The organism is Mycobacterium sp. 94-17 (assembly GCF_035617725.1).
Classification (GTDB): domain Bacteria; phylum Actinomycetota; class Actinomycetes; order Mycobacteriales; family Mycobacteriaceae; genus Mycobacterium.
This window is the reverse complement of the sequence record NZ_JAPIYN010000004.1, coordinates 46,075-100,441: the sequence shown is the minus strand read 5'-3', so window position 1 is coordinate 100,441 and position 54,367 is coordinate 46,075. Positions and strand designations below refer to the sequence as shown.

Annotated in this window: 60 protein-coding genes and 5 pseudogenes (1 of these 65 cut by a window edge); 45 read left to right on the top strand and 20 right to left on the bottom strand. The window is 65.8% G+C overall.

What is annotated here, in order from left to right:
- The 4 genes from OQ789_RS06735 to OQ789_RS06720 all read left to right on the top strand — a co-directional run.
- Nucleotides 1–290: the 3' portion of an AAA family ATPase gene (locus tag OQ789_RS06735; RefSeq protein ID WP_324684410.1), read on the top strand. The gene continues 820 nt to the left of window position 1, outside the view; 290 of the gene's 1,110 nt are visible here — the last part of the coding sequence; the start codon falls outside the window, past its left edge; its stop codon occupies nt 288–290.
- 74 nt (nt 291–364) lie between these two features.
- Complete coding sequence (locus OQ789_RS06730; RefSeq protein WP_324684408.1) at nt 365–961, top strand: hypothetical protein; 597 nt, start codon at nt 365–367, stop codon at nt 959–961.
- Entirely contained in the window at nt 958–1,374 is a 417-nt protein-coding gene (locus OQ789_RS06725) for a hypothetical protein (RefSeq protein WP_324684406.1), read from the top strand. Before OQ789_RS06730 ends, OQ789_RS06725 begins: the two co-directional genes overlap by 4 nt.
- Nucleotides 1,375–1,749: 375 nt before the next feature.
- Nucleotides 1,750–3,231 (top strand): phage major capsid protein, encoded by a 1,482-nt coding sequence (locus OQ789_RS06720; protein WP_324684404.1) that lies wholly within the window; start codon nt 1,750–1,752, stop codon nt 3,229–3,231.
- A 288-nt stretch (nt 3,232–3,519) separates the two neighbouring features.
- Here OQ789_RS06720 and OQ789_RS06715 read toward each other — a convergent pair whose 3' ends face one another.
- Entirely contained in the window at nt 3,520–5,049 is a 1,530-nt protein-coding gene (locus OQ789_RS06715) for an adenylate/guanylate cyclase domain-containing protein (RefSeq protein ID WP_324684403.1), read from the bottom strand.
- A gap of 95 nt (nt 5,050–5,144) precedes the next feature.
- Here OQ789_RS06715 and OQ789_RS06710 point away from each other — a divergent pair, with 95 nt between their 5' ends.
- The gene (locus OQ789_RS06710) at nt 5,145–6,443 is read left to right on the top strand and encodes an adenylate/guanylate cyclase domain-containing protein (protein ID WP_324684401.1); all 1,299 of its coding nucleotides are present in this window, start codon (nt 5,145–5,147) and stop codon (nt 6,441–6,443) included.
- Between the two features lie 839 nt (nt 6,444–7,282).
- The gene (locus OQ789_RS06705) at nt 7,283–7,753 is read left to right on the top strand and encodes a hypothetical protein (protein WP_324684400.1); all 471 of its coding nucleotides are present in this window, start codon (nt 7,283–7,285) and stop codon (nt 7,751–7,753) included.
- A gap of 121 nt (nt 7,754–7,874) precedes the next feature.
- On the opposite strand, the gene OQ789_RS06700 is transcribed toward OQ789_RS06705, so the two are convergent.
- Nucleotides 7,875–8,177: a DUF732 domain-containing protein gene (locus OQ789_RS06700; protein WP_324684399.1), complete on the bottom strand. Its 303-nt coding sequence runs from the start codon at nt 8,175–8,177 to the stop codon at nt 7,875–7,877.
- A 444-nt stretch (nt 8,178–8,621) separates the two neighbouring features.
- On the opposite strand from OQ789_RS06700, the pseudogene OQ789_RS06695 reads away from it, so the two are divergent.
- Nucleotides 8,622–8,864, top strand: a pseudogene (locus OQ789_RS06695) (tyrosine-type recombinase/integrase); the annotation flags it as partial.
- On the opposite strand, the gene OQ789_RS06690 reads toward OQ789_RS06695, so the two are convergent.
- Nucleotides 8,858–9,022 (bottom strand): hypothetical protein, encoded by a 165-nt coding sequence (locus OQ789_RS06690; protein WP_324684397.1) that lies wholly within the window; start codon nt 9,020–9,022, stop codon nt 8,858–8,860. The pseudogene OQ789_RS06695 and the gene OQ789_RS06690 sit on opposite strands and share 7 nt — an antisense overlap.
- Nucleotides 9,023–9,497: 475 nt before the next feature.
- Here OQ789_RS06690 and OQ789_RS06685 point away from each other — a divergent pair, with 475 nt between their 5' ends.
- A complete protein-coding gene (locus OQ789_RS06685) occupies nt 9,498–9,947 on the top strand; it encodes a hypothetical protein (protein WP_324684396.1) in 450 nt (149 codons plus the stop codon).
- Nucleotides 9,948–10,078: 131 nt separating this feature from the next.
- Here OQ789_RS06685 and OQ789_RS06680 read toward each other — a convergent pair whose 3' ends face one another.
- Genes OQ789_RS06680 through OQ789_RS06675 form a run of 3 tightly spaced genes read right to left on the bottom strand, consistent with a single transcriptional unit; the run spans nt 10,079 to nt 12,020 of the window.
- On the bottom strand, nt 10,079–11,539 hold the full coding sequence (locus OQ789_RS06680) for a hypothetical protein (protein WP_324684394.1): 1,461 nt from the start codon (nt 11,537–11,539) through the stop codon (nt 10,079–10,081).
- On the bottom strand, nt 11,536–11,772 hold the full coding sequence (locus tag OQ789_RS25965; protein ID WP_420716058.1) for a type II toxin-antitoxin system RelE family toxin: 237 nt from the start codon (nt 11,770–11,772) through the stop codon (nt 11,536–11,538). The genes OQ789_RS06680 and OQ789_RS25965 overlap by 4 nt, the downstream gene beginning before the upstream one ends.
- Nucleotides 11,769–12,020 carry a type II toxin-antitoxin system Phd/YefM family antitoxin gene (locus OQ789_RS06675; protein WP_324684392.1) on the bottom strand — a complete coding sequence of 84 codons (252 nt, stop codon included), beginning with the start codon at nt 12,018–12,020 and terminating at the stop codon, nt 11,769–11,771. The genes OQ789_RS25965 and OQ789_RS06675 overlap by 4 nt, the downstream gene beginning before the upstream one ends.
- A 178-nt stretch (nt 12,021–12,198) precedes the next feature.
- Here OQ789_RS06675 and OQ789_RS25960 point away from each other — a divergent pair.
- Together OQ789_RS25960 and OQ789_RS06670 are read left to right on the top strand one after the other, a co-directional pair.
- Nucleotides 12,199–12,306: pseudogene (locus OQ789_RS25960) on the top strand (hypothetical protein); the annotation flags it as partial.
- Nucleotides 12,303–12,983, top strand: a pseudogene (locus OQ789_RS06670) (DNA-processing protein DprA); the annotation flags it as partial. The pseudogenes OQ789_RS25960 and OQ789_RS06670, both read left to right, overlap by 4 nt.
- Nucleotides 12,984–13,030: 47 nt before the next feature.
- Here the strand turns inward: OQ789_RS06670 and OQ789_RS06665 are convergent.
- A complete protein-coding gene (locus OQ789_RS06665) occupies nt 13,031–14,092 on the bottom strand; it encodes a site-specific integrase (RefSeq protein WP_324684390.1) in 1,062 nt (353 codons plus the stop codon).
- A 109-nt stretch (nt 14,093–14,201) separates the two neighbouring features.
- Complete coding sequence (locus OQ789_RS06660) at nt 14,202–14,540, bottom strand: hypothetical protein (RefSeq protein WP_324684388.1); 339 nt, start codon at nt 14,538–14,540, stop codon at nt 14,202–14,204.
- A 447-nt stretch (nt 14,541–14,987) separates the two neighbouring features.
- Here OQ789_RS06660 and OQ789_RS06655 point away from each other — a divergent pair, with 447 nt between their 5' ends.
- From OQ789_RS06655 to OQ789_RS06615, 10 genes are all read left to right on the top strand, one after another.
- On the top strand, nt 14,988–15,221 hold the full coding sequence (locus OQ789_RS06655) for a helix-turn-helix domain-containing protein (RefSeq protein ID WP_324684386.1): 234 nt from the start codon (nt 14,988–14,990) through the stop codon (nt 15,219–15,221).
- A 322-nt stretch (nt 15,222–15,543) separates the two neighbouring features.
- Nucleotides 15,544–17,565, top strand: coding sequence for a bifunctional DNA primase/polymerase (locus OQ789_RS06650; protein WP_324684385.1), 2,022 nt, complete (start codon nt 15,544–15,546; stop codon nt 17,563–17,565).
- Nucleotides 17,566–17,992: 427 nt separating this feature from the next.
- Complete coding sequence (locus OQ789_RS06645; protein ID WP_324684384.1) at nt 17,993–18,697, top strand: hypothetical protein; 705 nt, start codon at nt 17,993–17,995, stop codon at nt 18,695–18,697.
- A 44-nt stretch (nt 18,698–18,741) separates the two neighbouring features.
- A complete protein-coding gene (locus tag OQ789_RS25955; RefSeq protein ID WP_420716062.1) occupies nt 18,742–19,137 on the top strand; it encodes a helix-turn-helix domain-containing protein in 396 nt (131 codons plus the stop codon).
- A gap of 17 nt (nt 19,138–19,154) precedes the next feature.
- Nucleotides 19,155–19,739: a hypothetical protein gene (locus tag OQ789_RS06640; protein ID WP_324684382.1), complete on the top strand. Its 585-nt coding sequence runs from the start codon at nt 19,155–19,157 to the stop codon at nt 19,737–19,739.
- Nucleotides 19,736–19,909, top strand: coding sequence for a hypothetical protein (locus OQ789_RS06635; protein ID WP_324684381.1), 174 nt, complete (start codon nt 19,736–19,738; stop codon nt 19,907–19,909). Before OQ789_RS06640 ends, OQ789_RS06635 begins: the two co-directional genes overlap by 4 nt.
- 152 nt (nt 19,910–20,061) lie before the next feature.
- Nucleotides 20,062–20,460, top strand: a complete 399-nt coding sequence (locus OQ789_RS06630) for a DUF7715 family protein (protein ID WP_324684704.1) — start codon at nt 20,062–20,064, stop codon at nt 20,458–20,460.
- A complete protein-coding gene (locus tag OQ789_RS06625; RefSeq protein WP_324684380.1) occupies nt 20,427–20,816 on the top strand; it encodes an HNH endonuclease signature motif containing protein in 390 nt (129 codons plus the stop codon). Before OQ789_RS06630 ends, OQ789_RS06625 begins: the two co-directional genes overlap by 34 nt.
- 321 nt (nt 20,817–21,137) lie before the next feature.
- The gene (locus tag OQ789_RS06620) at nt 21,138–21,506 is read left to right on the top strand and encodes a hypothetical protein (protein WP_324684378.1); all 369 of its coding nucleotides are present in this window, start codon (nt 21,138–21,140) and stop codon (nt 21,504–21,506) included.
- Nucleotides 21,506–21,835 (top strand): hypothetical protein, encoded by a 330-nt coding sequence (locus tag OQ789_RS06615; RefSeq protein WP_324684376.1) that lies wholly within the window; start codon nt 21,506–21,508, stop codon nt 21,833–21,835. Before OQ789_RS06620 ends, OQ789_RS06615 begins: the two co-directional genes overlap by 1 nt.
- Before the next feature lie 94 nt (nt 21,836–21,929).
- Here OQ789_RS06615 and OQ789_RS06610 read toward each other — a convergent pair whose 3' ends face one another.
- Nucleotides 21,930–22,718: a hypothetical protein gene (locus OQ789_RS06610; RefSeq protein ID WP_324684375.1), complete on the bottom strand. Its 789-nt coding sequence runs from the start codon at nt 22,716–22,718 to the stop codon at nt 21,930–21,932.
- 214 nt (nt 22,719–22,932) lie between these two features.
- Here OQ789_RS06610 and OQ789_RS06605 point away from each other — a divergent pair, with 214 nt between their 5' ends.
- Both OQ789_RS06605 and OQ789_RS06600 read left to right on the top strand, forming a co-directional pair.
- Nucleotides 22,933–23,388, top strand: coding sequence for a Panacea domain-containing protein (locus OQ789_RS06605; protein WP_324684373.1), 456 nt, complete (start codon nt 22,933–22,935; stop codon nt 23,386–23,388).
- An 81-nt stretch (nt 23,389–23,469) separates the two neighbouring features.
- Complete coding sequence (locus OQ789_RS06600) at nt 23,470–23,829, top strand: hypothetical protein (protein WP_324684371.1); 360 nt, start codon at nt 23,470–23,472, stop codon at nt 23,827–23,829.
- Between the two features lie 524 nt (nt 23,830–24,353).
- Here the strand turns inward: OQ789_RS06600 and OQ789_RS06595 are convergent.
- The 3 genes from OQ789_RS06595 to OQ789_RS06585 all read right to left on the bottom strand — a co-directional run bounded on the left by OQ789_RS06595 (nt 24,354) and on the right by OQ789_RS06585 (nt 26,882).
- Complete coding sequence (locus OQ789_RS06595; protein ID WP_324684370.1) at nt 24,354–24,743, bottom strand: hypothetical protein; 390 nt, start codon at nt 24,741–24,743, stop codon at nt 24,354–24,356.
- A gap of 336 nt (nt 24,744–25,079) precedes the next feature.
- On the bottom strand, nt 25,080–26,135 hold the full coding sequence (locus tag OQ789_RS06590; protein WP_324684369.1) for a hypothetical protein: 1,056 nt from the start codon (nt 26,133–26,135) through the stop codon (nt 25,080–25,082).
- 177 nt (nt 26,136–26,312) lie between these two features.
- Nucleotides 26,313–26,882, bottom strand: coding sequence for a hypothetical protein (locus tag OQ789_RS06585; RefSeq protein ID WP_324684368.1), 570 nt, complete (start codon nt 26,880–26,882; stop codon nt 26,313–26,315).
- 130 nt (nt 26,883–27,012) lie between these two features.
- On the opposite strand from OQ789_RS06585, the gene OQ789_RS06580 reads away from it, so the two are divergent.
- Entirely contained in the window at nt 27,013–27,771 is a 759-nt protein-coding gene (locus OQ789_RS06580; protein WP_324684367.1) for a hypothetical protein, read from the top strand.
- On the opposite strand, the gene OQ789_RS06575 is transcribed toward OQ789_RS06580, so the two are convergent.
- From OQ789_RS06575 to OQ789_RS06565, 3 genes are all read right to left on the bottom strand, one after another.
- The gene (locus OQ789_RS06575) at nt 27,740–27,931 is read right to left on the bottom strand and encodes a hypothetical protein (protein ID WP_324684366.1); all 192 of its coding nucleotides are present in this window, start codon (nt 27,929–27,931) and stop codon (nt 27,740–27,742) included. The two genes, OQ789_RS06580 and OQ789_RS06575, sit on opposite strands and share 32 nt — an antisense overlap.
- A gap of 91 nt (nt 27,932–28,022) precedes the next feature.
- Complete coding sequence (locus tag OQ789_RS06570) at nt 28,023–28,493, bottom strand: DUF4352 domain-containing protein (protein ID WP_324684365.1); 471 nt, start codon at nt 28,491–28,493, stop codon at nt 28,023–28,025.
- A gap of 105 nt (nt 28,494–28,598) precedes the next feature.
- Nucleotides 28,599–28,931, bottom strand: a complete 333-nt coding sequence (locus tag OQ789_RS06565) for a DUF732 domain-containing protein (protein ID WP_324684364.1) — start codon at nt 28,929–28,931, stop codon at nt 28,599–28,601.
- Nucleotides 28,932–29,414: 483 nt separating this feature from the next.
- Between OQ789_RS06565 and OQ789_RS06560 the strand changes: the two are divergent.
- The 4 genes and pseudogenes from OQ789_RS06560 to OQ789_RS06545 all read left to right on the top strand — a co-directional run.
- Nucleotides 29,415–29,960 (top strand): annotated as a pseudogene (locus OQ789_RS06560) (DNA-processing protein DprA); the annotation flags it as partial.
- A 35-nt stretch (nt 29,961–29,995) separates the two neighbouring features.
- The gene (locus tag OQ789_RS06555) at nt 29,996–30,853 is read left to right on the top strand and encodes a siderophore-interacting protein (RefSeq protein ID WP_324684363.1); all 858 of its coding nucleotides are present in this window, start codon (nt 29,996–29,998) and stop codon (nt 30,851–30,853) included.
- A gap of 24 nt (nt 30,854–30,877) precedes the next feature.
- Nucleotides 30,878–32,038 carry an alpha-hydroxy-acid oxidizing protein gene (locus OQ789_RS06550; RefSeq protein ID WP_324684362.1) on the top strand — a complete coding sequence of 387 codons (1,161 nt, stop codon included), beginning with the start codon at nt 30,878–30,880 and terminating at the stop codon, nt 32,036–32,038.
- A 32-nt stretch (nt 32,039–32,070) separates the two neighbouring features.
- Nucleotides 32,071–32,967, top strand: a complete 897-nt coding sequence (locus OQ789_RS06545; protein ID WP_324684361.1) for a tyrosine recombinase XerC — start codon at nt 32,071–32,073, stop codon at nt 32,965–32,967.
- Here OQ789_RS06545 and OQ789_RS06540 read toward each other — a convergent pair.
- Nucleotides 32,946–33,479: a M23 family metallopeptidase gene (locus OQ789_RS06540; protein WP_420716057.1), complete on the bottom strand. Its 534-nt coding sequence runs from the start codon at nt 33,477–33,479 to the stop codon at nt 32,946–32,948. The genes OQ789_RS06545 and OQ789_RS06540 overlap by 22 nt on opposite strands.
- Before the next feature lie 303 nt (nt 33,480–33,782).
- Here OQ789_RS06540 and rpsB point away from each other — a divergent pair, with 303 nt between their 5' ends.
- The 3 genes from rpsB (at nt 33,783) to OQ789_RS06525 (ending at nt 36,959) form a co-directional block, all read left to right on the top strand.
- Entirely contained in the window at nt 33,783–34,625 is an 843-nt protein-coding gene (gene rpsB, locus OQ789_RS06535; protein ID WP_324684360.1) for a 30S ribosomal protein S2, read from the top strand.
- Between the two features lie 12 nt (nt 34,626–34,637).
- Nucleotides 34,638–35,465, top strand: coding sequence for a translation elongation factor Ts (gene tsf, locus OQ789_RS06530; RefSeq protein WP_324684359.1), 828 nt, complete (start codon nt 34,638–34,640; stop codon nt 35,463–35,465).
- A gap of 87 nt (nt 35,466–35,552) precedes the next feature.
- Nucleotides 35,553–36,959, top strand: a complete 1,407-nt coding sequence (locus tag OQ789_RS06525) for an amidase (RefSeq protein WP_324684358.1) — start codon at nt 35,553–35,555, stop codon at nt 36,957–36,959.
- 12 nt (nt 36,960–36,971) lie between these two features.
- Here the strand turns inward: OQ789_RS06525 and OQ789_RS06520 are convergent, their stop codons facing one another.
- On the bottom strand, nt 36,972–37,391 hold the full coding sequence (locus tag OQ789_RS06520; RefSeq protein ID WP_324684357.1) for a MarR family transcriptional regulator: 420 nt from the start codon (nt 37,389–37,391) through the stop codon (nt 36,972–36,974).
- A 121-nt stretch (nt 37,392–37,512) separates the two neighbouring features.
- On the opposite strand from OQ789_RS06520, the gene OQ789_RS06515 reads away from it, so the two are divergent.
- The 4 genes from OQ789_RS06515 to OQ789_RS06500 all read left to right on the top strand — a co-directional run bounded on the left by OQ789_RS06515 (nt 37,513) and on the right by OQ789_RS06500 (nt 40,653).
- Nucleotides 37,513–37,926: a ChaB family protein gene (locus OQ789_RS06515; protein ID WP_324684356.1), complete on the top strand. Its 414-nt coding sequence runs from the start codon at nt 37,513–37,515 to the stop codon at nt 37,924–37,926.
- 118 nt (nt 37,927–38,044) lie between these two features.
- Entirely contained in the window at nt 38,045–38,374 is a 330-nt protein-coding gene (locus OQ789_RS06510) for a DUF2795 domain-containing protein (protein ID WP_324684355.1), read from the top strand.
- Between the two features lie 692 nt (nt 38,375–39,066).
- Nucleotides 39,067–39,621 (top strand): MPT63 family protein, encoded by a 555-nt coding sequence (locus OQ789_RS06505; protein ID WP_324684354.1) that lies wholly within the window; start codon nt 39,067–39,069, stop codon nt 39,619–39,621.
- A 93-nt stretch (nt 39,622–39,714) separates the two neighbouring features.
- The gene (locus tag OQ789_RS06500; protein ID WP_324684353.1) at nt 39,715–40,653 is read left to right on the top strand and encodes a lysophospholipid acyltransferase family protein; all 939 of its coding nucleotides are present in this window, start codon (nt 39,715–39,717) and stop codon (nt 40,651–40,653) included.
- Nucleotides 40,654–40,684: 31 nt separating this feature from the next.
- On the opposite strand, the gene OQ789_RS06495 is transcribed toward OQ789_RS06500, so the two are convergent.
- Both OQ789_RS06495 and OQ789_RS06490 read right to left on the bottom strand, forming a co-directional pair.
- Entirely contained in the window at nt 40,685–41,446 is a 762-nt protein-coding gene (locus tag OQ789_RS06495; protein WP_324684352.1) for a winged helix-turn-helix domain-containing protein, read from the bottom strand.
- Nucleotides 41,447–41,650: 204 nt separating this feature from the next.
- The gene (locus tag OQ789_RS06490) at nt 41,651–41,890 is read right to left on the bottom strand and encodes a CsbD family protein (protein ID WP_324684351.1); all 240 of its coding nucleotides are present in this window, start codon (nt 41,888–41,890) and stop codon (nt 41,651–41,653) included.
- A gap of 341 nt (nt 41,891–42,231) precedes the next feature.
- Between OQ789_RS06490 and pyrH the strand changes: the two genes are divergently transcribed.
- The 6 genes and pseudogenes from pyrH to OQ789_RS06460 form a co-directional block, all read left to right on the top strand.
- Complete coding sequence (pyrH, locus tag OQ789_RS06485; RefSeq protein ID WP_324684350.1) at nt 42,232–43,053, top strand: UMP kinase; 822 nt, start codon at nt 42,232–42,234, stop codon at nt 43,051–43,053.
- A gap of 67 nt (nt 43,054–43,120) precedes the next feature.
- Complete coding sequence (gene frr, locus OQ789_RS06480; protein ID WP_324684349.1) at nt 43,121–43,678, top strand: ribosome recycling factor; 558 nt, start codon at nt 43,121–43,123, stop codon at nt 43,676–43,678.
- Between the two features lie 31 nt (nt 43,679–43,709).
- Complete coding sequence (locus OQ789_RS06475; RefSeq protein WP_420716056.1) at nt 43,710–44,639, top strand: phosphatidate cytidylyltransferase; 930 nt, start codon at nt 43,710–43,712, stop codon at nt 44,637–44,639.
- 33 nt (nt 44,640–44,672) lie between these two features.
- Nucleotides 44,673–45,767, top strand: coding sequence for a 23S rRNA (adenine(2503)-C(2))-methyltransferase RlmN (rlmN, locus tag OQ789_RS06470; protein WP_324684348.1), 1,095 nt, complete (start codon nt 44,673–44,675; stop codon nt 45,765–45,767).
- A 174-nt stretch (nt 45,768–45,941) separates the two neighbouring features.
- Nucleotides 45,942–46,451: a protein disulfide oxidoreductase gene (locus OQ789_RS06465; protein ID WP_324684346.1), complete on the top strand. Its 510-nt coding sequence runs from the start codon at nt 45,942–45,944 to the stop codon at nt 46,449–46,451.
- A gap of 4 nt (nt 46,452–46,455) precedes the next feature.
- Nucleotides 46,456–47,304, top strand: a pseudogene (locus OQ789_RS06460) (cytochrome c biogenesis CcdA family protein); the annotation flags it as partial.
- Nucleotides 47,305–47,325: 21 nt separating this feature from the next.
- Here OQ789_RS06460 and OQ789_RS06455 read toward each other — a convergent pair.
- Nucleotides 47,326–47,580, bottom strand: a complete 255-nt coding sequence (locus OQ789_RS06455; protein WP_324684666.1) for a DUF2631 domain-containing protein — start codon at nt 47,578–47,580, stop codon at nt 47,326–47,328.
- Between the two features lie 82 nt (nt 47,581–47,662).
- On the opposite strand from OQ789_RS06455, the gene dxr reads away from it, so the two are divergent.
- The 5 genes from dxr to OQ789_RS06430 all read left to right on the top strand — a co-directional run bounded on the left by dxr (nt 47,663) and on the right by OQ789_RS06430 (nt 54,234).
- Nucleotides 47,663–48,910 (top strand): 1-deoxy-D-xylulose-5-phosphate reductoisomerase, encoded by a 1,248-nt coding sequence (dxr, locus tag OQ789_RS06450; RefSeq protein ID WP_420716055.1) that lies wholly within the window; start codon nt 47,663–47,665, stop codon nt 48,908–48,910.
- A gap of 19 nt (nt 48,911–48,929) precedes the next feature.
- Entirely contained in the window at nt 48,930–50,153 is a 1,224-nt protein-coding gene (locus OQ789_RS06445) for a M50 family metallopeptidase (RefSeq protein WP_324684343.1), read from the top strand.
- 20 nt (nt 50,154–50,173) lie between these two features.
- Nucleotides 50,174–51,340: a flavodoxin-dependent (E)-4-hydroxy-3-methylbut-2-enyl-diphosphate synthase gene (gene ispG, locus OQ789_RS06440; RefSeq protein WP_324684342.1), complete on the top strand. Its 1,167-nt coding sequence runs from the start codon at nt 50,174–50,176 to the stop codon at nt 51,338–51,340.
- Between the two features lie 55 nt (nt 51,341–51,395).
- The gene (locus tag OQ789_RS06435) at nt 51,396–52,250 is read left to right on the top strand and encodes a GNAT family N-acetyltransferase (protein ID WP_324684340.1); all 855 of its coding nucleotides are present in this window, start codon (nt 51,396–51,398) and stop codon (nt 52,248–52,250) included.
- Between the two features lie 169 nt (nt 52,251–52,419).
- On the top strand, nt 52,420–54,234 hold the full coding sequence (locus OQ789_RS06430; protein ID WP_324684338.1) for a penicillin-binding transpeptidase domain-containing protein: 1,815 nt from the start codon (nt 52,420–52,422) through the stop codon (nt 54,232–54,234).
- Nucleotides 54,235–54,367 lie beyond the last annotated feature (133 nt).

Sequence of the window (54,367 nt, the reverse complement as noted above, 5' to 3'; positions counted from 1 at the left end):
ACCAGCTGGAAATCGACCCCATGCCAGGGACTTCCAGCGCGGTAGTTAGCCGAGCTAGGAGCGTTCCACCCTTGGGTGGAACAACTGCCCGCGCGGAACAGCTGTTTTCCATCTTTGTCCAGAGCTTCAGTGGAACTGGAGCAACCAAGTCCGAACTGCGAGTTGCCGCAGTGGATTCCGGGATAACGGTCGGTACGTTCTACCGCGCACTGTCTGACCTGGTGAAAGCTCGGCGGCTGGTCAACACCGGCAGCGACTCCCGCCCGTTCTACAAGCAGGCCAGCAAATGAGTCGTTCCACTTTTTCCACCTTGTTCCACCCACGGTGGAAAGTTTCCATTCCACCACCCCCCCTTAAGGGGGGGGTGGAACTGGAATGGAAACCGGAACGGGTGGAACACCAACCGATTCCCGCTTTCACGGAAACCGTCAAGCACCAACCCACACAAAAGGAACCCACTATGAGTGAGACAGTTGACCCAGCGCAGCCCGACTTTGACGATCCTGCCGTGCATGCGTGCCGGCGCATCATCGACGCGGCCGAGGACCATCCTCCCGGCTATGAGCTGGCATCCGCTGTGGCGCTGGAAATCTCGGACTTGGATGCGGAGCAACGCGGCGACGTGATTGGCCTGCTGGCGGCAACTGTGTCGAAGCTTTGCAACATGCATGTGCTTCGGCGCGGCGGCCAAGGAGATGTCCAGGTGATGGACCGCGCCACCCATGGGATCGTCAAGGCCGCTCAAAACTACCGCGATTTGGCGACTTTCGACGAGTCATTCCGCATGTGGACCGAGTGCCTGACCCGTCACCAGTTGGCCAAGGTCACGGCGACGCTGGCCGCCCAGCTCGCGTGCTTCTATCAGTCGGACTCGATGAGTGACCGCGGCCGTGAGCTGGTCTCGCTGCTGGAAGCGTGGCTGAGGGCGGGCGACGGCGACTCGCCGGAGCAGGGCAAATGAGCTTGACCGGTTTGGGGTGCCCCACTTCTGAGGACGCGGCCAACTATCGGTTCCGGAGAATTCTGGATGCGGCCGAAGACCGCCCCTCCGACGAAAAGCTGAAATCTGTGGTGCTGCGGGAGATTGCGTCGCTCGATTCGGCGCAGCAAGAGGACGTCATCGCGATGTTGGCGGCGGCCATCGGCCGGTTGTTCGCCCGACAACGTCCGTCACGCGCTGGCCGTAAAGACTTCGAGGTCGTCAACCGCGCGGTCGGGGTCATCCTCGCTGAGGCCCGACAGTGCACCGACCCGGCCGCCCTGGACCGCCTCTTCAAGCAGCTGGGCAACGAGCTGACGAAGCGTCAGTTGCTGCGCGTTGCGCATCAGCTCGCCGTCGAGCTCGTCAAAAACGATCGGACGGCGTGCAAGTGATTGTCGCCGTAAGACAGCCCCCCGGAGACCGGGAAATGAGATTTACCCTGGTCACGCACCGCCGTAAGGGGAATTGGGCCGTGATGTCCGCTGTCGCTGATACTGTGATGTTGCAACCGCGCTCGTGCAGGCCCGACCCGAAAGGGTTGCGCCGCCACCGGAACCGGCCAGGGGGCTGGGGCTGCTGGCAAGCCAATGCCCGCTCGCATTCTGTAGTGCCCGCTCTGCGCGGCTACGCCCGGAGCGGTTCGTTTCACCCTGTTCGGTCACAGTTGGTCGCCGCGCGGCCTGCCCTTTGGTCCGGCGGGCCGCGCGACTCACCACTGACACCCCAAAACTCCAGCCACTGCCCTGGCTTACCTTAAGGAACCCACGATGACGATTGAAAACCTCACCCGCGAGCAGGCGCTGCAACGCGCAGACGAACTCCATGATCAGATGGACGCGCTCAATAGCAAGCATCGCGCTGCCAAAACCGATGCCGCGGAGTTTGATCGGCTGGGGGACGAGTTCGACTTGGTGGCGCGCCACATCCAACATCTGGACCGCGCCGCCGTAATAGCCCGCGCTTCCAGTGGGAGTTTGGCAGATCCACCGCCGGGACAGCTCCGGATCGAGCGCGGTAGCGCGGGTGATTACGACGTCGATCCCCTGCGAGACCCACGCAGCGCCGGGGATCGCCGGTTCCGCAATCCGTGGGATCTCAGCGAGGTTCGCACGTTCCGTGAACCCGGCGTGGTGGCCGGGGAGCTGAGGGCGCGGGCGTTGTCGGCCATCGAGGCGATGCCTGGTGCTTCGGACCGCATCCGGTCGGCGGCCACCAACATCATCGAGAAATTCGACTCGCAGGACAGCCGGCTGGCCCGTCACGTTTTGGTGACCAGTTCGCCGGCCTACATGCGGGCCTGGTCGAAAATGGCCACCAGCAAGCAGGACAGCCTGACGCCGGAGGAGCGGCGGGCGATCGCTGATGTTGACCAGTACCGCGCCATGTCCTTAACGGATAGCGGAGGGGGGTTCCTGGTTCCATTTCAGCTTGACCCCACCGTGATCATTACGTCGGCAGGAAGCCGCAACGACATTCGCCAGGCCGCGCGCCAGGTGGTGGCCACGGGTGACGTGTGGAACGGGGTGTCCAGTGCCGCCGTCCAGTGGAGCTGGGATGCGGAAGCGTCGGAGGTGTCGGATGACAGTCCTCCGTTCGCCCAGCCGTCCATCCCGGTCTATAAAGCGGCTGGGTTCGTACCCATCTCCATCGAGGCCTCGGCTGATGAACAGAACGTGGCCCAGCAGGTCGGTCGGCTGCTGGCGCAGGGGCGTGAGGACCTGGAAGCCGTCGCGCTGATCACCGGCTCCGGTACCGGAATGCCCACGGGCATTGTGACGGCCCTGTCCGGGTCCAGCTCGGTGGTCAACTCCAAGTCCACCGACACGTTCGCCCTGGCCGACGTGTACGCGCTGCACGGCTCGCTGCCGGCGCGCTACCGCAACAACGCCAAGTGGTTGTCCAACAACCTGATTTACAACCTGATCCGCCAGTTCGACACCTACGGCGGTGCAGGTTTGTGGACCACGTTGGGCAACGGGACCCCACCGAACCTGATGGGCTACCCCAACCTGGAAGCGGAAGCCATCGACGGTTCCATCACGGCATCGGCGGAGAACTATTCGCTGATCTTCGGTGACTTCGAAAACTACGTCATCGCAGACCGTTTGGGCATGACGGTGGAGTTCATCCCCCACCTGTTCCACACCGCCAACAACCGGCCGTCCGGTCAGCGCGGGTGGTACGCCTACTACCGGGTTGGTGCCGATAGCGTCAACGACGCCGCGTTCCGCATGTTGGACGTGACGTAATCGGTTTTCTATCAGGCGAAATGGCTTCCGCGCGGGCAGGTGGAACCCCCTTTGGCCCAGCCCGCGCGGACCCCTCAAAGCTCCGTGGCCGGACAGGTTTTCGCGGATAAAGCCTGAGGGCGACGATCCTGTCGGTAACGGTGTCATCTGCGCGCACGTCGCCCATGCCGACGCGGCCGAACAACCCAAATCAATCGGGTAGCAACCGAACGGTCAAGTGCCAACGCACCACGTGGACAACACAATAGCTGAATTAGGGAGTCAACAAGTCAACCGCCGCGCGGCTCGTCATCCTCTTCCGGAGTTAGCGTCGGCCCCTGGGCCAAGGCCGAAGATCTGCACCGCGGCTGACTTTCCTTTCAGAACATGAAATCCCCGCTCGATGAGTTCGGGCGGTCGAGACGTCAGCGCCTCGACGCACTCTTGGGTGAGAAGTATTGCGTCGCCGGTGGTTTTGGTGAGTTGCTCGACGCGGGCTGCCACGTTGACGGTGTCACCGATCAAGGTGAACTCCAGCTTGCCTGCGCCGCCGATGGTGCCGGCGATCACCACCCCGGTGTTGATCCCGATGCCGATGCGAAGGTCCCTGCTAAATCGCTCAGCGACCAGACGCTGAATCAGCACGGCGGCTGTCACCGCAGCGTCGGCGTGATCCGCCTGATCGTTTGGTGCCCCGAAGACAGCCAGCGCACCGTCGCCGAGAAACTTGTTGACATGCCCACCGGCGTCCACGACAGCGGGCACCACGATCTCGAACAAGGCGTTGAGGCGAGCGACGGTGTCCTCGGCGGTGTTCACCTCGGCGAAAGGCGTAAAGTCGCGCACATCGACGAACATCACCGTGACCTCGCGGCGCTCACCGGTGAACACATCATCACCCTGCTCAAGCAGCCGCGCCGCCAACGCCGGATCGACGTAGGTGCCGAACGCCGCCTGAAGTCGCTGCCGCTCAGCCAAACCCGCCTGCATGCGGTTGAACGACGCCGCGAGCGCGCCCAGGTCATCGTCCTGAACAACCGGTAGGCGTTGGCTGTAGTCGCCGGCCGCAACGCGGTCGGCCCCCGCGGCGAGGTCCCGAATGGGTCTCAGCGACGGCGAGACTACGCCGCTGACGGTGATTGGCAACGCCATGCCAAGGGTCAACGCGCCCGCAATTAAGACCGCGAGCACGGGTTGCTCGCTGCCTCGATCCAGCACGACCCCCACCAGCGCGGCCACGATAGAGAACGCAAAAACGCAGCCAACCAATGAGAGGCTTAACCACGTTGCAAAAGTGGGACGAGTACGCGGCAGTGAGTCGCCGATCTCCGTATCCCCGCCGAGAGCGGCCCGCGCCGGTCGTAGTGCTCCTTGCATCGTGGTGTGCAGACCAATGAGCTCCATGCCAATTCCTGCGGCCGCGCCCACAACGCCGTATTGGACGAGCCGCGAGCCGCTCGCACCAGCGACCGCACCGACGACCACGAAGAGCAGCGCGTCGCACACCGGCATGAACCACATCCCGCGAACACGACCTCCCCTCGACCATGTATACGTGGCGTTCATTGCCTGCACCCGATCTATCTGGTGACCGGCAGCCCATCGCTCCACGACACGACTGCTTCCCACCCCTGGGGAGATCACTACAGACGTGAACACGGCCATTGCGACGCCGCTGACAACGGCGGCCTCGACGTAGTGACTCGACTTCTCGAAACCGACCACAGCGAACGACCAAACGAGATGGACCAACCATGCTGACGCAAAGGTGATGCCCCATAGGATCCACGAGTACCTCGCCCCGTACCGATCCCACGCCCACTGCCAGATGCGATCCATGACGCGACACTAAACGTCGGCATCCGAAACAACGTGCGGATGCAGTAGAAAGCATTGGCGGAAACGCGACCCGCTCCTCGGCTTACACTTCCGCAATGTTCTCGGAGACGCGCTACGCGATGAACGGGGACTTGCGCGTCGCCTATCGCGCGTCGCGTGAAGGTCCTCGCGACATCGTGTACGTCCCGAACTGGTTCACCTGTTGCGAACTCTTGCCAGAGCTACCCTCGCTCCGGGAGTGGGTTGAGGCGATGACTTCTCTTGGGCGGCTCATCTTCTTTGATCAGCCGGGAACGGGAGCGTCTGATTCCGTCGCCCCGGGCGCGCTGCCGACGTTGGAGCAATGGGCCGACAGCATCACGGCGGTGCTCGACGAGCTAGGAAGTCCCGAGGCAGTTCTGCTCGCGTCGGTGGGCGCGTTGCCCCCAGCGGCGCTGTTCGCCGCCACCCACCCATCTCGCACTACCGCGCTCGTTGTGTTGGAGGGCTATGCGGATCCCGTGAGTGAAAACACGCACGAGGCCGCTGCAGCCATGACCGCCATGTGGGGAACAGGCGAATTCCAGCACGTGATCAATCCCGACATGCCATGGAACGAGGAGATTCGGGCCGCCTGGGCGCGAGAGGAACGCCTGGCAGCCAATCCGGCGGCTTTCGCGCTCGTACTACCGCTCGTGACCGAAGTCGATGTGCGGGCCGTGCTTCCAGCAGTCCGCGTACCAACCATCGTCATCCAGCATAGAGACGACCCATTTATCCTGCCCGCGAACGGCAAGTACGTCGCCGAGCACATACCTAACGCCAAATATGTTGAGCTGCCAGGCCGCAACCTGTACCACTTCGTCGAACCATGGCGGGAATCCTTCCAGGAGATCGCCGAGTTCCTCACCGGCGAGCAGGCAGAAGTGGCCGACGATCGGGTTCTCGCCACCGTGCTGTTCACCGACATCGTGGACTCGACGCGGCGGGCAGCAGAGATGGGCGACCGTGACTGGCACGCCTTGCTTGATGCGCACGACGCCATCGTGCGGTCCCAACTGAACCGCTTTCGGGGCCGCGAGGTGAACACCTCCGGTGACGGCTTCCTGGCGACGTTCGACGGCCCGCAGCGAGCGATCCGCTGCGCCATGGCAATTCGCGACGCAGTGCAGGTGCTGGGCATCGAAGTGCGTGCCGGGTTGCACACGGGCGAGTGCGAGGTTCGCGGCGATGACATCGGTGGGATCGGCGTGCACATCGGCGCACGAGTGAGCGCCGTGGCTGGACCGAACGACGTGCTCGTTTCAAGCACGCTGCGCGACCTGGTGATCGGATCAGGACTTGAGTTCGAGGAGCGCGGCGCTCATTCACTCAAGGGTGTGCCTGGCGAATGGCGGTTGTTCGCTGTCGCGTAGGTAGGTTTTGCACCCGGCATTAGCGATTGGCTGAATAACGTTTCACGCAGATGTGCGAGTCTTTTATGAACCGCAAAGCAAAGCTATGCAGGCAGTTCACTGGTGCTCTACAGTTCGGCCCTATTTGAAGGGTGGTGGTGCATGGCAACCCCCAGGCGGGCAAGGTAATTCGCTGGGCCGCGCCGGTCAAGGCGCGACAGCCGGCCATTTCGACCATGTCCACCTGACGTTCAAACCCGGCGCTTCCCCCAACGATGCGGCGATCACGGGCGTGCCTCCTGGTGCCGGTGGCACGGGCCTGTCGGGTGGACCGTTCGCGGCCGGTGGTGCGTTAACTGCCGGCGCGGGCAACGTGGCCGGCGGCAGCGGCGCCGGGACGCTATCCGGTCAGGATGGCAAAGACGGCAAGGACGGCGACAAGGGCCTGGTGGCACCATCAACAACACCATCAATATCAACCAGGCCAGCCACCAGCCCATCAACGATGCCATCCACGGGGCCAACGTTCTGGCCCAAGCCATCCACGGGGCCAACGTTCTGGCCCAAAACCAATACGCGAACTCACCCGCAATGGGCCGCTAACTGGGGAACGCATTGGCCAGTTCGTCACCCCTGGGCCGCTACCCGACCGAAACCGAACTGTGTGGTGGCATCGAAGCCCCCCCACGGCCGCGCGCGACCTCGGGTTCTAGTCGCCCCTCGCGGTTTCCTAGCCCGTGCGGATGGGTAGACGCGGTACATCTTTCGCGACTACCAGAGTCGGTAAGTAAACGAAAAATGCCGCATAAGACACTCGCCACGGCGGTTTGCCTGGCAACGCTGGCCGCACCGCTAGCCGCATGCGCCAATACGCCGGAGCCGAAGACTTCGCCGCAACCGACTACTTCGCAGTCCTACGCCCCATCTATCCCCTCCGCCCCACCTGTGACGACGAGTTCACCGGCCGTGTCTGCGCTCACGCCCCCGCCTGGGGCGCAGCACTCGTCGGTCGCCGATGTTTTTGTGCCCCCGGCGCGACCCTGGACACGGACGACTCCACCCCTACGAGTGAGAGATGGGAAATCAAGGCCGACTACCCCGACGTTGTAGCGCAGGAGGAAGCCCTGTTGCCGGTGGGTAAGCCTCTCAACGGTTTTCCCTGGTGTCAAAAAACGAAGATGCCGCCCAATGATCCTCAGGACGAGACGAATTGGATTTGGGGCAGGCGACTCGATGGGGTGATCGTGTCGGTATTTCCGGTAATCACCAACTATTCCACCATCGTTATACGCCGCGCTGGCGACGTCACCCTGTACTGCGGGAACAGCTGATCGCCCACACCAGACCGTGGACGCCCAGCTGGCCGAAAGCAACACTGCCACTGAGGATCACGCGAAGGCCCGCGTTATACAGGGCGTCATCGTGCCCGGTGGCAGCAGCTTGGGTCAACACTTACTGACCGATGGTGTCAGGACACAGATGAATCTGTGCGGCGGACACAATGTTCCCGGACTGCTTTTCAGTGGTGTCCGGCAGAATGCGAAACACCGCAGCGGACTCAGCCGCTGAGGAGGCACCGTCGCGCAGATCCTTACATACCGCGCGGCCTAACTTCAGGGAAGCATCGTCGCCCCCCTTGAAGTTGATGCCGTATTCATGCATGGCGGCGAGGAAGTCACCGTCGGCGTCGGCGTGTGCCGCTGGCGCGGCCACCAAGGCGGCCAGAACGGCGGCGGCGGCATAAAGTCGCTTCATCGGATCTCCCCCCGGACTGGGTTAACAGTCCCCTACCTCGTCGATGACCTTTTTCAACGGGAGCGCGGGCCGCACATCAACGTCATAACCTGGATTATCTGAGGCCCAAGCGATTTTGGAGCAGTAGCCCGGTCCAGTGGGTTGGCCAGCCTTCCATGTATCGAGGCTTGGCTTGCAAGCCGACAGATCAGCGTCGCCAATCTCGAAGGCACTGTCCGCCAGGCGTGGTCTGTGATCCCAGATAATCAGGTCGCTCGAAGTGGGCAAGTCGCAGCCAGGCGACGTCGGCTCCGGACTCCCGGCTGCGCTGGGTGTCACTGTGAACGGCAACACGCCGAACGTGACGACGAGACTTGCCACTGCTGTTGGGTGCATCGGCTCGCGCTCCCTCCCTCGCCGCGGAAGTCTAAAACTCGTTCGAGGTGGGCAAAGCGGAAACCGTAATTTCCCCACGGTGGCCCGATCACGCCACGCCATCTGGGCAAGCTCATCACACGGGCACTGCCAGGCCCCTGGACCACACACACCCTGCGCCACCGATTCGCAACCATGGCCTACCAGGCGTCCAGTGATCTGCGGGCCGTCCAAGAACTGCTGGGCCACACGTCGCCCGTCACCACCGCGATCTATACCAAAGTCGCTGACGAGGCCATGCGCCGAGCGGCGATCGCGGCGGTAGTTCAATAGCGCTGCGGCGCTTGGCCCCCCGTGACCGGCTGCTCTGCTCGTCGCGCCATACGGTCAGCGGCAGCGTTGTCGATGCGCTCGCCGGTCACCGAGTGCACCTCGTGTGTATCGAGATCGATGTCGTCAGCGGGGTTGACCTCGTAGTCCCTCGGGTCCATGTTCACCACTCCAATCGACGAACGCGGTTGCGGCACCACCCCAACCCACCAACCACGGTCTACGTCACAACGCTATAACCGAACGCCGCTGTACGTCACACCCCCAAACCGCAACCCACCCAGCCGACCGAAGCAACCCAGCCAACCCAACACCACAAGCCAACCGGCCAACCGGCCAACCGACCGCCATGCAACCCGCAAGCCACCACGCCCACCCCAACCACGCACACCGCCCAATACCAACACCCACCTACCGCACTGTCCCAAACGAGACACCTAAACCCCCGGGGGCGGGGTCGCCGCGCAAACCGTACGGCCAAAAACACTCCCACCCAGCAGCGTATATCTCCCCGAAACTTGAACTGGACAGAGCCACCCGGCTGCTGATGGCTTGCTGCAGCGTGGTTTCCGTGGCTTGACGTGCCGGGATGTGCCGGTCCCCCTGTGTGTCGGTGGGTTTGGGGAAACTGGACACGTGAGAGCGGCTGAGCGGGAGCGGCGGGACGCCAACGTGGTCGCGCTGTTCCTGGCCGGTGGCACATACAGGTCCATCGCGCGGGTGGTGGGTTTGCGGAGCCCACAGTCTGTGGCCAACATCGTGCAGCGCGCTTTCGCCGGTCCCCAGCTGCGGCGTGGGCTGTTGACGGATGAGGCGTTCGCGATCTGGCAGGAACGCGCCGAACGCCTGTTCCGAGCGCACTGGTCTGCGGCCCTGGACGGGAATCACCGCTCGGCGGAGTTGTGCCGCAAATTGCTTGCCCACATGGCCACGGTGTATGGGCTGGGCCAGGAGGACGTTCCGGACGTGTCGGTGGAGCGGGCCAATGACCGCCGCGAGGCGCTGGCCCACATTGTTGAACCCGTGGAGGACCAACTGGATGCGCTGGCACAGTTGCGCGCGGCCCGCGCCCGAGCCTATGAGTGAAACCCCCGATGCGGCAGCGGTTTTCACTGAAAGAGGGAAACCGAAGCGTTCGGTTTTTACGGTGCTGGGAAAAGCGGCAACGGGGCAACGCGAGCCTAATTCTACTCACCCCCGCCCAGGTTCAGGCAGAACTAGCAGGCATCCAGCAGTTCTTGAAGGGCGTCTGAGTACTCGCTCAGGCCATCGGTGTAGTTCACAAGGTGCCATTCGTCATTCGCGATCCCAGCAAGATCCCACATCCAGCAGAAGAGACCATCTGTCGGGTGTTCGCGCGACGAAGCGAGCGCTTCCCGCGCCCCTGAGATGTCTCCCAAAATGTAGCGGGCAAGGGACAAATTCAGATAGGCCATAGCCAAAAGCGGCTTCGAAGTCGTCGTCTGGATGGCGGTTGTCAGGTAACCGGCCGCCTCTTCAGGCTGCTCCGGAAGAATGCAGAAGCCGAGATTGTTGGTGACCTCTCGGTCATCGGGCCGAATTTCGTACAGCATCTTGAAGATTGACACTGCCTCCGCGCGATCCCCGCGCTCAAGAGCCTCGACCGCCAGCGGCAGGAACTGCCCAACATGCAGCAGACCAGCCGGACCATCCCCGCCCGCGTCGTCGGTGTCCGCGTCCTGTCCCTCAACGTGGCGCGCACCCACCTCTGCGAGCAGCAGAGCCAGTGCTTTGACTTCCACGGAGCGCTCACGCATGTTCGCCGGAGGGCATGGTGAAGCGCACTGGGAGTGGATGTATCGCCACTCCCGCTGTAGCGAGCGCCGGCTCCAGTCATCAAGATATGTTTCGGTGAATCGTTCGACGAGCCAAACAGCGTCGAAATCCCTTGGGGGAAGGCCCTCTGCGTATAACCGTTCAAGCTCCTCGGCGGACACCGTCAACCGGTGTTCGATCAAGTCTTCGATATCAGCGAACAGAACCCACGTGGTTAGATGGGGTCTAATTGTATCCACGGCCCGTTCAAGGCCATCCTCTACATCAGAACCGGTCTCGTCGAAATTTGGTGTTACATCACGGATTAGGTTTATCCAACCGAGTTCGTCTTCCCCTTTGGCAAGCACGTTGTGTATGTGCCACAAGACGGAGGTCGTGATGTGCCTGAAGAGGCCCTGGCGGGTGACGGCGACAGCGTCGATACCACGGTTTCTTAGCTCGTCATAGATTTCGTTGACACGTTCCATGTCAGGCGGATCATTCGGATCAACTGACATATAAGCCAGCTGAAACTGCAACCCCTTGATCAACGAGGTCATACCCCACGAGTTGACGTCACGATCGCGCTCCGTCAGGTAAAACTGCCGCGCGTCAAAGGCGATTCGCCCGACAGCTGGAACGCGGCGCGGACGCGGCCGCCTGGGACCCTGAATAGCCGCAAGGTCACCACCGAGAGTTAATGTGTTCGGCTGTACCGCATGTGACAAATCGTCGCTCAGAATGTCTTTGCATTCCTCGCCGCAGATAGGCGAACCATCCGGCTGTAGTTGATAGAAGGGGCAAGACGGTGTCAGGTTTGGCACATCGCATGCATCGCTGAAGTCCGCTAGTGCGCGGTATAGAAGTTGCTCCTTCCTAATCTCCGGTTCCCGACCGCTCATCTATACGCGTCCTTCCGCGGGACAATCGTCATCACGACCAGGGGGTCAATGCAGTAGATGATTCGGTGAGTTCGACCAAGCCGAAGAGACCGCTTGCCCTCCAGCCTGCCCTTCAACTTCTTGCCGAGCGCGGGTTCGGTCTGTAACCGCTCGATCAGTGCCTCGGCCTTCGCGAGTAACACGTCCGGGAGTTGCTCCAGATCCTTAGTTGCGCGCCTAGTTCGACGGGTCATCCGTTGAGTTCCGCCTCGGCGTCCTCAATCGCATCCATCGCATCATCGTCGCTCAAGATGTTGAGCGTCTCGACCAGCGACTCGTACTCCTCATAAGACAGGATGACCGCGACGGGCTTGCCATGTCGGGTGATGGTGTACTCCGTGGCTGTAGTCACCACTTCGTCGATGATGGCCTTAATGTTGTCTCGCACCTCGGTGAGGGCAATGGAAGCGGATTCGGCAGTACGAAGCTCGTTCGCGTTCATGTCAAGAACTGTACGCATCTCTGTACGTTTTTCTCAAGTCATTTCGGTAAAAAAGTGTACGGAATCACGTACGTTTACGGAGTTGCAACACAGCACGAACTGACTCCGAAAGCCCTGAACAGGACGGATAGTACGGTTTCCGCAGTTCGGAGAGGTAGGGGAGGTCTGCTATTTAGCTAGTCTTGTGGTCGCGTGGAGCCTGGCCGACCTGGCCGGCCGCACGTCACCGGGGACCGACGAGGTCGCCGCCGCGCTCAGCTTCCGTCAGCCGGGGGCCCGGCGATGAGCGCCGTGGCGCCGGCGCTCGACCACCCCGAACTGCTTGCGTGGGCTTACCTGTCCCGGGTGGCCGAGCCGCCCTGCGCCGAACTCGCCGCGTTCGTTCAGCACGTCGGCCCGGTGGAGGCCGCGGAGCGGGTCCGGCGCGGACTGGTCGACGACAACCTGGCCCGGCACACCCAGGCCCGGCGCGAGATTGACTGCGCTGCCGCCGATCTCGAGATGCTCGCCCGGCGTGGTGGACGGTTGATCACACCGGACCACGACGAGTGGCCGCTGCTGGCGTTCGCCGCGTTCCGCGGTGCCGCGAAACGCCCCGGCGGGAGTGCGCCGATGGCTTCGCCGATGGTGCTGTGGGCCCACGGCCCGGCCAGGCTCGACGAGGTCGCCCGCCGGGCGGCCGCCGTGGTCGGGACGCGCGCGTCGACCACGTACGGCGAACACATCGCCGGCGACCTGTCGGCCGGGCTGGCGCAGCGCGACATCGCGGTCGTCTCCGGCGGCGCCTACGGCATCGACGGCGCGGCCCACCGCGCCGCGCTGGACTGCGACGGCATCACCGTGGCCGTTCTGGCCGGCGGCCTCGACGTCCCCTACCCGAGCGGTCACACGGCGCTGCTGCACCGGATCGGCCGGAACGGGTTGCTCTTCACCGAATACGCGCCCGAGGTCCGGCTTAAGCGCAGCTCAAATGGCATTTTGCGGTCCTCGTATCACCTCCAGCTCATCGTTTATTCATCGGAAATGGCTGGGCCAGAGACAGCCCGGTCCAACAGGTCAGCGACCTCCTGGTGGAGCTGCCCGCGACGCATGTAGTTGTCCTGGGTCATCGATGGCCGCGCATGCCCCAACTGGTCGGCACCAACGCGAGCCGACAGCCCTTCGTCGTCGATCAATGTGGCAACCGTCTTGCGGAAGCTGTGGCTGGTCACGTCAGGCAACCCCAGCGCTTCGCGGGCGGCGCGCCACGACGCCCCGAATTTGTCGGGATCCCACAGACCGCCGAGAGCGTTCGGGAAGATCACATCGACCTGGCCGGAGACGAACCGGCCGCGCCGGGCGTCAAGCACGTTGGCGGCGAATAGCGGCAACTTGATGGTGCGCCGCGAGTCCGCCGTTTTGGTGTCGTCAACTCGCTGCACCCCCCTCCCCGCGGCTCGGATCGTCTTCCCGGTGACGGCAAGTGTCCGGGCATCCGGGTCGTAATCGGACCACCGCAGGCCCAGCAGCTCGCTGCGCCGCAGCCCAGTGGCCGCCAGCACGACGATCGGGTCGGCGAGATCGCGGCGCCGGCAGTCCTCCGACGCCATCACCTTGCTCACCAGATCGCCCAGCTCGGCGGCCGTTGACAGCGCCGGGGCGCCTTTGCGTCGCCGCGTCGACCGGATCTCGATGTCAGTCACAGGGTTGCGGTCGATCAGGTCGGCGAGGACTGCGAGCCGCCAGCCGCCACGCAGCACAGTGCGGGCCTGCCTGGCCATGTCGTCGCCGTGATACTGCTGCACGCTCTTGACCGCGGCGTGCATCCGTGAGGCCGGGGCGGCGTCACCTACCCGGACGCCGGCCACGTATTTGCGCAGCGTCTTCGCGGCCCGGCGGTACACGTCGATCGTTTTCAGCGCCCGTCCGTCCCGCTCGAGTTCGTCGATGTGCGCGTCGACAAGCGCCATGATCAGCGTTTGGGCAGACACGCCGCCCGCGGCGGCCGGCGGTTGGCGCACTGTCAGCGACTCCCGCAGCGCGTCCTCGGCACCCTTGCCGTACTTGTCCGCGTCCGGGCCGCGGCGCTGCACGACCCGTGTAACCCCGTCCGTGTCGCGAAAGCGGCAGCGGGCGATCCACAGCCCAGGTGCCAGCTGTGTCCGTGTGATACGGCCGTGCTGACCGATCCGCAGCGCCGGCCTACCCGCCATCAAGCACCGCCCGCAGCTCGGCCTGCAGCTGGCGGGTGACGCGGCCCCGCTTCTGCGGGCTGGCGTCACCCGCGACCCTTGCGTCGCGCTCATCCGACACGGTGCGACCCCACAGGTATGCGGCGGCATATTCGACGACGAACGGTTCGACGCCGAGCGCTTTCGCCATCCGCCGTTCGGCCTCACCGGATCTACGGTGCACGTCGCGCAGCACACCCGCCGGGGCGTTGGCGATGTCGGGGTTGATGGCCCGCACCGCATCGATCTGGTCGTAGTGCGCTGCGAATGTGAACCGCATCTGGTCTTGGCCGGTCGACGTGTCGTTCACTCTGACCTCTACGGGATCGCCATTCAGGAACCGCGCTAGCGCCTTCCCGGAAAGAGTGAGTTCGTTTGTGAGGGAGATGAATCCATCGGAGCGTGTCAGGTCCGCTAGGGCGACTGATTCCCCGCGTATGTCACCCAGCGCGGCCGCGAGCGCAATCAGAGTGGGGAGAGTGGGGGAGACGCGGCCGGCTTCGAGGTCTGAGATACGGCCGGTGCCCCAGTTCAGCCCCCAGCGTCGTGTCGCTGTGGCCAGCTCGTCGGCGGTCACTGAACCGCGAAGGAGTCGCGCGTTCCGCGCAACTACCTGCGGCAACGCTTCCGCGTCTTGTCCACCGAACACACTAGGGACAGTACTCGTATTCACAAGGTTTGACAATCCCGCGCGGAGTGGGCATCCTTAAAGTACAAGCCTTGTGATTTCAAGGTTGTGATCTACCAGGAGAAAATAATGACCACCCCCGCCCCCGCCCTCAATCTCGACCTGCCCGAAATCGCGACACCAGCACAGGTCTCCGCTGTCGTCGGCAAATCCCAGCCCGCCCTCGCGCAAGACCGCAACCGCGGTCGCGGAATCCCCTACATCCGGCTCGGATTCCGCATCCGCTACCTACGCACCGACGTCGAAAACTACATCCTGGGGAATCGCGTCCCCACTGATGCGCCCATCGGAGGGGCCGCCTAACACCGTAGACCACAACGTAATTCACTCACCAGCTCCGCGGGGCCAACAGGCCAAATAATTGACGGGCCGCGAGCACCACCCGAAGGAGCTGCGCCATGGAGGCGCCCACAAAAGAAGAAGGCCCCGGCCAGAACCGGGGCACCTCAACATCAGTTAGTAAATCCATTCTAGCACAATGCGATTCCACGACATTCGACAAGTGGGGTATAGATTGGCGCCGAAGAGTGCAACGCGCCATGACTGACGAACACTACTTCGACATGTGCCCGAGGGGCGTCCAGGAAGCCGCGTTGCGGGCCATGGGGCGAGGCGGTGACTCCGCATGAGCGCCATCAACGCTACCGCCGACCTGGCGGGAGCAGCAACGGCTTACGCCCTCGATGGAAAGCCCGTGTTCCCGGTGAAACCCCGCGACAAAGCGCCAGCTACCGGACGCGGTTTTCACGACGCATCGGCTCTATACACGCAAGTCGATAAATGGTGGGGTCAGAACCCGCAATGCAACATCGGCATGCCAATACCGGCGGGCCACGTCTGCGTCGACGTCGACCGCAACCACGACGGGCTCACCAAATGGGCCCAATTGGTAGCCGAGCACGGCGGCCTACCCAGCACTTGGGAAGCCGACACCGGCGGCGGCGGCAAGCACTACGTGTTCCGCACGACGGTGAAAGAGTTCGAAGGCAGGATCTGCCCCGGCGTCGATATACGAGCTGGCGGTAGGCATTACATCGTCGTCCCGCCCAGCATCCACAAGAGCGGCAACCAGTACCGTTGGGTCACCCCGCCGAGCGAGCCCGCCGCGCAAGCACCAGCATGGCTGGAACAGTTCATCACCAAGGGCAGGCAGCGCGAAAAAGTACCGGCTGCAGTGCAACCCGCCACCGACCAACGCGAATCCGCAGCCGACCAGTACAGCGCCACAGCCAAATGGGCGGCAATCCTGCCGCCGCACGGATGGGTGGTCGTTCACGGCGACGGCGACGAACACGGCTCTCGCTGGCGCCGCCCAGGCGCCGATTCCGAATCGTCCGCGTCGATCCTGCATGACCAATCGGCCACACCGCTGCTGCACGTGTTCTCCACCAGCGCAGAACCGTTCGACGCTGATAAAACGTACACCCGGTTCGCCGCCCACGCTCTGCTCAACCACGGAGGCGACATGAGTGCAGCAGCCAAAGCACTCACGCCGCCGACCGACTACGGCCGCACCGACTTCGGATACGGGCCGGCTCTGAACGAGACCGCCACGGGCGTTGGCGCCGACACAGACCAGGTGGGTGTGACGTGGCAACCGATCGACCTCGGACCCTACCTACGGGGCGAAATCACCCCACCACAACCCACGCTCGGCGTCGCACGCGACGACGGGCAACGCTGCCTCTACCGCGGCCGCGAACACGCCGTCATCGGCGAAACGGAGTCCGGTAAATCGTGGTTCTGTCTGCTGTGCGCGGCTGCCGAAATGCGAGCCGGTAACCGTGTCGTCTACATCCACTTCGAAGAGGCTGACCCCAGCTCCACAGTGGAACGCCTCAAATTCCTCGGCCTGAGTGACGACACCATAAGCGCTCAGCTGGTGTTCATCGGCCCCGCCGAACAGGTCCGCCGTGAATGGCTCCTCGCACTAATGGAACCTCCGCCGACGCTGGTTGTCCTCGACGGGGTTAACGAAGCGATGGCGTTGCACGGCGCAGAGATCAAAGCCGCCGAGGGTGCCTCAGAGTTTCGACGCCGGCTCGTGACACCGTTCCTCCGAGCCGGGGCCGCTGTGCTGTCCTGTGACCACCTGCCGATGGGAACAGACCACACCCGCCGCGACGCCTACGGCACGGTCCACAAGGGCAACGCGATCGACGGAGCACGGTTCGTCCTCGTGAACAAGGAACCCTTCGGTCGCGGCATGCGCGGCATGTCACATGTCTACCTGACGAAGGATCGCCCCGGCGCGCTGCGGATCCATGGGCGGCAGACCGGGGTGCCCGGCAAGTCGTACTTCGGTGCGCTGGCCATCGATGCCACCGGGAGCAGCCCCGAGCTCTGGGGCTTCTACCCCCCGCGGGACACAGACCGAGAGGGCGGGATCGAGGGCGGCGATCCCGTAGCCGAAGCGGTCGTTGGCGACCTCGCGAAGGCGGGCGGCTCAGTGGACTCGTTCAACAAGCTGTGCGCGATGATGCGGACCAACGGGATGGGCTACCAGCGGACCCGCATCCGCGACGCTGTGGACGATCTCGTTGTCGCGGCCCGGCTGCTTGAGGTGCCGGGTGCACGAGGAGCAGTTGGGTACCGGCTGCCCGATGCGACTGGTTCCGCGGGCTGCTCTGACGAGGCGGCCGCATGAAAACTCATCCGGGTAGCAGCGATGGGGTACGTGACTGGTTCCCGCGACCGGTATCCCTAAGTAGAGAACCAGTCAGAAAACGGTCGCACAGTAAAAAACACTGTGCACCACCGCGTTCTTTTTCACCGGTTCCGGAACCAGTGGGAACCAGTCGGAACCAGTGGGTTTTTTGCCAACCGGAATCACCAGATTCGGCCGATGAAGCGGCGACAGCCGACCCCCTCGTCCCGCAACGTCGGCGCTGGCGCCGTCCGTCGCGGACAACAGCGATATTGACCCTTCGGGGTCGGCGCTATCAGTTCGACCATGTAATCGAGGCCAACGAAGGGAACGGCCGCCGTCTACTACTGTGCCTCGCTGGCGACGAGGCCGCCGCGGTCATTGAGTTCTACCCGTTGACGAAACAGCGTCGCCGCGGCGGTGACCGATGAACGGCCCGGAGCTGGCCGCGCTGATGGGCGCGTGGGTCGCTGTGCCGCGGATGCCCGATGCCGCCTGCCGCGCAGAGACATGGATGGCAGACCTTGACGTCAGCTCAAGCGCCGGGGAGCAGATTGACGCCGGAATCGAAACCTGCCTCGGCTGCCGCGAGTTGCAGCGCTGCAGCGACTGGTTGGATTCGCTGCCAGCGGATCATTACCCGCGCGGCGTTGTGGCCGCCCGTCTAGTCGACCCCGCTGCGTATCAGACAGCCCGGGCGGCGATGGTGGCCGTGCTGAAACCGCACCCACCGAAGGTAGCGCCACGTCCGCGTGGTCCGCGAAGGCCGGCGCGGCGGCTGCTCGCTGCCGTGGAGGCCGCCAGTGATGGATTGACGCCGCGGGAAGCGGCTGTGGCGCTGCACAGCCCGGATGTGACCACGACGCAGATCGAGCTAGCTCGTCAGGGGCTACAGCGGCTGGTTCTCCGTGGCTGCGCCGGACGGGTTGACTCGCAACGAATTCACTGCTCCGAGTCCATGGTGGCCGGTGAACTCTTCGATGACAATGCGCTGACGCCGGCCCGTCCGGCAGGCGCGGCCGGGCGCGCCGCGGAAGCATGGCCTAGACACCGAGCCAAGAACAGGCAACGTCGGCGGCGCAACGCCCGGAAAGCACGCAAAGGCAACAACACTCGAGGGACGAAACAGTGACCGCGAACGTCATTGACTGGGACGCGCGGATACGCGCTCGCCTAATGGCAGATGGCGCCGTGAGAGTGCCGCCGAGGATTGCTCAGATGCTTGACCAGCGGGTCCAGATGTTAGCGGAGCAACGGAAGATGTTGCGGGACAGTGACGCAGAGGCTTACGAGGTGTTGTGTGCCCTATATCTTTCGCGTCTTGGCCACGAGCAGAATGTGTTTCCATCTCCCCGAATATCCGGTAGCGGACAGGGTTTGGACGCGAGCGCCACCCAGCAGACAGACTCAGAACAGTTGACCACACCACAGGCAGCGAAACGCCTCGGCGTCTCAGACCGAACAGTGAGACGTTGGTGCGAATCCAAACGCCTACCCGCCAGATGGCACGGCGGACGGTGGCACATCAACGAGCATGACCTACGCGTCGCCCAAGCGGCGACCGCAGCCTGACCGGAAGGGAACCCACAATGGCCGAGATCGCCGACACAAAAATGGCAATGTCAAAGATCCGTAGCAGCTTCGCCCAAAAATGCGAATCGATCCGCGCCGATTCGCGCTTCACAGAAGCCGGGCGACGCCAAGAACTCGCCAAAACCTTGCTCGCGCACCGCAAGCAGGCAGCCGCGTTGCGTAATGGCACCACGCTCGACAACGACGCGACCCGCGCGAAGATGATGACCAAGGTGTTCGGGCTGCCGGCTGGCTCCGATGCCGGATCGATCCTCGCCTGGCGCGACGGGGTAGACCGTGCATCGCAGCTACGGAGCGGAAAAGACCTGCAGGACATGTGTGACCGTGCGACCCGAATGGGGGACCATTTGCTTGCGCGCGCCGCCGCGGCCCGGGCCTTCGAACTTGGGATCCGCGACGTCGCGAAGGACTACGCGGAGGCCGCCGGCCTGGACAACGAGTTCGACGATTTGGTGGCGACACCCACGTCGAACATGGCCAGCGCGGCCCTGTTCTCGGTCCCGACCCCGACCGAGTTGCGCGCCGTCGTGGGAGGCGTGTCTGACGACATGCTGCAGCGCGTCGCCGACGGCGACTCGTGAACGATGCAGCCCGGGAGGCGCGGCGCGACGCGAAAGCCGTTGCCGCCGAAGCATTGCGTGGCGTCCGCAAGTCCACAGCGCTTCCGCGCCGGCTGGGATTCCTGACCGGCGCCTCTGTGCCCGTCGAGGGCCGCATTGCACCGCGGAAGCCGTGGGAGGACGTGGGGTGAGAGCCCCAAAGACTGTGCGGATCAGGCGCCGGCCCGGTGTTGTCATGGCCCGCCAGGGCCGCGGCTGCCTACCCGTACGGCCCGCCGGTGGCCGCGTTGTTTACTTCGCGAGCAGCGCGGCACCGGCGGCAACCAACACTTGAGGAGTAAAAGTGAAGACGCTAACCATTCACCGACCCGCCGCACCCGAACCTGCCGACTTATGTTGGGGCGTTGAGGGAGAGATAGCGCTCCCCACGCAGCCTTGCGCAGGGACCAACCCAGACTGCGGCTGCGACCGATCCCTCATCGGCCTTAACTCTCATGCCGCCAGCACCACGGTGCGGGTCACCGAGTCGGAGCTGACGTTCGAAGACCTGGTGACCGCTGTCGCCGGCTACTACGAGAACGCCTGGGGTGCAACGCCACACGAAGCCGCAGACCTCGCCGCCGCAGTCGTCGGCGAAGCAACCGACGTCGCCACATACCACCGAGCCGGCACAGTGCTACGCCCGTGGTTCGACGACGCCGCACAGGAATGGCGCTACCGCATCGCCAGCGGTGTCTTATGAGCACCTCACGTCGATCAGGGTGGCAACGCCAAGGCAAACCGACAGCCTCGAGCCAGGTCGCCCGCACCTACCAGTGGCAGCGCACCCGGAGGCGGATCCTTCGGCGGGACGATGGGGAATGTCAGATCCGGGGGCCGCGATGCCTGGTCGACGCCACCGAGGTCGACAAGATCACGCCGATCTCGCTGGGCGGATGCGACACCGACGAGGACAACTTGCGCGCAGTCTGTGTTCCGTGCCATCGCAGCAAGACAGCTCGAGAGGCCGCTGCCGCTGGCGTGGCGGCACGGGCACGTCGTAGTGGGAAGCGTCCACCCCGGACGCACCCATCCGACGTCCTACTAGGGGATGCGTAGCATGGCTATAGAGTTTGCTATACGTAGGACCATCGCACCGTTGATACATAAATATGCACTTCGGTGGAGGAGCGAGCAACGCCTCGACCTGCATATACCTGGGGGGAGTCCCCCTGAGCTGCGGTTACAGCTGACCGGCCGACATAGCGCGAAGCAAAATGTCGGGTTCCACGAGTCCACATGGACGCATAATATGCATGTCACTTGTTTGCTGGCCGTTGACCTGCGGAGATGCCCGCCAGCGTGTGCGTCAAGGCCCCCAGTTAATTGCCGTTATCTCGGCCAAAAACTGGGCCATATCGGAAGGAAACACGGACAAAGATGAGCACCACACAACGGGGCAGACCACCGTCCACGGAAACCAGGATCCGCCGACAGTACGACGAGTTGCTCGAGGATATCGGCGGGGGACGCATCGACTTCAGCCCCGACGAACTCGAAATGATCGAAGCGGCGGTGCGTCTCGGGAAACGCATTGACATGCTCGGTGTCGCGTTGGCCGCCGAGGCTGGCAAGGAGAAGCCGGATCCGAAAGTGCTGGTACGCATCAGCGCCGAGATGCGTGCCAGCGAGAAGGAGTCCATGTTGACCGCTGGTCGTGTGCGGCGCGGCCTGGAGAAGGCGATCGCGGCGGATAAGCCTGCGGACGTCCGTTTACGTGTCGCCGGACATAGCGGTGGGAGACGCTGATGGGGCGCCTACGTGTGCCGGCAAGCCAGCCGGTGTCGGATTACGACGACTCGGGTGACTGGTTCCGCGGCTTGATGTGCCTCGAGTACGCAAAAAAGACTGGCGTGGTGGATGATTCGTGCGCCGAGGTGGCGAACTACCTGGACGCCTGGGAGGCCGCGAACGGCGGCCCGCCGAGGCGGCTGGACGGGGCGCGCATGTCGTCGTGGCCGGCGTTCTGCGGCGGCCGTGAACGGTTCTCCTGGCCGGGTGGGTCTGGTGAGCGGAAGCTGTCCGCGGTCGCGGTCCGTGAGGGCTGGTACGCCCCGATCGATTGCCTGGACCTGTGATGCTGCGCGGGTTGTGGCGCCTGCGGTGGTGGTCGCTGCGATGCCGCGTGGCCGAACTCGAGCAGCGGGTCGAGGCGTTGGAGGCTGGCTAACCTTACTTGATCCGGTCACGCTGGGCGTGAACCGATTTCACCACCTCGTGGGAAATCTGGCGAACCATGTAGGGAACCGGGTTCGTCATGGGCATCGGATCGGTCCAGCCCTCCTGGGCTCTCGGCGTGGGATTTCGGGAGGCAGCTCCGCTGCTGCGGCGCTCGGCCGCGCCTGGCCCGACCGGAATCATCGGGCCTGTGAGCGCCCGCCCCTCGGGTCCCTCGCTGTACGTCCATCCCATCGAATTGAAGTTTGCGATCTTGTTGTACGAGTCCAGGATCTCGGGGTCGATGTGGGCGCCGCCCTCTTTGTTCACCAGGGCCAGCACGAAGTCCTTACGCGAAAAGAGCTTCCCATCAGCGTCTTTCACTACCGGATCCGTCCACCACATCTCGAGATACAACCGAGATCCCCGAGGCAGGACGATCGTTGTCCGCATCGGGGCCGGCCGGAAGTTGTCCAGGGGTGCACGGTAATGCGGCTCCGCCTCACCGTCTTTGATGGTTATCCCTTGTTGGATCAGTCCGAACGTGGGCATCCAATTCCGGGGGTCTGGTCGACCGGCAGTAGCTACCCAGGTCAGGGTGTTCTCAAGTCCGAGCTGGTTGATGAGCGCATGCGACCCCCGGGGGTTCTTCTCGGCGGTGTGGTGGAACAGGACCCGCAGGGTGACGGCGAGTCGCTTGGACTCGCTCAGGTGGCCTTGGTCGAACAACTCATTCGACCGTTCCAGGAACTCGATCTGTTCCTCGAAGGCTTCGAGGAGTTGCTCACGTGTACGCGGTGGCATGGGTGGGACGCTACGCGCGAGGTATGACACAGCCCGCCGCCCGCGGGTGGGGATACTTCGGCGTGGCATGCGCGGCACCAGTGCTGGCTGCGGCGTCTTTGGTGGGTCGTCTACGCCGGTAGTAAAACTTGTCGTACCGTTGGGGTATACACAATGCGAAGCAGGGTTACCCACAGATTATCCGCAACGTTATCCACAGAAAGGGGCGAAGGTCATGGCGGACATCTACTCGGCGACGACGATCGCCAAGTGGTTCGTTGATTGGGCAAACTCCGACGACGCCGAGCTAAGCAACCTGAAACTGCAGAAGCTGCTTTACTACGCTCAAGGGCATTACCTTGCAGCTAACGATCGTCCGTTGTTCCGCGACGACATCCAGGCGTGGTCTCACGGCCCGGTCGTTCCCGACGTCTACCACGCTTTCAAAGGGTTTGGCGCTGGTCCGATTAGCTTGCCGGATGATGATCCGTTCGAGTGGGACGATGTCGATTCGGCGACAAGCCAATTCCTCGCGAAGGTGTGGAACACCTACGGAAGTGTCGCCGCGTGGAAACTGCGGAACATGACGCATGCAGAGGCCCCGTGGATGGAGCACTTCGCCCAGGCCGAACGGCACGTGGTTATCCCGAAAGAAGAGATCAGGGCTTACTTTCAATTCAGGGCCGGCTAGCCAAAGGTGCCAGACCGGAAGAGTCGACAGAAGGCGTCGAAGCCAGCGCTGTCGTCCGATGACCTATCGTCGCCGCCCCTGGTGCGGCGCGATTATCAAGAATCGACACCTGTGTTCTGTCTGCACCACCTACACAACGGATACGACGTAAAAGCACTGGAAGACAAGGACGCTCAAGCCCAGCTAGCGCTCGCCATGCACAAATGCGCACAGTTGCAATGGAAACAGATTCACCAGACCGGGCGCAAAGCCTCCGGCACCGAAATGATACCGGCGGACCAGATCAAAGCCCCCATACCGCCCAAGTTCGCCGACCAGGACAAGTTCATGGCGTTTCGGTACAACGGGAAACTTCCCATGGTTGGGGTCCGCATCAACGATGTCTTCCACGTCTTGTGGGTCGAACGGCAGTTCGGCGACGTGTACGACCACGGCGCCTAGCCAAACGCCTGCGTTAGCAGTCGCCTACCTCTTCGATGACCTTCTTTAATGGCGGGGCCGGGCGAGCGTCGGTGTCATAGCCCGGATTGTCTGAGGCCCAGGCGATCTCGGAACAGTAGCCCGGCCCGGTGGGCTCGCCCGTCGGCCAAGTGTCAACGGTGGGCTTGCACTGCGAGAGGTCCGCGTCACCGACCTCGAAGGCGCTGTCTAGGAGGCGCGGCCGGCGTTCCCAAACAATCAGGTCACGGGTTGTAGGCATATCGCAAGGACCCGCCGCGGGAACGGGTTTCACACCGGGCGTCGCGCTGGCCACGCTGGATGCTGGTGATAGGAACGGCAATACGGATATCACGAACAGGCAAGTTGATGCGGTTGCTGCCCGGACCACTGCGGTCGCCCTCGATGGCATAACCGTTAGTACCCGCCGCCGCACGCACATGGCAGCACCCCCGCCATCGTCTGGGTGTCGTGCACTTCGTGAGGTGGTCAATTACGTTGCTTCCCTTTGGTGCTGGTGTCATTGGTCAGTGGAATAGGCTCACGATGAAGCCGACAAGCATGCAGCCGCCGACCAGTGCGCCGATGACGACCAGGGTCGCCTGGTTCTCCGACATCCGGCCGAGCCAGTTCGCGGTCGGCGAGGCGGGCATCCCGTTTGTGCGTTGCACGTGGCCGGCCGCGTCGACGCTGACAGTGGTGCGCTTCTCGCCGCCGGTGGCCGCCATGACGATCCACACCGGAAGCCAGAAACCGCACAAGAGCACGGTTACCAGCAGATGCAGAACGTGGTTGACTGGCTTGCCCATAGACACGATCGCGGACGTCGGCGTGCGCGCCTCGATGCGGCCACCGCGCGCCACCACCGCCATCAGCTCCTGGTCGAGCGCGGCTGCGCGCTGCGAGTCGGACAGCATTACGTCACCTCCGGTAGGCCATGGAAAGCGGCCCAAGATAACAATCCGGACCTGTAGCGCGGGCGGGAATCCTTTGTCCTCATATAAAGGTCACAGGAACAGCGCCCCACCGAGGTTGCCGTGATGCGGGCGAACCGCTGTCGAACGTCCCGGCCTAACGGCGGTCGCGCTAGCGTTGGCCGAAATCCTCGACGACAAGAGACATGTAGCGACTCAGGCCGCTGCGGCACGCCAGTTCATCGCGATACTAGGCACGCTCTCGAAGCGAACGCAGCGTCGCGGGAAGCTGGCCGTGGTCAAGTCGATGACCACGAGTTCTCCCTCGGCTTAGGTTGTTTAGTACAGGTAGACCACTGCGTCATTTGCCCCCGTGCAGGTAACCACATGGGACCCGATGCAAGTCATCACATAGCTCTGGCTAGTGACAGGACTCATGACATTCAGGGTTATTGGTGCACCTCGTGGATCTTGCCGAAGGTACTGTGCGCGCACCGCTTCAGCGAATGGGCAACTGGTTATCTCCGTTCCAGCCGCCGAATTGCTTAGCGGGATGTTCACGGCATTGGATGAGCAGTGCGTAGCATTCGGCGGGAGTGTTTCGGCAGCCGAGACCGGCGCGGGAGACTCAAGCCGGGGCTGCGGATAAGTAACCGTCGACGTTGAGGGTCGCTCCGTTACGGTCTGAGTGGCGGTCGCGGTTACTTGTTGGCTGCCACCATTGTCGATCATGAACGGGCGATAGGCATTAATGATCGCGATCACGAAGATTATCGCCGACGCAACGATCGCAGCCCACCGCCAAGCACCTGACCAAGCCGCTTGCGAAGGATGACGGTAGTCATGACTCGCAGCCGTACCGACTTGTACGGCCACAATTGCCGCTGTCACGGTTAGTACCGCCGAGCAAATGACAACTAGCCAGAGACCCCACCCCACTTGCGCGACGCCGGGTACTCCGAATACCACTTTCGAAAAGGATGTGACCGTGGCGATGTTGACCAAAGCGATGGCTAGACATCCGACGCCGGCCACGAGGACCGCCCATGCGATTGGCACCGCCCACCGAAGACTGAAGCTTGTTCTGCCCCAATTGATTTGGACGAACAAGGCGACGGCTGCGATCGCGCCAAGGATGAGGGTAACAAGCCCCCAATCCCCGCGAAAATCCATACCACCAAGGCTGAGTGGCCCGAGAGATGCCCACGTGCCGATGCTGCCGACAACTATCCCCACGCCCGCAACAATCGCCGCGATCAAGTTCGGGAGATAGAAAGGTGCGGTGCTCAGCGGCCCCGGCAGTGGGTAGTCCAGTGGTGCGCCAGCATCCGCCGGCGGCCATGGTGTCGCGCCTGGCTGGCGGATAAAGTCCGTATTCTCTTGATCGTTTCCCATTGCTGCCATACCGACCCCCGACTTGCCTGCGTTTGGTGACGTTGCCCGATTCGTCGATGGGAGCCTATGCGGTTATGCAATTATCCGCATCGAAAATAGTGAAAATCTCTGTGGCGTCTCGTATTTCGTCGTAAATATCCCCCGCCGCTGTTACGCGACTGCTCCTCAGCGTGACAGTCAACGGTAGGGCGGCAAGCCCACGTCGTCGAGCGCCCACCAGCGCTTTGCGAGTTCGATGCGGCTGCTGTTGTTAACGATGTCGCTCAGGCTGCGGATATGCGGGTAGTCGAGGTAGTGCAAACCGCCTTCACCAGTTTCTAAGACTGTGGAATACCAAGAGCCGTCGCCGACATGGATGGCGGCATCCCACTCCTGTGAGCCCTTAAGGGTGAAACGCACGACCGCGTGCTCCGCCTCCAAGATCGCGGACGCTGCAGCCCACTTAGTGGCAACCGAAAACGTGTTGGTTCGTGCGATCAGATCTGCCCAGTATTCGATCTTATTGACTGGATTCCATCCAAACCTGTTAATGGGCGCGCTGTCATCGGCGCGCTCGACTCGCGCTGTCGTCCGGAAACGTTTATCACCGAGACTGACTGCGACATAGTCATAGTTGACACCCGAACGGAAACGGATGATCGTTCCGCGCGGAAGCTCAGGCATCGCGGTTGTAACCGACGGGGAATGAACCGCCTTGCGATGCCGGACGCCGACGGGCGGCCAGAGCGCCAGGATGTTTTTCTTCACGTTCAACTCCGTAGGTGATGTCTCATGTGGTGACGGCGTCCGATTCGTCGATGGGAAGCGTAGACACTTCCGCGCTTACTCACATCGGGAATTGTAAAAACTCTGGAGCCGGCCTTGTACGCTTCCAAATGTGCAACGGATTCTCGACATTGACTTGGACTTCTTTGTAACTCCACCTGTCTTCAGTCCGTCCAGTCAGTCGCGGGCCAGCGCTGATGACTACTCGGTGTGGCCAGCTGATCGGGCGATGAAATTTCTTCGTGAACAGTGTGGGCTCGTCAAACGGCTACCCGGAGTCGTCACCGAGAACCACGGCGATTTGTTCGCCCGGTGGCGCGATGCTATAGATGGCTCAGTACTTGAGCCGCCTTTTCACGTGACGCATCTAGATGCCCACGCAGACTTGGGGCAAGGCGACGGCGGCTACGTGTACTTGTTGACATCACTGCTTTTTGAGCCGCCCGAGAATCGCGCGCACCCAAAAGTTGACGGTCAACGCGGGCTCACCGACGGTAACTGGCTATTGTTCGCAATCGGCTGCAGGTGGGTCGCCGACCTCATCTATGTGTACGGCGAGGGTGGGGGCAGTGACGAACCAAATCACGTGATGCAAGGCTTCACCCAGGGCGCCGACCGCATCCAGCTCGCGGCTATGGGCAAACAAGAGCTGAACAAGGTGGTTCCATACCTCAAAAGCCCACCCAGAATCGACCACCTAGAGCCTGAGGTTTCGTATCGGTCGTGTGCCGCAGGTGATTTCGAGGCGGAGGCGCCCTACGACTTCGTGTGCCTTACTCGGTCGCCGCCGTACACTCCACGGACGGCTGATCCCCTGTACGAGCAAATTATCGACGCTTTCATTGAGCCGATTCGCGTTGCTGATAGTTGAGTGCAATTGCCCGTCGAACGTCGACGGTCCGTTCGTTGCGTTCATCCAGCAGCGCATCAGCCACAGCTATCGACGGCAGCGGCCCACCCCGCTCCCGAGCCGCATCGCGAAGAGCCGCCACCAATATCAGCTCGGAATCGATGGTCGCGATGTCACGCATGCGCGGAGCCTAGGTCTGGTCAGGTGGGGTTTCACTTCACCCTGCGAACGTTCGCGGACTGCACATCTCGGATGTTGTGCCGAATGGCTACCTAACTCGCTTTAAATGCCAGGGTGATTGCCACTGCGACTCCAGGCGAAGAGGCCGACTCCCGAAGAACAACGCCGGCAGGCTCAAGATTTCGTGGCACCTCGAACCGCAGAATGAGATTTGCATTCAGTCCTGGGTTGAGGTCCAACACCGCTGCGGATGACGTTTCACCGTTGTCGAATCTCAGAACCTTGTCCACTGAAAACTCTCGACCCTGAATGTCAATGAGCCTTTGATAGCCCCCATTGAATTCCGCGGCTTGGTTGCCAACGTTCCTTAGCGATATCTCCACGAACACTTCCGCAGGTCCAGCCGGATTGGAATCATCCTCGGTAGCCCTAGTGACCGTGAAGGCGAGGTTGCCGTCTCGGACTTCTTTGCCCTCAGCACCTAACGGCGGAACCGTTGTTGCAACGGTTGTCGTCGCCGCGACCGGCGGCGCCGATGTACCAACGGTGACCGTCTGGGTCACGGTTTGTGCGGATGGGGGCGGCTTTGAGCTGCACGCCCCGACGAACGCAATCACGAGTGGCGCCACAAGCAACATGGCGCCTCTAGCCCACACAGGTTGAAGCACCTAGGCACTGGGGCACAGGTCAGCCATCGCATAGTTCACGATGTCATTGGCCTGTGCGGGGTCGACCCCATTGGAGCCCTGACCGGTGTCAGAGTTGTACAGCACCTGCGCTCTCAGCTGCGGGAGCGACGTGCCGTTAGAGAGCTGTCGACACATATCCCACCCCACCTGCAGCAGTGCTGCGTCACCGCTGGCGTCGCTGATCCCGGCATTGTGCAGGTCGTTGAGATAGGCGGTCTCGTCGGCGTGGGCAGGTGCCGCGAACGCGATCCCAGCGACCGCGGCCCCAGCCGCCAAAGTAGTTGTGGCGATGAAATCTCCATGGAACAACATGCTCCCAAACCTCCGTGTTCGGTGATGTTGCTGTTCGGTGACGTTGCCCGATTTGTCGATGGGAGCGTAAACCCTTTTGCGGTTTGTTATATGGGGATTTGTGAAAATTCTTCAGCGAATTGACTCCGCCCGCGCCGGCCCGCAACCGGCGAGGATCGGGCCGGTGCGGCCCCAGACCCGTGTAATGCTCATAGGCAGCGGCCCACCCCGCTCCCGAGCCGCACGGCGAAGAGAGGACCAAGGCGGGGCTATATGTTGGGCGGTGCCGCAGGCGGCGTTCCGGCGGGTAGATACGGGTGTGGGTGTCGGATTGCATGGATCTATCCCTCTCGTTTTGGTCACCGCTTATTCATCGAATTTGACCGTCAATTGGCGTTAATTGGTGTGACGCAGCGGATCGCCGGATGCATCAGTTGCCTTAAGGCTCAATGCGATTCGGTAACTAGGTGTCAACCTTTGGAATGCACTGGTATGCGGCAAAGCCTAATCACCGAATACGCGCCCGGCATTAGCCCGGCCCGCCACCGGTTCCTGACCCGCAATCGCCTGGTGGCCGCCACGGCGGGGGCCGCCGTGGTGGTCGAAGCGGGGCTGCGCAGCGGCGCGGCCAACACCGCTGCCTGGGCGCGGGCGCTGGGACGGGTGGTCGCCGCGGTGCCCGGGCCCATCACGTCGTCGGCGTCCGCGGGGTGCCACGAGCTGCTGCGCCACGGCGCCGAGCTGGTCACCCGCGCCGAGCATGTCGTCGAACTCGTCGGCCACATCGGCGAACTGGCCCGCGAGGAGCCGCACCCGGCGACGCCGCTCGACGGGCTCAGCGGCGCCGAGCGCCGCGTCTACGAGGCACTGCCGGGCCGCGGCGCCGCCACGGTCGACGAGATCGCGGTCGCCTCGGGGATGGTGCCCGAGCTGGCGCTGGGGCCGCTGGCGATGCTCGAGCTGGCCGGCCTGGTGCAACGCCAGGACGGGCGGTGGCGCATCGTCCGGGCCGCAGCAGGTCAAGCTGCGTCGACGAAGCGACTCGTATAGTCGAGCGGGGGCTGAGGTTTAGACAGGAGGAAATAGTGGCGGGTCGACCACTGCAACGCTTCGAAGTTGTCGGTACCGAACAACTCACACGGCACATGGTGCGAATAGTGCTCGAAGGCAAGGATTTTGACGCGTTCGTGCCGAGCAAGTTCACCGACTCCTACGTCAAGCTGGCGTTCGTCGACGACGACGTGGACGTGGCGGGCCTGCCCCAGCCGCTGACCCTCGACAGCTTCGCGGACCTGCCTGCGGAGAAAAAGCCTTCGGTGCGCACGCTCACCGTCCGCCGTGTCGATCTCGACCAACGCCGCATCACGCTCGACATCGTCAGCCACGGCGAGCACGGCATTGCGGGCCAGTGGGCGACGGCCGCCCGGCCCGGCCGACCCATCTACCTGATGGGCCCCGGCGGTGCGTACACACCTGACCCGGCCGCGGACTGGCACCTGCTGGCCGGCGACGAATCGGCGCTGCCGGCCATCGCCGTGGCGCTGGAAGCCCTGCCACCCAGCGCGGTCGGCAAGGCCTTCATCGAGGTCGCGGGCCAAGAGGACGAGATCCCGCTGACCGCCCCCGACGGCGTCGAGGTGAACTGGGTCTACCGAGGCGGCCGCGCCGACCTGGTTCCGGAGGACCTGGCGGGCGACCACGCGCCGCTGATCGATGCCGTCACCAGTGCTCCCTGGCTGCCCGGCCAGGTGCACGTCTTCATCCATGGCGAGGCCCAGGCCGTCATGCACAATCTGCGCCCCTACATCCGCAAGGAGCGGGGGGTGGACGCCAGATGGGCGTCGTCGATCTCGGGATACTGGCGTCGCGGCCGCACCGAAGAGACCTTCCGGCAATGGAAGAAGGAACTGGCGCAGGCGGAGTCGGCGACCTCGTCAGCCTGACGCCCGCCTGGCATTGTCTATCGCATGGCATTCGGCGACTACCAGAACGAGATCTACTTCAAGGGCCTGGGCGGGGTGGCGCCCGCGCTGCCGATGGCGTTCGCCGAGCTGGAGGCGCGGGCCGAGCGGGCCATGCCGCCGTCGGTGTGGTCCTACGTGACCGGTGGCGCCGGCGACGAACGCACGCAGCGCGCCAACCGGGAGGCGTTCGACCGCTGGGGCCTGATCCCACGCATGTTCGTCGGTGCCAAAGAACGCGACCTGTCGGTGAAGATGTTCGGCCTGACCTTGCCGTCGCCGGTGTTCATGGCGCCGATCGGCGTCATCGGCATCTGCGCGCAAGACGGTCACGGCGACCTGGCCACGGCGCGCGCGGCCGCGGCCACCGGTGTCCCGATGGTCGTTTCCACCCTGACCGCCGACCCGTTGGAAGACGTCGCCGCGCAGTTCGGCGACACCCCCGGCTTCTTCCAGCTGTACACGCCCAAGGATCGTGACTTGGCCGCCAGCCTGGTGCGCCGGGCCGAGGCCGCCGGGTACCAGGGCATCGTCGTCACCCTCGACACCTGGATCCCCGGGTGGCGCCCGCGCGACCTCAGCACGGCCAACTTCCCGCAGTTGCGCGGCCTCTGCCTGAGCAACTACACCAGCGACCCGGTCTTCCGCGCCGGCCTGCAGCGCCCGCCGGAAGAGGACCCGCAGGGCACGGTGCTGCAGTGGGTGACGACCTTCGGAAACCCCTTGACCTGGGAAGACCTGCCCTGGCTGCGGTCGCTGACCGACCTGCCGCTGATCATCAAGGGCATCTGCCACCCCGACGACGCCCGGCGCGCCAAGGACGGCGGCGTCGACGGCATCTACTGCTCCACCCACGGCGGACGCCAGGCCAACGGCGGCCTGCCCGCCCTCGCGTGCCTGCCCGGTGTCGTGGAGGCCGCCGACGGGTTGCCGGTCGTGTTCGACTCGGGCATCCGCAGCGGCGCCGACGTCGTCAAGGCGCTCGCACTCGGCGCCACCGCGGTGGGCATCGGCCGGCCGTACGCCTACGGCCTGGCGCTCGGCGGCACCGACGGCATCGTGCACGTGCTGCGCTCGATCCTGGCCGAAGCGGACCTCATCATGGCCGTCGACGGCTATCCGGCGCTGGAAGATCTCACCCCGGACACGCTTCGGCGCGCCGACTAGAGCCCCCGGGCCGCAGCTGCGACCGTGGGGGAGTGCAGGCGATCCTCGACGAATTCGACGAGTACCTGGACCTGCAGTGCGGCCGGTCGGCGCACACCCGGCGCGCCTACCTCGGCGACCTGCGCTCGCTGTTCGCCTTCCTCGGGGACCGCGGCGCCGGTCTGGACGGGCTGAGCCTGCCGCTGCTGCGCTCCTGGCTGTCCGCCGCGGCCGCGGCCGGTGTCGCCCGCACGACGCTGGCCCGGCGCACCTCGGCGGTCAAGGCCTTCACCGCGTGGGCCGTGCGGCGCGGCCTGCTGACCGCGGACCCGGCCGGCCGGCTGCAGGTGCCCAAGGCGCACCGCACCCTGCCCGCGGTGCTGCGCCAGGATCAGGCCGCCGACGCCATGGCCGCCGCCAAATCCGGTGCGCAGCAAGGTGATCCGATGGCGCTGCGCGACCGGCTGATCGTGGAGATGTTGTACGCCACCGGAATCCGGGTCAGCGAGCTGTGCGGCCTGGACATCGACGACGTCGACACCCGGTATCGGCTGCTGCGCGTGCTGGGCAAGGGCAACAAGCAGCGCAGCGTGCCGTTCGGCGGGCCGGCCGGCGAGGCGCTCGACGCGTGGTTGGCCGACGGGCGCCCGGCGCTGGCGAACGCCGAGTCGGGCCCGGCGCTGCTGCTGGGCGCGCGCGGCCGCCGGATCGACGTTCGCCAGGCCCGCACGGTGGTGCATCAGACCGTCGCCGCGGTGGCGGGCGCGCCGGACATGGGGCCGCACGGCCTGCGGCACAGCGCGGCCACCCACCTGCTCGAGGGCGGGGCCGACCTGCGCGTCGTCCAGGAGCTGCTCGGCCATTCGAGCCTGGCGACCACCCAGCTGTACACCCATGTCGCGGTGTCCCGGTTGCGCGCGGTGCACGATCAGGCCCATCCCCGTGCGTGACGAGCGCCGGCTCCGCGGTTCAGCGGTTTGAGCCGGATCGGGGTGGATCCCAGCAGGCCCAGCGGATCGACGTACTTCGCGCCCGACGCCGGACCCCACATCGCTCCCCAGTGCAAACACGCCGCGACCGGGCACCCGGCGTGCCCGCCGATCAGCTCCCCGATCACCGTCGCCGCCGTCACCCGCTGGCCGGGCCGCACGACCGCGCGGACCGGCTCGTAGCTGGTGTGCAATCCGCCGGGATGGGCCAGCGACACCACCGGCCGTCCGGCCAGCGGCCCGGCGAACACCACGGTCCCGGCACCGGCGGCGTACACCGGCTGACCGGCGCTACCGGCCAGGTCCACCCCCCGGTGTCCGGGATTCCAGTTCGGCGCCGGGGCGTCGAAGCCCCGGGCTATGGATCCCAAGGCCGGGGGCGGCCGCAGCGGCCAGTCCAGGCGTTCTCCGGCGGCACCCGCCGGCACCGCGCTGACCAGGCCCGCACACAACAGCACCACTGTCCACCGCATCCCGGCAGTTCAGCGCGTCGCCGCCGGCCCGGCCACCCGGCCCCGCCGGTTCTGTGGACCACCGGGCCCGGTTGGGGAAGCGTGGCAAAACCACCTGCTGACTCGGTGTAAACTGCTTCCTCGCAGCTCGTTCGCGGGCTGACTTCGCGCGTCTGCGCCGCGTCTCCGGTTTCACGAGGAGTTCGCAATCGCATGCCGGGCGGTCCCGGCCGGGGTTTCCCGGCCGGGTCCGGCATCGCAGCAGCCGCCAGGGCCCGGCCTCACCCGATGCCGGGCGACAACCGACACAAGTAAGGCACAACCATGGCCGTCGTAACCATGAAGCAGCTGCTCGACAGCGGCACCCACTTCGGGCACCAGACCCGTCGCTGGAATCCCAAGATGAAGCGGTTCATCTTCACCGACCGCAACGGCATCTACATCATCGACCTGCAGCAGACGCTGACCTTCATCGACCAGGCGTACGAGTTCGTGAAGGAAACCGTCGCCCACGGCGGCAGCGTGCTGTTCGTCGGCACAAAGAAGCAGGCGCAGGAGTCCGTCGCCGCCGAGGCCACCCGCGTGGGCATGCCGTACGTGAACCAGCGCTGGCTGGGCGGCATGCTGACCAACTTCTCCACCGTGCACAAGCGGCTGCAGCGCCTCAAGGAGCTCGAGGCGATGGAGCAGACCGGTGGCTTCGAGGGCCGCACCAAGAAGGAAATCTTGATGCTGACCCGCGAGAAGAACAAGCTGGACCGCAGCCTCGGCGGTATCCGCGACATGGCCAAGGTGCCGTCGGCCATCTGGGTCGTCGACACCAACAAGGAGCACATCGCCGTCGGCGAGGCCCGCAAACTGGGCATCCCGGTCATCGCGATCCTGGACACCAACTGCGACCCCGACGAGGTCGACTACCCGATCCCGGGCAACGACGACGCGATCCGCTCGGCCGCGCTGCTGACCAAGGTGATCGCCTCCGCGGTCGCCGAGGGCCTGCAGGCCCGCGCCGGTGTCGGCCGCGGCGACGGCAAGCCCGAGGCCGAAGCCGCCGAGCCGCTGCCCGAATGGGAGCAGGAGCTGCTGGCCTCCGCGGCCGCCAGCGCCACCCCCTCTGTTCAAGACGCCGCATCGGGCGCCGCTGAACAAACCACTGAAACCTCATAGGAAGGCTGACCATTGGCGAACTTCACCGCTGCCGACGTCAAGCGGCTTCGGGAACTCACCGGTGCCGGCATGCTCGACTGCAAGAACGCGCTGGCCGAGAACGACGGCGACTTTGACAAGGCCGTCGAGGCGCTGCGCATCAAGGGCGCCAAAGACGTCGGCAAGCGTGCCGAGCGTGCGACGGCCGAGGGTCTGGTCGCGGCCCAGGGCGGCGCGCTGATCGAGCTGAACAGCGAGACCGACTTCGTCGCCAAGAACGCGGAGTTCCAGGCGCTGGCCGACCAGATCGTGGCCGCGGCCGCGTCGGCGAAAGCCAAGGACCTCGACGGGCTCAAGGGCGCCAGCGTCGGTGACAAGACCGTCGAGCAGGCGATCGCGGAGCTGTCGGCCAAGATCGGCGAGAAGTTGGAGTTGCGTCGCGTCGCGAACTTCGACGGCACCGTCGAGACCTACCTGCACCGGCGGGCGGCCGACCTGCCCCCCGCGGTGGGCGTGCTGGTCGAGTACTCGGGCGGTGGAACCGCCGCGGACAAAGAGGCCGCCCACGCCGTCGCACTGCAGATCGCCGCGCTCAAGGCCCGCTTTCTGTCCCGCGACGACGTGCCGGAGGACGTGGTCTCCAGCGAACGCCGCATCGCCGAGGAAACCGCCAAGGCGGAGGGGAAACCGGAGCAGGCCCTGCCCAAGATCGTCGAGGGCCGGCTGAACGGCTTCTTCAAGGACGCGGTACTGCTCGAGCAGCCGTCGGTGTCCGACAGCAAGAAGACCGTCAAGGCGCTCCTCGACGACGCCGGTGTCACGGTGACGCGCTTCGTCCGCTTCGAGGTGGGTCAGGCCTGATTCGGGCCGCCCGCGCGGCACCGGCCGGGGCTCGCGTAAACCGGGAAATCTCCCGGACGCGCGGGTGCGCGGGCTAGCGTCGGTGTCATGCGACACGTGCACGCGTTCGGCGACGACGCCCTTGGCGACCTGGACGCGGTCGCCCTGGCCGACGCCCTGAAATCCGGCCGCGTCGGCAGGGCCGAGGTGGTCGAGGCGGCGATCGCCCGCACCGAGGCCGTCGACCCGCTGCTGAACGGGTTGGCGTACGCGGCTTTCGAGCAGGCGCGGGCGGCCACGGCGGGCCCGCCGAGCGGCTATTTCGGCGGCGTCCCGACGTTCATCAAGGACAACGTCGACGTCGCCGGGCAGCCCACGATGCACGGCACGGACGCGTGGGCGCGCCGGAATGCCGGCGCGGACAGCGTTTTCACCGAGGTGTACCTCGCCACGGGGCTCACCGCCCTGGGCAAGACGCAGCTGTCCGAGTTCGGGTTCAGCGCGTCCGCCGAGCACCCGCGGCTGGGTTCGGTCCGCAACCCGTGGGACACCGACTACACCGCCGGCGCGTCGTCGTCGGGTTCGGGTGCCTTCGTCGCCGCCGGGGTGGTCCCCATGGCGCACGCCAACGACGGCGGCGGTTCGATCCGGATTCCGGCCGCGTGCAACGGGCTGGTCGGGCTCAAACCCTCGCGCGGACGCCTGCCACTCGACGCGATCCTGCGCCGCATGCCGGTGGGTGTCGTCGCCAACGGAGTGGTGACCCGCTCGGTCCGTGACACCGCGGCCTTCTACCGCGAGGCCGAGCGGATCTGGCGCAACCACAAGCTCGCACCGATCGGGGACGTCACCGCTCCCTGCCGGCAGCGGTTGCGGATCGCGGTGCTGACCCGGTCGGTGCAGCGTGAGTGCAGCCCGCCGGTGCGGGAACTCACGTTGAAGACCGCCGCCCTGCTCGAGGAGCTGGGACACCGGGTCGAACACGTCGACGACCCCCCGGTCGCGGCCAGTTTCGTCAACGACTTCGTGCTCTACTGGGGGTTTCTGGCGCTGGCCCAGGTGAGCGGCGGGCGGCATATGTTCGGCGCGACCTTCGACCGCAGCAAGCTGGACAGCCTGACGCTGGGCCTGCTGCGCCACACCAGCCGCAACCTGCACCGCCTGCCGATGGCGATCGTGCGGCTACGGCGGGCGCGCGGACGCACCGCGCAGTTCTTTCGCACCTACGACGCGGTGCTCACGCCGACCCTCGCGGACGAGACGCCCCGCATCGGATACCTGGCGCCCACCGATTACCACCAGGTGATCAGCCGGCTGATCGACTGGGTCTCATTCACGCCGCTGCACAACGTCACCGGCGAACCCGCGATCTCGCTGCCGTTGGCCCAATCCGCAAGCGGCTTGCCGGTGGGCATGATGCTGTCCACCGATATGGGCCAGGAGGCGCTACTGCTCGAGTTGGCCTATGAGCTCGAAGAGGCGCAGCCGTGGGCGCGCATCGACGCTTCTGCGTGATCGCGACCCACGCTAGCCGGAGCCGAGTTTTTCGAGCATTCTCTTGAAGTCGCGCTGCTGGGTTTCGGTGAGCTTGCCCAAGATTCGGGCGTCGGCGCCACGTACCGCAGCCTCGGCGCGCTTGAGCAGGGCGCGGCCCTGGCCGGTCAGATTGGCCGGCAGCGCGCGCCCCGAGGACACCGACGACGGGCGCGCCACCGCCCCGACTTCTTCGAGCTTGCGCAGCACCGTGTTCATCGCCTGCGGGGTGACGCCCGCGTGCCGGGACAGCTCGGCGCTCGACATCCCGGGGAACATGGAAAGTATGCGCAGGCAAACGAATTCGGGCAGGGTCAGGCCCAGCGGAGCCAGCACGGCGGAAACCTCTGGCCGTAGCGCGGCCCCGACCCGGTAGAGCAGGAAGCCAAGCGGCGGGTCGTCGGCCCGAGTCATGTCAACGATATTGACATATTTCCGCGGGCCCGTGGCGCACATCGTGCACACCGCGATTGTCCGCGGGGCCAAAAGGGTAACCGAGGGGTTATCCGCAGCGGGTGTCACACGAGGAGGTTCGATGCCGAAGACGACGAAAACCGGCGCGGCCAAACAGAGCGAATTGCCCGGCACCCTGCGACGTTCCAGCGCAAAGGCTCAGCGTACGTTCGCGAAAGCCCATGACGCGGCGGCCGAGGAGTATGGCAGCGAGGAGCGCGCCCACCGGGTGGCTTACGCCGCCGTCAAGCACAGCTTTGAAAAGGTCGGCGATCACTGGGAGACGAAGGACGACAAGGGTCCGTCCGACGAGCGGGCCGAGATCGGTGGCCTGCGGCCAACCGGGCAGTCGGCCGAGGGCGTCGACGCCAACGCCAGCAAGAAGCACCTGCTCGCCCTGGCCCGGCGCCTCGATATCGCCGGCCGGTCCACCATGAACAAGTCGGAGTTGGTCGAGGCCATCATGAAGCACAACCGTCGGGTTCGGGGCCGCTGAACCGGCGTCGGAACAGGCCAAAAATGCGGCCGTCGCGCAGGTTTCGGCCCACCGCACGGACGCACATTTCCCCGGCGGGCGCGGTTTCGGCGCCGGGTGAGCGGGCATCCCGACCGCCATGGTTGCTTCCACCACTCTCAGCCAACTCCGCAAGTGCCTCAGCGAGGTGAGCTTCCCGGCGAACAAGGCGGACTTGGTCAGCGCGGCCGAGCGCACTGGCTGCGACGGCGAGACTATCCGCGCCCTGCGCGGGGTTGCGCCGGAGACCTACACCAACGTCGCGCAGGTTGCCGCGTCGGTGACCATCGCCGACGAGAGCGACGTCTCCGACCGCGACAAGGCCGCGGCACGCCGCACTCACACCAAGCCCGGGCGGGCGGAAAGCGCGAAGGAGATCTCCGGCCAAAGCCCCATCGTCGACGAGTTGGGCGAGAACCGCGGCTCGTGAGTATCGCTGCGGCGCAATGTTGTTCGCTTCACGATGGGTCGCCCGCCGGTCACCGCCCACCCGCGGCCCGGTGATGTCACCCGCCTCGTCGGAGGCCAATTGCACGTAGATCGCCGCCGTGGTGAGGGAGAAATGCGAACCCGCTCCTCGACGCTATCGCCGCAGTGACTTTTTGCCCAGCAGTTTTCCTGAGCTCTGGCGAATGTTTTCGCGACAAACAGGAATGAGATCCCTCTGCGCTTGTGCACCGGGGACGGATTGCGCTTATGGGACCTCATATGGGACCTCATATGGGACTCAGCCCATGCGATTACCTTTGCCGATTCATCCTTGGTTTGCGTGATTCACAATTCTGGGGGGCAACACACGCGCTTGGGCCGGCGCTTCAGGATTCCCGCGGCACCGGCCCCACCTACCGCCCTGACACTCCGTATGCCGGGCAACGCCGCCGTCGGACCGACCACGCGCCGCTGCCCGGGCTAATCGCGGGGAGCCTGTGAATAATGGTGCATTTGTTATCCACTGATGTGAAAGCCGCTGTGGAGCAATGCAACCCCTATTTCGCTCGCGAACCGGCCGATATGCGTATTTTCGCGAAGGTAAATGTTTGGGGCGAAGACCGTATGGCTATTTGCTGCATATCTGCGTATGCCCTCCGGAGGGCAATTGTCGTACACGAAAGGAATGAACTAGTGAAGATCACTAAGATTGCTGCGACAGCCGCTGCGGCCGGGGGTATCGCGGTCGCAGGCGTTCTCGCGGCCACGCCCGCGTCCGCCGCGCCCAACATTCAGGGCTTCGGCACCAGCGAGCAGATTGTCGACGGGCCGCTGGTTACCAACTACACGGTGAGCAACCTGCAGCCCAGCAACGTCACCATCCCCGGCTACACGCCCAAGGGGACGCTGTACCAAGCCGACATCAGCGCCCGGTCGGACGGCGGGGTTGTCACGCCGATGGTCAATGACTTCATCGCCCGCGGCCCCAATGGCCAGAACTATCGGGTGATCGACAAGGTAGGGGCCCCGAATGGGCTCAACCCCGCGCCCATCGCGCAGGGCAGCGAGTCGACCGGCACGCTGTACTTCGACGTGACCGGCGCGCCTCCGAACGGCGTGGTCTACAACGATGGGATGCAGGACATCTTGATGTGGACGTCGAATGTGGAGGGCGGCTCCGCCCCGGCGCCTGCTGCGCCGAACAGCCCGGCACCGGGTGCTCCGCCCGCCCCGGCGACCCACACCTAAATCGGGGGGTGGTGGATCTCCCCGCGCCAACATGGCGCGGGGAGATATACGTCCGGGGCATCGTGCGCGCCCGAATCGGGTATCCGAGACGACATGAGTAATGCGGATCACAGGCCGGCGCCGGTACGCGCGCAGGCGCAGCGGCAAGCCGAAGAGGCCCGCGAGGCGATGGAGGAGCGACGCGAGAAGCAAGGCGGCGGGCTGAGCGGCTGGGTGGCCGAGCGCGCCGGGCAGTGGGATCTCTCGGGCCAGGACGAGGCCACCCTGCAGCGCCAGAAGTATCTGTGGAACGTGTTGGTGGACTACTGGTTTCGGATGGAGATCGACGGCTGGGAGAACATCCCGGAGTCGCCGCCGTCGCTACTGGTGGGGATTCACTCGGGGGCACCGTTCGTCTGGGATGCGTGGACCGTCGGTCTGCAGTGGTGGCGAAGGTTCGGGCCGGAGCGCACCTTGCATGGCACCGCCCACGACGCCTTGATGGCGATTCCCTTGTTCGGCCGGTACTTCCGGTCTATGGGGGTGCTGCCGGCCGCGCCCGACGCCATCGCCACCGCGTTGGCCGAAGGGCGTGACGTGGTGCTGTGGCCCGGTGGGGAAGTGGATTCTTTGCGACCGTGGACCGAACGCGATCAGGCCAACCTGGCGGGCCGGACCGGCTTTGTGAAGATGGCGATCCGGTCGGGCGTGCCGATCGTGCCCATCGCCACCGTCGGTGGCGCCGACGCGATGCCGGTGCTGATCCGCGGAGACCGGCTGTCGAAGGCCCTGCGCCTGGATCGCGTCCTGCGGCTCAAGGTGTTTCCGTTGGCCGTCTCACTGCCGTGGGGGATCGCGCCGGCGGCCCTTCCGCAACTGCCCCTTCCGGCCAAGATCAGAACGCGATTCATGCCCGCCGTCGAGCTCGACAACGATCCCGCCCGGGCGGACGACGACCAGTACGTCGAGCGCAAATACCACGAGGTGCAAGACGCCATCCAGAAAGGAATGGATGCGCTCGCGCGCAAGCGCGCATTGCCGTTCTTCGGCTGATCGCCCGGCAAAAGCTTTGCAAGTCAAGACATCAGGACTCTAACGCCTCCGCGTCCAATTGCCCCGTCGCGCGCCTCGTGGTCGACGTCCAGATCGGCGTCAGCGGCGAGTCCGCGACGTCCCGTTCCGGTTGCGGTGGTGCGACCGCGCGGTAGCCGACTCCACGGACTGTGTCGACCATGGACTGGTGCCGGGCGCCCAGCTTGGCGCGCAGTCGCCGAATGTGCACGTCGACGGTGCGCACCTTGCCGGTGTTGTCATAGCCCCATGCCTCCTGCATCAGCCGGGTTCGGGTGAACGCCTGACCGGCGTGCTGCACAAGGAAATTCAACAATTTGAACTCGGTGAGAGTCAGACCCAGATCGCGGCCGTCCAGGGTCGCGCTGAAACTGGCCAAATGCAACAGAAGGCCGCGGAACTTCAGCGTGCCCTCAACCGCGCTGCGCCGGCGGGCGATCGCAAGGCGCAACCGTGCCCGCAGTTCCTCGGCGCCGGTGCCCGGCAGCATCACGTCGTCGAAATCGCAATCGGCGTCGACGGCCGCGCAATCGGCCGGTGCCACCAACGCCACCACCGCGGTACCGGGGTTATCGGCGGTCAGTCGATGGCTGACGGCCTGGGCCACCGCCATATTGCTGCGCGCATCGATGATCGCGATATCGGCCTCGGCGCATTGCCCGTCGGTGTCGGCCGTCAGGGTGGCGCGGCGCATCGGCCGGGCGAACGTCTCCAGCAACGGTAGGGCCGATTCGATGTCATCCTCGTTGGTGAGTACCACCACGTCCAAGGCCATCTCCAAACCTCTTTACGTCCCGGTCGCCCCCCCGGGTCCGTAGGCACCTCTGAGGAGATGTCGTACAGAGCTAGGCATGGGTACCCACCGCTTCCAAAACTATGCACGAGCTATGCAAACTCACGGTGGGTTCCGGCCGATTCGGCGTAGGAAAACGAAGGGGCCCGGCCCGTGTGGCACGGACCGGGCCCATCGTCGGCAACGCTACTGATTCGCCTTCTGACGCTCCTCGGCCGCCTTGGCGCCGCCGCGGGCGGCCTCCGCTTCGGCTTCCTTCTTTGCCGCGTCGCGCTGCGCCTCGGCCTTGTCCTGCTGTGCCTGACCCTCGCGGGTGAGGTCATCACGGCCGGCCACCGCGCCTATGGCCTCCTTGGCCTTCCCCTTGACGTCCTCGACGACGCCCTTCACCGCTTCTGCAGGTCCCGACTTGTTTTCTTCAGCCATGGAAGTGTCCCTCCTCGTTGGCGTACTGTGAGCGTCCACGCTCAGCGCTGACCGCGAGCGAACGATCCTGACGTACGGCAGGTCCGGTCCTTATTCTCAAGACCGCATGTTCCGCCGCGTTGATGCGGATTCCCATGCCGCCCGTCGCTCAAACGCGGGCCGGCGGCGGGCGCCCGGGCGCCCGGCTATTTGCGGTACGACGAGACTCGAAAAGTGGCCCGGCGCGCCAACAATGCGCATATGCACCCCGGCGCCGCCGCGTTGTGCTGCGATGAGGCAGGATGTGAAATGCCGTTCCGGATGCGGATCGCCCGGAATGGCACTCTCATGCGAGGAGTCTGATGACGGAGTCTGGGGAGCCCCACGTCGCCGGCTCGGCGGCTCCGAGGCCGGAGCCGGCAACCGCCAGCAACGGCGCCTCGGCATCTGCACCGGAAAACGGCCTGGGTCCTGGCCGGGCGAGGTATTCGCGGGTGTTGCTCAAGCTCGGCGGGGAGATGTTCGGGGGCGGCCAGGTCGGCCTGGATCCCGACGTGGTGGCGCGGGTGGCGCGACAGATCGCCGAGGTGGTTCGCGACGGAGTGCAGGTCGCCGTCGTGATCGGCGGTGGCAACTTCTTCCGGGGCGCGCAGCTTCAGCAGCGCGGCATGGAACGCACCCGCTCGGACTACATGGGCATGCTGGGCACCGTCATGAACAGCCTCGCGCTGCAAGACTTCCTGGAGAAAGAGGGCATCGTCACCCGCGTCCAGACCGCCATCACCATGGGTCAGGTAGCCGAGCCCTATCTGCCCCTGCGCGCGGTGCGCCACCTGGAGAAGGGCCGGGTGGTGATCTTCGGAGCCGGCATGGGGCTGCCCTACTTCTCCACCGACACCACGGCCGCGCAGCGCGCCCTCGAGATCGGCGCCGAGGTGGTTCTGATGGCCAAGGCCGTCGACGGCGTGTTCGACGCGGATCCACGCGAATATCCCGAAGCCGAATTGATCGCCGCGATCAGTCATCGCGAGGTCATCGACCGCGGGCTGCGGGTGGCCGATGCCACGGCGTTCAGCCTGTGCATGGACAATGGCATGCCGATCCTGGTGTTCAACCTGCTGACCAATGGCAATATCGCCCGAGCGGTCGCGGGTGAGAAGATCGGGACTCTGGTCACCACCTGAACAGACGACGCGATGAGTTGCGCGTGCGAGGATGCGCCGCGCAGAACTGAGGAGGAGCGGCGCGCACATGATTGACGAGGCTCTCTTCGACGCGGAAGAGAAAATGGAGAAGGCGGTCGCGGTGGCCCGCGACGACCTGTCGACCATCCGGACCGGGCGCGCCAACCCGGGCATGTTCTCGCGGATCGTGATCGACTACTACGGCGCAGCCACCCCCATCACCCAGCTGGCCAGCATCAACGTGCCCGAGGCGCGCCTGGTCGTCATCAAGCCCTACGAAGCCAGCCAGGTGGGCGCGATCGAGACGGCGATCCGCAACTCCGACCTCGGCGTCAACCCCACCAACGACGGCACCCTGATCCGGGTGGCAGTGCCGCAGCTGACCGAGGAACGCCGCCGGGAGCTGGTCAAACAGGCCAAGAGCAAGGGGGAGGACGCCAAGGTCTCGGTGCGCAACATCCGCCGCAAGGCGATGGAGGAGCTACACCGCATCCGCAAGGATGGCGAGGCCGGTGAGGACGAAGTCGGCCGGGCCGAAAAGGACCTGGACAAGACCACCCACCAGTACGTCACTCAGATCGAAGAGCTGGTCAAGCACAAAGAAGGCGAACTGCTGGAGGTCTAGCGACCGCTCAGCAGCTAATTCATCCAGGCCAGTGGCTACTCCAGAACCCGGCGCAGGCGACCCGCCCGACATTCCGGCGAGCGCCGCTGGGGAAACGGGCGGGGAGCCGGCCAAGACGACATCTCGGGCCGGACGCGACCTGCGCGCCGCCATCGCGGTGGGCGCCGGTATCGGCGGCGTTCTGATCGTGGCGCTGGTGTTCGCGCCACGCTTCTGGGTTCCGATCGTCGCCCTCGCTATCGTGGTGGCCACCCACGAAGTGGTGCGGCGGCTGCGCGAAGCGGGCTACGTGATCCCGGTCATCCCCCTGCTGGCCGGGGGTCAGCTCACCGTCTGGCTGACCTGGCCGTTCCATGCCGCCGGCGCACTGGCCGGCTTCGGCGTCACCGTGGTGGTCTGCAACGTGTGGCGACTGTTCATGCAGGACAACAGCAAACGCCCGGAGCCGTTCGACGACTCGCCGTCGGCCAATTACCTCCGGGACGCCTCGGTCACCGTATTTCTGGCCGCCTGGGTGCCGCTGTTCGCGTCCTTCGGTGTGCTGCTGGTCTACCCGCAGGACGGGGCCGGCCGGGTGTTCTGCCTGATGATCACCGTGGTCGCCTCCGACACCGGCGGGTATGCCGTGGGGGCGCTCTTCGGCAAGCACCCGATGGTTCCGGCGATCAGCCCCAAGAAGTCCTGGGAGGGATTCGCCGGTTCCCTGGTGTTCGGAATCACCGCGGCGACGTTGACGGCGACGTTTTTGGCCGGCAAACCGCCGTGGGTCGGCGCTCTGCTGGGGGTGGTCCTGGTGCTGACCTGCACACTCGGCGATCTGGTGGAATCTCAGGTCAAGCGCGACCTCGGCATCAAAGACATGGGCCGGCTGCTGCCCGGCCACGGTGGCCTGATGGATCGGCTCGATGGCGTCCTGCCCTCGGCCGTCGCGGCCTGGACGGTGTTGACGCTCGTTTCGTAGGTCGGCCCGGACGTGACCGATACTGGACAGGTCATGGTTCAACAATTGGTCTTCTCCGAGCCGCGCCCCGGCAGGCCGCCACGGCACCTGGCCGACCTCGACGAGGACGGCCGCGCGTCCGCCGTCGCGGAACTGGGCTTGCCGGCGTTTCGCGCCAAGCAACTGGCGCACCAGTATTACGGCCGCCTGATCGCCGACCCCCGGCAGATGACCGACCTTCCGGCGGGACTGCGCGACGCCATCGCCGAGACGATGTTCCCTGTCCTGATCACCGCGGCCTCCGAAGTGACCTGCGACGCGGGTCAGACGCGAAAAACGTTGTGGCGGGCCGTCGATGGGGTCACAGTGGAGTCGGTGCTGATGCGCTATCCGCAACGCAACACGGTGTGCATTTCGTCGCAGGCCGGCTGTGGCATGGCGTGCCCGTTCTGCGCGACGGGCCAGGGCGGTTTGACCCGCAACCTGTCGACGGCCGAGATCCTCGAGCAGGTGCGCGTCGGCGCCGCGGCCCTACGCGACGACTTCGGCGACCGGCTGTCCAACGTGGTGTTCATGGGCATGGGGGAACCGCTGGCCAACTACGCCCGCGTGGTCGCCGCGGTGCGGCGCATCATCGCCGCGCCGCCGCACGGATTCGGTATCTCGGCCCGTTCGGTGACCGTGTCCACGGTGGGTCTCGCCCCCGCCATCCGCAAACTCGCCGACGAACGCCTCGGCGTCACGCTGGCGCTGTCGCTGCACGCTCCCGACGACGAACTGCGCGACACGCTGGTGCCGGTCAACAACCGGTGGAAGGTCAGCGAAGCCCTCGACGCCGCACGGTATTACGCCGACGTCACCGGTCGGCGGGTGTCGGTGGAGTACGCGCTGATCCGCGACATCAACGACCAGCCTTGGCGCGCAGACCTTTTGGGGCAACGGCTGCATCGCGCGCTCGGTCCGCTGGTGCACGTGAACCTGATTCCGCTCAACCCGACACCGGGAAGCGAGTGGGACGCCAGCCCCAAAGCGGTGGAGCGCGAGTTCGTCCGGCGGGTCCGCGGCAAGGGGGTGTCCTGCACGGTGCGCGACACGCGCGGCCGCGAGATCAGCGCCGCCTGTGGACAGCTGGCCGCCGGAGGCGGGTAGCTGGAGCGCAGGCGATTCAGCATGGGCCTGTGGACAGCTGGCCGCCGGAGGCGGGTAGCTGGAGCGCAGGCGATTCAGCACGGGCCTGTGGACAGCTGGCCGCCGGAGGCGGGTGAACCGAACGGGCGGCCAACCCGTCGATCAAGGCATGACTTCATCGAATGAGGGTGCCTCATGAGTATTCGCCTGTCAGCCGTGAACGTGGCGTTCGCCACGGTGCTGGTCGCCGCGACGGTGCTGCTCGGCCTGGGCAACCCGGCGCGCGCGCTGGGCGCCGACGACCGACTGCAATTCTCCGGGACGACGCTGAGCGGCGCGCCGTTCAACGGCGCCAGTTTGCAGGGCAAGCCCGCGGTGCTGTGGTTCTGGGCGCCGTTCTGCCCGTTCTGCAACGCCGAAGCCCCCGCCGTCAGCCAGGTGGCGGCCGCCAACCCCGGTGTCACCTTCGTCGGCGTCGCCGGGCACTCGGACGTCGGCGCCGAACGGAACTTCGTCGCCAAATACGGCCTGAACTTCACCAACCTCAACGACGCCGACGGGTCCATCTGGGCCCGCTACAACGTCCCCTGGCAGCCCGCCTATGTGTTCTACCGCGCGGACGGCAGCTCGACGTTCGTCAACAACCCGACGTCGGCGATGTCACGCCAGGAGCTCTCCGACCGGGTCTCGGCCCTGAGGTCCTGATTCGGTGGACCGGGGTTTGATCGGCTTGGCCTTCGCCGCCGGATTGGTGGCCGCGCTGAACCCGTGTGGGTTCGCCATGCTGCCCAGCTACCTGCTGCTGGTGGTGCGCGGCCAACACTCGGGGGATTCGTCCGGGGCGGCCGCCACCGGGCGCGCGCTGGTGGCAACCGCCGGGATGGCGTTGGGCTTCATGACGGTGTTCGGGGCGTTCGGCGCGCTCACGGTCTCGGCGGCCACGACCGTGCAGCGCTACCTGCCGTACGCCACCGTGCTCGTCGGGGTGGTGCTGATCGGGCTCGGGTTGTGGCTGCTGGCCGGCCGGGCGCTGTCGGCGCTGACCCCGCGGCCGCTGGGTCCGCGGTGGGCTCCCACGGCCCGGCTGGGCTCGATGTACGGGTACGGCATCAGCTACGCGATCGCCTCACTGTCGTGCACCATTGGGCCGTTTCTGGCCGTCACCACCGCCGGCCTGCGCGGGGGATCGCTGCTCACCGCCGTGGCGATCTACCTCGCCTACGGCGCGGGGCTGACCCTGGTCGTGGGGGTGCTCGCGGTGGCCGCGGCCGCGGCGAGCTCGGCGATGGCGGACCGGCTGCGCCGAATCCTGCCATTCGTCAACCGGATCGGCGGCGCGCTGATGGTGCTGGTCGGCCTGTATGTGACCTACTACGGCAGCTACGAGGTGCGCCTGTTCGGCGCGAACGGCGACCCGCGGGACGCGGTGATCTCGGTGGCCGGACGGCTGCAGGGATCGGTGGCCGGCTGGGTGCATCAGCACGGGATGTGGCCGTGGGTGATCGCCGTGTTCGCGTTGGCCGGCGTGATCGGCGGCGCCTGGCTGCGCCGGGCGCAGGTAGGGCGGAGCGGCCGGCGACTACCGGATCCAGCCGCGGCGGCGGCCCCACAGGTCGCGGATCAGAGCCACGAGGGTCAGCGCCGCGAACCCGATCAAAAACCAGTCCTCGATGTGCCCGACGTGGTTGCCGCGCAGCATCGCCAGCAGGAACCCGAAGCCGATCAGGCCGGCGATGTGCCAGGTGCGGTGATTGATCCTGCTCCAACCCCACGCTGCCGACGGCACCTCGACGGCGTCGACGCCGTTGAAGTGCTCCACCTCGGTACTGGCCACGGCGCATCCCCTTCGGATCGGACTCGCTTGTCACCGAATTCTGGCACACCCCCCACCGGGTTCGCCGAGCACGCCTCGGGAGATGGCCCCGGTCGGTGCCGGGCGGCACAATGAACGTGTGACCCACCCGACGACCGACGGGCAAACGCGCGACCGGCTGCGCGTGCTGGTGCTGGGCAGCACCGGCTCCATCGGCACCCAGGCGCTCGACGTCATCGCCGCCAACCCGGACCGCTTCGAGGTGGTCGGCCTGGCCGCCGGCGGCGCCAACCTGGACACGCTGCTGCGACAGCGCGCCGAGACAGGTGTGACCAACGTCGCGGTCGCCGACGAGAGCGCGGCGCGGCGGGCCGGTGACATCCCGTTCTGCGGGCCCGAGGCGGCGACCCGGCTGGTCCAGGAGACCGAGGCCGACGTCGTCCTCAACGCGCTGGTGGGGGCGTTGGGCCTGCGGCCCACGCTGGCCGCGCTCGAGTCGGGCGCCCGGCTGGCACTGGCCAATAAGGAATCGCTGATCGCCGGCGGTCCACTGGTGCTCCGGGCCGCCAAGCCGGGGCAGATCGTGCCGGTCGATTCCGAACATTCCGCGCTGGCGCAGTGTTTGCGCGGCGGCACCGCCGACGAGGTCGCCAAGCTGGTGCTGACCGCCTCCGGCGGGCCGTTCCGCGGCTGGACGGCCGCCCAGCTCGAGGACGTCACGCCGGAGCAGGCGGGTGCGCATCCGACGTGGTCAATGGGCCCGATGAACACGCTGAACTCGGCCTCGCTGGTCAACAAGGGGCTCGAGCTCATCGAGACACACCTGCTGTTCGGCATTCCGTATGACCGCATCGAGGTGGTCGTGCACCCCCAGTCGATTGTTCATTCGATGGTCACCTTCATCGACGGCTCGACCCTCGCCCAGGCAAGCCCGCCGGACATGAAGCTGCCGATCTCGCTGGCCCTGGGATGGCCGCAGCGGGTCCCCGGCGCGGCCGCCGGCTGCGACTTCAGCACGGCGTCCAGCTGGGAATTCGAGCCGCTGGACGACGACGTTTTCCCCGCGGTCGAGTTGGCCAGGTACGCCGGGCAGACCGGCGGCTGCATGACCGCCGTCTACAACGCGGCCAACGAGGAGGCGGCGGAGGCTTTCCTCGCCGGCCGGGTCGGGTTCCCCGCGATCGTCAAAACCATCGCCGACGTGCTGCACGCCGCCGACCAATGGGCCGTTTCACCCGCTAACGTGGATGAGGTACTCGACGCGCAGCGCTGGGCCCGTGACCGGGCGCGGCGTGCCGTCGCACCAGCCCGCCCCGCCGAGGTGTCCGCGAAAGCGTCCGGAGTGGTGTGAGAAAGGTCCTGCAGCGGAGATGATGTTCGTTATCGGCATTGTGCTGTTCGCACTGGCCATCCTGATCTCGGTGGCCCTGCACGAGTGCGGGCACATGTGGGTCGCGCGCGCGACCGGGATGAAGGTGCGCCGCTACTTCGTCGGCTTCGGCCCCACCCTGTGGTCGACCCGGCGCGGTGAAACCGAGTACGGCCTCAAAGCGGTTCCGCTGGGCGGCTTCTGCGACATCGCCGGCATGACGTCCGTGGAGGAGCTGGCGCCCGACGAGACCGACCGCGCCATGTTCAAGCAGGCGGTCTGGAAGCGGGTGGCGGTGCTGTTCGCCGGTCCCGCCGCGAATTTCGTCATCTGCCTGGTGCTGCTCTACGGCGTCGCGCTGATCTGGGGACTGCCGGACCTGCATCCGCCGACCAGGGCGGTGGTCGGCGAGACCGCTTGCGTGGCACCGGAAGTGGCGCCGGGCAAGATCGCGAACTGCACCGGGCCCGGTCCGGCGGCGCTCGCCGGCATCCGCGCCGGCGACGTCATCGTCAAGGTGGGAGACACCCCGGTGTCGACCTTCGAGGACATGGCCGCCGCCGTCCGCAAAGTGCACGGCAACGTCCCCATCGTCGCCGAGCGCAACGGCGCCACGTTCACCACCTACGTCGACGTCACCACCACCAAGCGCTACCTGACCGCCGGGACCAGCGGGCACGACGGTCAGCAGCAACCCTCGACGGTCGGCGCCATCGGTGTCGGCACCGTCAAGGTCACGCCCACGCGCTACGGGGTGTTCTCGGCGATCCCGGCCACCATCCGCTTCGCGGGCGGCCTCACCGGCGAGGTGGGCCACGCGCTCGTCGCGATCCCGACGAAGGTCGGTGCGCTGGTCCACGCCATCGGCGGCGGGCAGCGCGACCCACAGACGCCGATGAGCGTGGTGGGCGCCAGCATCATCGGCGGCGATACCGTCGACCACGGGCTGTGGGTGGCGTTCTGGTTCTTCCTGGCGCAGCTGAACCTCATCCTGGGGGCGATCAACCTGGTGCCGCTGCTGCCGTTCGATGGCGGGCACATCGCGATCGCGGTGTACGAGAAGATCCGCAACCTCTTCCGCTCGGCCCGCGGCAAGGTGGCGGCCGCGCCGGTGAACTACCTCAAACTGATGCCGGCGACCTACGTCGTGCTGGTGTTCGTGGTCGGCTACATGCTGCTGACCGTGACCGCCGATGTGGTCAACCCGATCAGGCTCTTCCAGTAATCAACCGAAGGATTCGAACAGTGGACATTGGCTTGGGGATGCCGCAGGCCCCGCCACCCACACTTGCGCCCCGGCGTAAGACGCGCCAGTTGATGGTCCGCAATGTCGGAGTCGGCAGCGACTCGCCGATCTCGGTGCAGTCGATGTGCACCACCAAGACCCACGACGTCAACACCACGCTGCAGCAGATCGCCGAATTGACCGCGGCCGGCTGCGACATCGTCCGGGTGGCCTGCCCGCGACAGGAGGACGCCGACGCGCTGGCCGAGATCGCCCGGCACAGCCAGATCCCGGTGATCGCCGACATCCATTTCCAGCCCAAGTACATCTTCGCGGCCATCGACGCGGGATGCGCCGCGGTGCGGGTGAACCCCGGCAACATCAAGGAATTCGACGGCCGGGTGGGCGAGGTCGCCAAGGCGGCGGGCGCGGCCGGCATCCCGATCCGCATCGGCGTCAACGCGGGCTCGCTGGACAAGCGGTTCATGCAGAAGTACGGCAAAGCGACCCCCGAGGCGCTGGTCGAGTCCGCGCTGTGGGAGGCCTCGCTGTTCGAGGAGCACGGCTTCGGCAACATCAAGATCAGCGTCAAGCACAACGACCCGGTGGTGATGGTCGCCGCCTACGAGCAGCTGGCCGAACAGTGCGACTACCCGCTGCACCTGGGCGTCACCGAGGCGGGCCCCGCCTTCCAGGGCACCATCAAGTCGGCGGTCGCGTTCGGCGCGCTGCTGTCGCGCGGCATCGGCGACACCATCCGGGTGTCGCTGTCGGCGCCGCCGGTCGAGGAAGTCAAGGTCGGCATCCAGATCCTCGAGTCGCTGAACCTGCGCCCGCGCGGGCTCGAGATCGTGTCGTGCCCGTCGTGCGGCCGCGCGCAGGTCGACGTCTACACCCTGGCCAACGCGGTCAGCGCCGGCCTGGATGGTCTCGACGTGCCGCTGCGCGTCGCCGTCATGGGGTGCGTCGTCAACGGTCCGGGGGAGGCCCGCGAGGCCGACCTCGGCGTCGCGTCGGGAAATGGCAAGGGGCAGATCTTCGTTCGCGGCGAGGTGATCAAGACCGTGCCCGAATCGCAGATCGTCGAGACACTCATCGAAGAGGCCATGCGTATCGCCGCTGAAATGGGCGGCGGTGACGGGCCGGAAACAACATCCAGCGGTTCACCTGTTGTCACCGTAAGCTGATAAGCGCCAGCGCCCGAACTGGTCGCAATAGTTCGCACCACAGAGAGTTCGCCATATGTCGGCTCCGCCCCTGTTCCGCCTTGTCGGTGAGCGACGGGTGTCGGTGGTGCGTGATGCGGCCGCCGTCTGGCGGGTGCTCGACGACGATCCCGTCGCGTCGTGCATGGTCGCGGCCCGGGTGGCCGACCACGGCCTCGACCCCAACTCGATCGGCGGCGAACTATGGACGCTGCGCGGTGCCGACGAGTCGCTGTGCTTCGCCGGCGCCAACCTGATTCCGCTGCGCGGGGCGCCCGCCGATCTGAACGCGTTCGCCGACGAGGCCATGCGCGCGACGCGGCGCTGCTCGTCGCTGGTCGGCAGGGCCGACCTGGTGATGCCGATGTGGGAGCGGCTCGAGGCCGCCTGGGGTCCGGCCCGTGATGTGCGCGACCATCAGCCGCTGCTGGCGTTGTCCAGTCACCCCGGCTGCGAGCTCGACACCGGGGTGCGCCAGGTGCGGCCCGAGGAGTTGGACGCGTACCTGGTGGCCGCCGTCGACATGTTCATCGGCGAGGTGGGGGTCGACCCGCGGCTAGGCGACGGCGGTCGCGGCTACCGGCGGCGGGTGGCCAGCCTGATCACAGCCGGGCGCGCCTGGGCGCGGTTCGAGCACGGCCAGGTCGTCTTCAAGGCCGAGGTGGGCTCGCAATCCCCGAGCGTGGGCCAGATCCAGGGGGTGTGGGTGCACCCGGAGTGGCGCGGGCTGGGACTGGGTACCGCCGGCACGGCCACGGTCGCCGCGGTGATCGTCGGCACCGGGCGAACGGCCAGCCTGTACGTCAACGACTTCAACACGGTGGCGCGGGCCGCCTACGCGCGAGTGGGCTTCACCGAGATCGGCACCTTCGCGACGGTGCTGCTGGATTAGGAGCCCCGCCGGCAGAGCGTTTTTGGCCGGCGAGTGTGCGCCTGGCCGCACGCTCGCCGCTCACTGTGCGGCTGGCCCGGCCCCGCGAACGCCCGCAATCCACGCATAACGGTTGGGTCTCGGTGTGTCGGCGCCGCAGCGCAGGGCGCAGTTCTTAACATTTGCACCGATGGTAACCAAGACAACATTTGCCTCATCCGCCTCAGGCCTGCTGCTGGCCGCGGTCATCGTTCTGTCCGGATGCACGCCACGGCCCGACGGCCCGGGCCCGGCAGCGGAGAAGTTCTTCCGCGCCCTGGCCATCGGCGACACGGCGACGGCCGCGCAGCTCAGCGACAGCCCGAACGAGGCCCGCGAGGCGCTCAACGCGGCCTGGTCCGGCCTGCAGGCATCCCACCTCGACGCGCAGCTCCTCAACGCCAAGTACGCCGAGGACAGCGGCACCGTCGGCTACCGCTTCACCTGGCACCTGCCCAAGAACCGGACCTGGACCTACGACGGCCAGCTGAAAATGGCACGCGACGAGGGGCACTGGGCGGTGCGGTGGACCACCACGGCGCTGCACCCCAAGCTGGGGGAGCACCAGACGTTCGCGTTGCGCGCCGACCGGCCGCACCGCGCCTCGGTGAACGAACCCAGCGGCAGCGACGTGCTGGTGCCCGGCTACCTGTACCACTACACGCTCGACGCCACCCAGGCCGGGCCAGCCCTTTCCGGCACGGCACACGCGATCGTCGACGTGCTGCACCCCTTCAACGAGGCCCTCAACGACCCGCAGCTGCTCGCCGAGCAGGCCAGCTCGACGCCCCACCCGGTGGATCTGGGGGTGACGCTGCACCCCGACGACAATGACAAAGTGTCCCCGCTGGTCGGGCACCTGCCCGGTGTCGTGGTCACCCCGCAGCCCGAGATGCTGCCCACCGACCCGCATTTCGCGCCGACGGTCATCTCCGCGGTGAAGAAGGCCGTGATCGACCAGCTCGACGGCGAACCGGGCTGGCGGGTGGTCAGCGTCAACCAGAACGGTGTCGAGGTCGAGGTGCTGCACGAGGTGCAGGGGTCACCGGCGCCGTCGGTGTCGATCACCCTGGACCGCACGGTGCAGAACGCCGCGCAGCACGCGGTGGACACCCGGGGCGGCAAGGCGATGATCGTCGTGATCAAGCCGTCGACCGGAGAGATACTGGCAATCGCGCAGAATGGCGGCGCCGATGCCGACGGCCTGCTGGCCACCAACGGGCTGTTCCCGCCCGGGTCGACGTTCAAGATGGTCACCGCCGGCGCGGCCGTCGACCGGGACATGGCCACCCCCAACACCATGCTGGGCTGCCCGGGCCATCTCGACATCGGGCACCGCACCATCCCCAATTACGGCGGCTTCGATCTCGGCGTGGTGCCGATGTCGCGGGCGTTCGCGAGCTCGTGCAACACCACCTTTGCCGAGCTCAGCAGCAAGATGCCGCCGCGCGGCCTGACGCAGGCGGCCTCCCGCTACGGCATCGGGCTGGACTACCAGGTCGACGGCATCACCACGGTGACCGGCTCGGTGCCGCCGACGGTCGACCTCGCCGAGCGCACCGAAGACGGCTTCGGCCAGGGCAAGGTGCTGGCCAGCCCGTTCGGCATGGCCCTGGTGGCGGCGACGGTCGCCGCGGGCAAGACCCCGGTTCCGCAGCTGATCGTGGGGCGGCAGACCGCCGTCCAGGGCGACACCACGCCGATCAGCCCGAAGATGGTCGACGCCCTGCGGCCGATGATGCGGCTGGTGGTGACCAACGGGACCGCCAAGGAGATCGCGGGATGCGGCGCGGTGTACGGGAAGACCGGTGAGGCCGAGTTTCCCGGCGGATCGCATTCCTGGTTCGCCGGCTACCGCGGCGACCTGGCCTTCGCGGCGCTGATCGTGGGGGGCGGCAGCTCGGAATACGCCGTCCGGATGACCAAGGTGATGTTCGAGTCGCTGCCGCCGGACTTCTTGGCGTAGCCCCATGGTGGCGACCCGCTGCGCCCGGCGACGCCGCGCTTGCGATCGCCACTGGTCCCATGGTGGCGACCCGCTGCGCCCGGCGACGCCGCGCTTGCGATCGCCACTGGTCCCATGGTGGCGACCCGCTGCG

Bases quoted from the DNA above. Each gene is read 5' to 3' on its own strand.
- OQ789_RS06575 (WP_324684366.1), bottom strand. From the start codon at position 27,931: ATGCGTGACATCGCGACCATCGATTCCGAGCTGATATTGGTGGCGGCT.
- OQ789_RS06465 (WP_324684346.1), top strand. From the start codon at position 45,942: ATGAGTATTCGCCTGTCAGCCGTGAACGTGGCGTTCGCCACGGTGCTG.
- OQ789_RS25955 (WP_420716062.1), top strand. From the start codon at position 18,742: ATGGCAGATGGCGCCGTGAGAGTGCCGCCGAGGATTGCTCAGATGCTT.
- OQ789_RS06675 (WP_324684392.1), bottom strand. From the start codon at position 12,020: ATGAACGCGAACGAGCTTCGTACTGCCGAATCCGCTTCCATTGCCCTC.
- OQ789_RS06490 (WP_324684351.1), bottom strand. From the start codon at position 41,890: ATGGCTGAAGAAAACAAGTCGGGACCTGCAGAAGCGGTGAAGGGCGTC.
- pyrH (WP_324684350.1), top strand. From the start codon at position 42,232: ATGACGGAGTCTGGGGAGCCCCACGTCGCCGGCTCGGCGGCTCCGAGG.
- rlmN (WP_324684348.1), top strand. From the start codon at position 44,673: ATGGTTCAACAATTGGTCTTCTCCGAGCCGCGCCCCGGCAGGCCGCCA.
- OQ789_RS06715 (WP_324684403.1), bottom strand. From the start codon at position 5,049: ATGGATCGCATCTGGCAGTGGGCGTGGGATCGGTACGGGGCGAGGTAC.
- OQ789_RS06445 (WP_324684343.1), top strand. From the start codon at position 48,930: ATGATGTTCGTTATCGGCATTGTGCTGTTCGCACTGGCCATCCTGATC.
- OQ789_RS06435 (WP_324684340.1), top strand. From the start codon at position 51,396: ATGTCGGCTCCGCCCCTGTTCCGCCTTGTCGGTGAGCGACGGGTGTCG.
- OQ789_RS06525 (WP_324684358.1), top strand. From the start codon at position 35,553: ATGCGACACGTGCACGCGTTCGGCGACGACGCCCTTGGCGACCTGGAC.
- OQ789_RS06500 (WP_324684353.1), top strand. From the start codon at position 39,715: ATGAGTAATGCGGATCACAGGCCGGCGCCGGTACGCGCGCAGGCGCAG.
- OQ789_RS06705 (WP_324684400.1), top strand. From the start codon at position 7,283: ATGCGCCAATACGCCGGAGCCGAAGACTTCGCCGCAACCGACTACTTC.
- OQ789_RS06620 (WP_324684378.1), top strand. From the start codon at position 21,138: ATGAGCACCACACAACGGGGCAGACCACCGTCCACGGAAACCAGGATC.
- OQ789_RS06615 (WP_324684376.1), top strand. From the start codon at position 21,506: ATGGGGCGCCTACGTGTGCCGGCAAGCCAGCCGGTGTCGGATTACGAC.
- OQ789_RS06680 (WP_324684394.1), bottom strand. From the start codon at position 11,539: ATGAGCGGTCGGGAACCGGAGATTAGGAAGGAGCAACTTCTATACCGC.
- OQ789_RS06495 (WP_324684352.1), bottom strand. From the start codon at position 41,446: ATGGCCTTGGACGTGGTGGTACTCACCAACGAGGATGACATCGAATCG.
- OQ789_RS06700 (WP_324684399.1), bottom strand. From the start codon at position 8,177: ATGAAGCGACTTTATGCCGCCGCCGCCGTTCTGGCCGCCTTGGTGGCC.
- OQ789_RS06690 (WP_324684397.1), bottom strand. From the start codon at position 9,022: ATGGACCCGAGGGACTACGAGGTCAACCCCGCTGACGACATCGATCTC.
- dxr (WP_420716055.1), top strand. From the start codon at position 47,663: ATGGCCCCGGTCGGTGCCGGGCGGCACAATGAACGTGTGACCCACCCG.
- frr (WP_324684349.1), top strand. From the start codon at position 43,121: ATGATTGACGAGGCTCTCTTCGACGCGGAAGAGAAAATGGAGAAGGCG.
- OQ789_RS06725 (WP_324684406.1), top strand. From the start codon at position 958: ATGAGCTTGACCGGTTTGGGGTGCCCCACTTCTGAGGACGCGGCCAAC.
- rpsB (WP_324684360.1), top strand. From the start codon at position 33,783: ATGGCCGTCGTAACCATGAAGCAGCTGCTCGACAGCGGCACCCACTTC.
- OQ789_RS06520 (WP_324684357.1), bottom strand. From the start codon at position 37,391: ATGACTCGGGCCGACGACCCGCCGCTTGGCTTCCTGCTCTACCGGGTC.
- OQ789_RS06510 (WP_324684355.1), top strand. From the start codon at position 38,045: ATGGTTGCTTCCACCACTCTCAGCCAACTCCGCAAGTGCCTCAGCGAG.
- OQ789_RS06710 (WP_324684401.1), top strand. From the start codon at position 5,145: ATGTTCTCGGAGACGCGCTACGCGATGAACGGGGACTTGCGCGTCGCC.
- OQ789_RS06625 (WP_324684380.1), top strand. From the start codon at position 20,427: ATGGCGCTACCGCATCGCCAGCGGTGTCTTATGAGCACCTCACGTCGA.
- OQ789_RS06430 (WP_324684338.1), top strand. From the start codon at position 52,420: ATGGTAACCAAGACAACATTTGCCTCATCCGCCTCAGGCCTGCTGCTG.
- OQ789_RS06650 (WP_324684385.1), top strand. From the start codon at position 15,544: ATGAGCGCCATCAACGCTACCGCCGACCTGGCGGGAGCAGCAACGGCT.
- OQ789_RS06720 (WP_324684404.1), top strand. From the start codon at position 1,750: ATGACGATTGAAAACCTCACCCGCGAGCAGGCGCTGCAACGCGCAGAC.
- OQ789_RS06655 (WP_324684386.1), top strand. From the start codon at position 14,988: ATGACCACCCCCGCCCCCGCCCTCAATCTCGACCTGCCCGAAATCGCG.
- OQ789_RS25965 (WP_420716058.1), bottom strand. From the start codon at position 11,772: ATGACCCGTCGAACTAGGCGCGCAACTAAGGATCTGGAGCAACTCCCG.
- OQ789_RS06565 (WP_324684364.1), bottom strand. From the start codon at position 28,931: ATGTTGTTCCATGGAGATTTCATCGCCACAACTACTTTGGCGGCTGGG.
- OQ789_RS06550 (WP_324684362.1), top strand. From the start codon at position 30,878: ATGGCATTCGGCGACTACCAGAACGAGATCTACTTCAAGGGCCTGGGC.
- OQ789_RS06595 (WP_324684370.1), bottom strand. From the start codon at position 24,743: ATGCTGTCCGACTCGCAGCGCGCAGCCGCGCTCGACCAGGAGCTGATG.
- OQ789_RS06590 (WP_324684369.1), bottom strand. From the start codon at position 26,135: ATGGGAAACGATCAAGAGAATACGGACTTTATCCGCCAGCCAGGCGCG.
- OQ789_RS06640 (WP_324684382.1), top strand. From the start codon at position 19,155: ATGGCCGAGATCGCCGACACAAAAATGGCAATGTCAAAGATCCGTAGC.
- OQ789_RS06515 (WP_324684356.1), top strand. From the start codon at position 37,513: ATGCCGAAGACGACGAAAACCGGCGCGGCCAAACAGAGCGAATTGCCC.
- OQ789_RS06645 (WP_324684384.1), top strand. From the start codon at position 17,993: ATGAACGGCCCGGAGCTGGCCGCGCTGATGGGCGCGTGGGTCGCTGTG.
- OQ789_RS06540 (WP_420716057.1), bottom strand. From the start codon at position 33,479: ATGCGGTGGACAGTGGTGCTGTTGTGTGCGGGCCTGGTCAGCGCGGTG.
- OQ789_RS06605 (WP_324684373.1), top strand. From the start codon at position 22,933: ATGGCGGACATCTACTCGGCGACGACGATCGCCAAGTGGTTCGTTGAT.
- OQ789_RS06610 (WP_324684375.1), bottom strand. From the start codon at position 22,718: ATGCCACCGCGTACACGTGAGCAACTCCTCGAAGCCTTCGAGGAACAG.